Raw genomic sequence first — 54,670 nt, 5'->3', positions numbered from 1 at the left:
CTCTCTCGCCACGTTTGCGCCGTCAATCCGCCATGCCCAAACAAAATTAATGGAAAATGATCAATTGGTGTTACCATCCGTAACAATACGAAAAAAGGTTTGGGCGGGATAGTGATTCGGAGCGGCAGACTGCGGCGCTCAATGTCGGAACAAAAAGGTGACGCCGCCCAGCCGGCGCCTTCCCGGAAGGCGGCCTCCACCCCGGTCTCTTCCATGCGCAATTTCTGGGGCCTGATGCGGGCCTACTGGTTCTCCAGCAGTTGGAAGGAAGCCTGGACGCTGACGGTGGTGATCGCCCTGCTCACCGCCCTGTCGTCGAAGGCGGGTGTCTGGTTCGCGGAAGCTTCGGGCGAACTGATCAACTCGATCGCCTTCTTCCACGATGCCGCCAACACCACGCCGCTGACCTCGCTGCTCGAGAACGCGGCCTTCCTCGTCGGACTTGTGGTCATCAAGGACGCCGGCATCACCGGCAGCCGCACCTATATTTCGGCCACCCTGCACCGCCGCTGGCGGGCCTGGCTGGACAACCGTTTCAACGAAGCGCTGCTGGACGCCAACCACAGCCATTTCCATGCCCAGCACGGCGCCGGCACGCCGGCGCCCGACAACATCGACCAGCGCGTCCAGGAATCGATCAAGGACATGACGGGCGGCGCCATCGGCCTTGCCATGGGCGTCATGGCGGTGGCGACCTCGCTGTACTTCGTCGGCCAGAAGCTGATCTCCTCCTCCACCGAAGTCGCCGGGCTCGAATTCCTCGGCAGCTACGGCAGCGCCGTACTCGCCTTCGTCGCCGTGGCCGTCTACGTGCCGCTCAACACCTGGATCGCCGTCAAGCTCGGCGGCATGCTGGAACAGCTTTCGATCCGCATGCAGCGGGCCGAGGGAAGCTATCGCGGCGAATTGACGACGCTGCTGCGCCGTTCCTTCCATGTCGCGGCCTCACGCGGCGAGGACGTGCAGAAGGCCATGCACGAGCGCCTTTACGTCGACATCGACCAGACCTGGGGCCGCCACAACATCGTGAGCGCCAGCTATGCTTCCTTCGAGCGGGTCTACAATTTCGTCGGCGCCCGCATCGTCGCCTACGGCCCGGGGCTGATCCCCTTCGTCCACAACCGCATCGATCTCAAGGGCTACATAACCGGCGCTGAGCTGGTCAACGCCCTGATCAGCCAGTGCTCGTGGTTCATCCACGTCATGCCCGCCATCGCCACGTTGCGCGCCAATTCCAAGCGCGTCATCGAAGTGGCCGTCGCCATCGAGAACGTGCAGAAGCCGGACGAATTCTATCGCCGGACGGGCCGCTCGGAGTTCCGCCGCACCAGCCAGAACCCGGTCTTCGGGCTGACCATCCAGAACCTGGAACTGGCGCACGAGGGTCACGACACCACGCCGTTCCTGGCCATCGACCAGTTGCGATTCCGGCGCGGCGAATGGATTTTCCTGCGTGGCGAGTCCGGTTGCGGCAAGACATCGCTGCTGAAAGCCATCAACGGCCTGTGGCCCTACGGGCGCGGCACCATCGTCCTGCCGGAGGGCGTCAAGAGCTTCTACGCCGCGCAGGACGTGCGCCTGCCGCAGGTGTCGCTGAAGGAACAGGTCTGCCTGCCCGACGCACCTAAGGACCATTCGGACGCGCGCGTCGCGGCCGCCCTTCACAAGGCCGGGCTCGGCGAGTTCATCGAGCACCTCGGCGACGTCACCCGCCAGGGCAAGGGCTGGGACCAGCAGCTTTCGGGCGGCCAGAAGCAGAAGCTGGTGGTGGCGCGCATCCTGTTGCAGCAGCCGGGCCTGCTGTTCCTCGACGAGGCGTCGGCCGCGCTCGATCCGGAGGGCAAGATCGCCTTCCACCAGGCGATCAAGGACAACTGCCCCAACGCCACCGTCGTCAGCATCATGCACGAGGCGACCCCGCCGCGCTCGGCCTCCGGCACGGAATTCTACGATTCGGTCGTGACGATCGCCGACGGCACCGTCATAAAGAAGCCGCTCCAGCCGCCGCTGCCGGCCGAGATCACCGAGATCCTCAACCGCCCCGCGATGCGCCAGCCGACCCGCTCGCCGGCGATGGAGGAAGGCTGGCGCCGCATCGCCCGCCTGCGGCTGAAGCAGAAGTAGGCGCGACACGCCGCAGGCGGTTTCCCGGAGCCTGTTTCGAAATTCGCTCTGGCGAGCCATATGGTGGTGGTTTGGAGAACCGTAGCGCAGCGGACATTTGGTCCATGAGCAACGGAAGCGCAGAAACCGCCATCAAATGGCCGTCAGAGTAGAATTTCTAAACAGGCTCTCAGCCGTCCCGCCGCGACAGCACCTTGGTCAGCATCGGCTCGACGCGTGACAACTCGTCGAGATGGGCAGCCGAAAGCTCGGCAAGCAGCGCTTCCGCCCGCTCGGTCAGGATCAGCATGACCTTGCGCTGGTCGTCCTCGGCGTGGCGGCGCTCGACGAGCCCCGCTTCGCTCAGCCGGTCCACCAGTTCCACGGCGCTGTGGTGGCGGATGCGAAGCCGCTCGGCCAGATCTCCCACCGACACCGGCCCGCCGCCGGGAAAGCCCTTGATGGCCAATAGAGCCTGATGGTGGCGTGGCTGCAGGCCGACCGCCTTGGCCGCGTTCTGGCTGAATTCGAGGAAGCAGCGGATCAGGTAACGGAACTGCGACAGAGCGTGATAGTCGGCCTGCGTGATCTCGGCACCCCGCCGTCGCTGCGATTTTTCCGTACTCATGCCCGTTTCCACCCCGATCGGTCCGCACGCGGACCACATACGACTTGAATTTATATCGTGTTGCGATAGAGAGCGATCACCGTCGACCCCGCGCGCAGACGGCCGGCAGCATAGCCGCCGATCCTGGATTCTCGAAAGACATACTGCAATGAAGACCGGCCAGCCAGACCAGCACGCCATGAGCGACTTCACCACGGATGCGCGCATGCTACTGATCGCGGCCATAGCGGCGGTGGTGGCGACCGTGGCCGTCGGTGCCGGCGTGCTTCTGATGGACCTGATAAAGCTCGCCACCAACCTGTCCTATTTCGGCCGGGCGACGCTGGCCGACCTCAAATTGCAGGACACGCCGCTCGGCCTGTTCGCCGTGCTGGTGCCGGTCGTCGGCGCGCTGATCGTCGGGCTGATGGCGCGCTACGGCTCGGACAAGATTCGCGGCCACGGCATTCCGGAAGCGCTGGAAGCCATCCTGCTCGGCCGCTCGCGGCTCTCCTTCAAGGTTGCGATCCTCAAGCCGCTCTCCTCGGCGATCTCCATCGGCACCGGCGGCCCGTTCGGCGCCGAGGGGCCGATCATCATGACCGGCGGCGCCATCGGCTCGCTGATCGCACAGGCGCTGCCCGTCTCCGACGCCGAGCGCAAGACGCTGCTGGTGGCGGGTGCCGCCGCCGGCATGACCACCGTCTTCGGCACGCCGATCGCCGCCATCATGCTGGCGGTCGAACTGCTGCTGTTCGAATGGACGCCGCGCAGCTTCGTGCCGGTGGCCGCCGCCGCCATCCTGGCCGATGTCGAGCGCACGATGCTCCACCTGCCCTCGCCGCTGTTCGCCACCCACGCCGAAATGGCGATCACGCTGACCGGCCTTGCCGGCTGGATGTTCATCGGCCTGTGCGGCGGGCTGCTGTCGGGCCTCCTCACCCAGATCGTCTACCGCTGCGAAGACGCCTTCCTGAAGCTGCCCATCCATTGGATGTGGTGGCCGGCCATCGGCGGCCTGATCGTCGGCCTCGGCGGCCTGATCGAGCCGAACGCGCTCGGCGTCGGCTATTCCAACATCGCCGAGATGCTGGCCGGCGAGACCGTGCTGAAAGCGGCGCTGCTGCTCCTGGTGGTCAAGGCGATCATCTGGTCGGTGGCGCTGGGTTCGGGCACGTCCGGCGGCGTGCTCGCCCCGCTGCTCATCATCGGCGGCGCCATGGGCACCGTTCTGGCCGGCGTGCTTCCGCCAGCCGATCCCGGCTTCTGGGCGCTGCTCGCCATGGCCGCGACCATGGGCGGCACCATGCGCGCGCCGCTGACGGCCACCTTCTTCGCCGTCGAACTGACCGGCGACACGCAGGCGCTGGTGCCGCTGATCGCCGCCTGCGCCACCGCGCATGCCGCCACCGTGCTGATGATGAAGCGCTCCATCCTCACCGAGAAGATCGCGCGGCGCGGCCTGCACCTGGTGCGTGAATACCGGGTCGACCCCTTTGCGCTGACCAGGGTCAGCGAGGTGATGACGACCGGCGTGGAGACGGTGCCTTCGGCAATGACGCTGCATGGCGCGGCTGCGCACCTGACCTCGCCCGACACGAAGCATCCCAGCTTCCCGGTCGTCGATGCGGAAGGTCATGTGCTCGGCGTCATCGACCCGCCTCAGATCATGCGCTGGCGCCGCCGCGGCGTGCATCGCCACGCAACGCTTGGCGAATTGCTCACAGGGGCCAAGATCACGCTGGCTTATCCAGACGAATATCTCGAAAGCCTGGCCGAAAAGCTGCAGACCGCGAACGTCTCGCACCTGCCCGTCGTGTTGCGCGAGGACAACACCCTTGTCGGCTACATCGGCTGGAAGGACCTGATGCGGGTGCGCACCAAGGCGCAGGCGGAAGACCGCGACCGCGCCCGCTTCATCGCCCTGCCCCGCCGAAAGGCCACCGGTGGCTGAGCCCTCGTTCCGGCGCTTCGCGGCCGCTCTCATCACAGTGTCGCGACCCCCGTCCGAAGGCCGTCTTGCGGGCGCAATTCCGATTGACTTGCAGGCGCTTGCTCCTATGGTGCGGCCGTTCGCCGGACCATTGTCCAGAACCGCGAACAGAAAGGTCACCGCGCCATGCCTGGCGACAGTTACAGTCGAACACAATCGCCGTCTGTCTGACGTGACCTGAAGGGCTCACGCCAGCCGGGCGGCAAGGAGTGAGCCATGAACGAATTCGCACGCGTCGCGGGCAGCGATGCCCTCGCCTTCGCCCGTATCCTCGCAAACGACCACATCGCCGACATCGTCGAGGCCCTGAACGGGGAACCGCACGACGTCGCCGCCGAACTGCTCGCCGAAGTGCCGTTCGAGCGGCTGGTCGAGATCTTCGACAAGCCGGAACTCGAGGCGGCGCCCGAACTGGTGGCCATGCTGCCGCGCGCGCGCGCCGGCAAGCTGCTGGCGGCGATGTCGGTGGACCGCGCGGCCGATGTGCTGCGCGAACTGGCCGAACCGGCGCGCTCCGAGGTACTTGGCGAGCTTTCCCCCGCCGTCAGGGCCACGTTGCTGTCCATCCTCGGCTATCCCGAGCACAGCGCCGCCTCCATCATGACGACCGAATATGTCAGCGTGCCGCCGGACTGGACCGTCGGCCGCACGCTCGACTACATCCGCAAGGTCGAGCGCACCCGCGAGACGATCTACGCCATCTATATCGTTGATCCAAGAACGCAGGAGCTGCTGCGTGCGCTGAGCCTGCGCCGGCTGATCACCGGCAACTCCGACTATCGCATCCTCGACGTCGCGCCCGACCGCACGCCGGTCAGCGCCACCCCGCTCACCGACCGCGAGGACGTCGCGCGCCAGATGTCGAAATACGACCTCCTGGCCCTCCCCGTCGTCGAGAACGGCCGCATGCTGGGCATCGTCACCGTCGACGACATCATGGACGCCATGATCGAGGAGACGACCGAGGACGTGCATCGCTTCGGCGGCATGGAGGCGCTGGACGAGCCCTACATGAAGATGGGCTTCCTGCCGATGATCGGCAAGCGTGGTGGCTGGCTGTGCGCCCTGTTCCTCAGCGAAATGCTGACGGCGAGCGTCATGCAGCACTATGAGGTCGAGCTGGAAAAAGCCATCGTGCTGACGCTGTTCATTCCGCTCATCATGAGCTCCGGCGGCAACTCCGGCTCGCAGGCGACGTCGCTTGTCATCCGCGCCCTGGCGCTACGCGAAATTTCACTGGCCGACTGGTGGCGGGTGGCCCTGCGCGAACTGCCGAGCGGCCTGATGCTCGGCACCATGCTCGGCCTGGTCGGCGTCGCCCGCATCACCCTTTGGCAGCATCTGGACCTCTACGACTACGGCCCGCACTGGCATCTCATCGCCGCCACGATCGGAGTGGCGCTGATCGGTATCGTCACCTTCGGATCGCTTACCGGCTCCATGCTGCCCTTCGCCCTGAAGCGGCTCGGCTTCGATCCGGCAAGCGCGTCGGCACCGTTCGTCGCCACGCTGGTCGACGTCACCGGCCTCGCCATATATTTCTCGGTGGCGCTGGTTATCCTGCGCGGCACGCTTCTGTAACGCCGACGGCGCGCGTCAGTCGATGCGCGCGCCGTCCTTCACCCGGTAGCTCGGCTTGTACATGGTGACCAGTTCTTCCGCCGCCGTCGGATGCACCGCCATGGTGCGGTCGAAATCGTCCTTGGTGAGGCCTGCCTTGATCGGAATGCCGAGCAATTGCGCCATCTCGCCGGCATCCGGACCGAGGATGTGCGCGCCGATCACCTTTCGGCTCTTGCCGTCGACCACAAGCTTCATCAGCATCTTTTCCTGGCGGCCGGAAAGCGTGTGCCGCATCGGCCGGAACGAAGCGCGATAGATTTCCAGCTCGGCGAACCGCTTGGCCGCCTCGTCCTCCGACAGGCCGACGGTGCCGATCTCCGGCTGCGAGAAGACGGCGGTGGCGATGGTCTCGTGGTCGGGCTTCGTCGGATTGTCCTTGAAGGCGGTTTCGATGAAGCACATCGCCTCGTGGATCGCCACCGGCGTCAATTGCACCCGGTCGGTGACATCGCCGACCGCCCAGATGTTGTCGACGCTGGTGCGCGAATACGCGTCCACGACGATGGCGCCCTTCTTGTCGAGCTCGACGCCGGCCTTGTCCAGGCCGAGCGATTCGGTGTTCGGGACGCGGCCGATGGCGAGCATCATCTGGTCCACCGTCAGCACCTCGCCGCCGGTCACCGTCACGTCGAGCCGCCCGTCGGCACGCTTGACCACTTTTTCCGACAGCGAACGGCACAGGATGCGGATGCCCTTCTTCTCCATCGTCTCGTGCAGCATTGTCCTCAGGTCCATGTCGAAACGGCTGAGGATTTCGGTGCCGCGATAGATCAGCGTGGTCTCGACGCCGAGACCATGGAAGATGTTGGCGAACTCGACGGCGATATAGCCGCCGCCCTCGATGGCGATCGCCTTCGGCAGTTCCGCGAGATGGAACGCCTCGTTGGAGACAATGCAGAATTCATTGCCCGGCAGCGCCGGATGCGCCGCCGGACGCCCGCCGGTGGCGATCAGGATCTGGTCGGCGGTGACGGTGCGGTTCAGGCTTTCCAGCCGCACCGTATGGCGATCGATCAGCGTGGCGCGCGTCTGGAAGGTTTCGCCGCCGGCGCCTTCGACGTTCCTTTTGTAGATCGCCTCCAGGCGGCCGATTTCCTTGTCCTTGTTGGCGATCAGCGTCGCCCAGTCGAAGCGCGCCTGAGGCACCGTCCAGCCGTAGCCGGCCGCATCCTCGAAATGTTCGGGGAACTGCGAAGCGTAGACGAACAGCTTCTTCGGCACGCAACCGCGAATGACGCAGGTGCCGCCGAAACGATACTCCTCGGCGATGCCCACGCGCTTGCCGAGCGCGGCCGCCACCCGCGCCGCCCGCACGCCGCCGGAGCCGCCCCCGATGACGAAAAGGTCGTAGTCGTAGGTCGTCATGGCGAACTCCCGAAGAGAATGAACAGATCCACAGGTATGCGGCGGGCGGCCAAAAGAAAAGGCCCGGACGACGCCGGGCCTTTGAAACAGATGCTTTGGAGGCTCAGCCGCCGTTGCCGCTGTCGGCGGGCTTGGCCGCGTCATCGGCAGGCGCGGCCGTACCGTCGGCGGGCGCGGCAGGCGCCTTGGTCTTGGAGGCGGCGGCCAGCGCCTCGCCCACTTGCTGCGCCAGGTCGCGTGCGATGCCGTTCTGCCAGATTTCGGCGGCCTTGACCAATTCGCGCGTGGCGATGGGGCCGGTTTCCAGCAGCTTCTTGCCCGACGGCGACGAATAAAAAGCGGCGATGTCCTTCAGTTCCTGCTCGGAAAACGACTTGGCGTAGGCCGTGGCCGCTTCGTTCTCCAGGTCGGCGCGGCGCGAGGCGAGCGCCAGCGCCTTTTCCGATATGGTGGTGCTGATGAGCTGTTCCATATCCGGGTTCTTCTGGATGAGCTGCTGTTGCAAGCCTGCCGCCGCAGCAGGCAGGATGTTGTCGAAGGGGTCGGTCGCGTGCAGCGCCGAAATCGCCTCATGCGCCGCCTTGAGATGCGATTCGGACACGTCCTGCGCCAGCGCCGGCAGGGAAAAGGCGATGACGGCGGATGCCGCCAGCGCGGCTGCAAGGCACCGGACCCGCTTGTTCAACATCATGATCGACAGGACTCCCTGGTTTTATCGGGCGTGGACGGTCTTGATACCATCGCTGCCGGCGACGATCGCCGCCGAGGCCAGACCGATGAAAAGGCCGTGCTCGACCACGCCCGGAATGGCGTGGAGAGCGTTCGAAAGTGCTCTTGTATCCGGAATGCGGCCAAAAGATGCGTCGAGAATAAAATGGCCGCCGTCGGTCACGAAAGGCGCCGCGCCCGTCATGCGCAAGGCGACCGGCCCCGAAAGACCCAGATTCTCGGCAGCTGCGGCGATCGCGAGTTCGGTGGCCCTGAGGCCGAACTTGTTGACTTCGATCGGCAACGGGAAACGGCCGAGCGTATCGACGATCTTGGAAGCGTCGGCGATGACGATCATGCGGTGCGAGGCCGCCGCGACGATCTTCTCGCGCAATAGCGCCCCGCCGCCGCCCTTGATGAGAGACAAGTCCGGATCGATCTCGTCGGCGCCGTCGATGGTGAGATCGAGTTCGGGCGTATCGTCCAGCGTCGAAAGCGGCACGCCCACTTCCAGGCAGAGCGCAGCCGTGCGCTCGGAGGTCGGCACGCCGATGACGGTGAGCCCGCCGGCCACCTTCTCGGCGAGAAGCCGCACGAACGCCTCGGCCGTCGAACCCGTGCCGATGCCCAGCCGCATGCCGTCGCCGACATGTGCAAGCGCCGCGCGGGCGGCTTCGACCTTCAGTTCGCTGGCATTCATGCAGGCGGTTCCGCTTTTCCTGCCGGGCTCCTAGCATTTTTGCGGAATGCGTCAAAGGGCAGTCTGTCCTTGCCTGTAACGCCCGCAGGGACTATCCGGCAGCGGTAACAGGCGAAGGACCCGACATGCAGCGCCCCATCATCGTATTCGACCTAGACGGCACCCTGATCGACACCGCGCCCGACCTGCTCGAGAGCCTGAACCACAGCCTTGCCGCCGGCGACCTGCCCGCGGTGGACGAGATCGGCTTCAAGGGCTTCGTCGGCCATGGCGGCCGCGTCATGATCGAGCGCGCCTTCGCCGCCCGGCAAAAGGCGCTCGCCGCCGCCGAACACGACCGTCTGCATTCGCTGTTCGTCGATCACTACACGATCAACATTCCAGGCAAGTCGCGCCCTTATCCCGGCGTCCTGCCGGCCATCGCCCGCTTCGAGGAAGCGGGCTATCTGCTCGCCATCTGCACCAACAAATATGAGGCGAACTCACTGGCGCTGATCGAGGCGCTGGGGATGACGAAACATTTCGCCGCCATCGCCGGCCAGGACACGTTCGCCTTCCGCAAGCCGGACCCGCGCCACCTTCTGGAGACGATCAGGCGCGCCGGCGGCGATCCCGACCGCGCCGTCATGGTGGGTGATTCGCAGACCGACATCGACACCGCCAAGGCCGCCGGCATTCCGGTCGTGGCCGTCGACTTCGGCTACACCGACCGTCATGTCAGCGAGTTCGAGCCGTCGCGGGTGATCTCGCATTTCGACGAACTGACGCCCGATCTCGCCGCGCGGCTGATCGCCGCCGCCCACCCTGCCCGGCAAATGCCATGATCGCCGCTATCAACGCAGTATGAGCACCCTTTCGCCCCACAATCCGTCGACGCCGTCCCGAACCGCCGCGAAAACGGTTTTCGCAAGCGTCTGCCTCGCCGCGCTGCTGGCCTTGCAGGCCTGTGGCAGCATGCAGCCGACAGGAGATGGCGGCGGCGCATCGGGCGCGGCGGCCCCTGCCCTCAACGCCTTTCGCGCCGAACAGGGCCTTTCCGCCCTGGCGCCGGACCCGCAACTGGAACAGGCCGCCTTGCAGCAGGCCCGCTACATGGCCGCCGCCGGCCGCATGGAGCACAAGACGGGTTGGGGCAAGGATTTCGCCACGCGCGTGAGGGCCAACGGCATCGCGGGCGCCGCGGCCGAAAACATCGCCGCCGGCCGCATGGACACCGCACGCGTATTGAACACCTGGGAAAACTCGCCGCCGCACCGGCGCAACATGCTGGACCGGCGCTTCACCCGCTTCGGCCTCGCCTATGTCCGCGATGGCAAGAACAGCGACTGGCGCTACTGGGCGATGGTGCTGGGGAAGTAAGGATTAGGGCAGTAAGGCAATAGGGCAATAGGGCAATAGGGCAATAGGGGAGTACGGCAGTAGGGGAACAAGGAAAGAGTGCTTTCGTCCCGCCTATTCCCCTATTCCCTTATTCACCTATTCCCCTCACCCTAATCCATATGCGCCGCCGGCGCACCGCCGCCGCCCGACGGCGCATGCTTGGGCTTGCGCAGCAGGAAGATGAGCGGCAGGGCGAGCAGGGTCACGCCCATCATCAGCTTGAAATCGTTGACGTAGGAGATCATCAGCGCCTGGATGTTGACCATTCCGTTCAACTGCGACAGCGCGTTGGGGTCGCCCAGCACCGCCGCCGGCGAGGCCTCCCAGAGATTGGGATTGAACGGGTTGATGTAGGCGCCGAGTTCGGCGTGGTTGATCTGCATGTTGCGCGTCAACAGCACCGACACGATCGAGATGCCGATGGAGGAGCCGATGTTGCGCACCAGCGAGAACAGCGCCGTGGCGTCGGTGCGGTAGCGCGCCTCCAGCGTCGCGAACGCCACCGTCGACAACGGCACGAAGACAAGGCCGAGGCCGAGGCCCTGGACGACGCCGCTGCTGATGATGAGCCAGCTGTCCATCTGCGGCGAGAAGCCCGACATGGTGTAGAGCGACTGCGCCGTCAGAAGCAGGCCGACGACCACCAGGATGCGTGCATCGACGATGCGCACGATGCGGCCGACGATCAGCATCGAGATCATCGTGCCGACGCCGCGCGGCGCCATGACGAGGCCGGTGGTTATGGTCGGGTAGCCGAAGATGGTCGACAGCATCGGCGGCAGCAGCGCGAGGCTGGCCAGAAGGATGACACCGATGACGAAAATGAACACCAGCCCCGTCGCGAAATTGCGGTCGAGGAAGATCTTCGGGTCGATGAACGGATGCTCGGCCGTCAGCATATGGACGATGAAGACCCAGAAGCCGGTGATGGCGAGCCCCAGCTCGATCCAGATCTCGACCGAGGAGAACCAGTCGGCGTCGGCGCCGCGGTCCAGCATCAGCTGCAGCGCACCGACGCCGAGCGACAGCATGGCGAAGCCGAAGAAATCGAAAGACCTGACGCGCTTGGCGATGTTGGGCAGGTAGGCGGCCGAGCCGAGGAAGGCGATGATGCCGACCGGCAGGTTGATGAAGAAGACCCAGCGCCAGTTGAAGCTCTCGGTCAGCCAGCCGCCGAGCGTCGGGCCGATGATCGGGCCGACCATGATGCCGGCGCCCCAGATGGCCATCGCCTGGCCGTGGCGCTCGCGCGGGTTGATGTCGAGCAGGAAGGTCTGCGACAACGGCACGATCGCCGCGCCGAACACGCCCTGCATCAGCCGGAAGGCCACCATGGACTCCAGGCTCCAGGCGATGCCGCACAGCATCGACATGACGACGAAGCCGACGACGGACGTCAGGAAGAGCTGCTTGCGGCCGAGCCGGTCGGCCAGCCAGCCGGTGACCGGCGTCATGATGGCGGCGGCCACGATATAGGAGGTCAGGACCCAGTTGATGGTGTCCTGCGAGGCGCCGAGGTCGCCCGTCATCGACGGCAGCGCCACGTTGGCGATCGTCGTATCGAGCACCTGCATGATCGTCCCCAGCATGATGGAGACGGTAATCAGGCCGCGATGGGGAACTTCGCTATGGGTTTCGGGCGTGCTCATTGTCTGGACCTTGCCGGCCGCAGCCGGTCTTTCAATCTTGCCGCCGGTGAACCGGGTTCCGGGTGGCCGGCTACGCCGACGATCTCGCGACCGGCAACGGGGGGATAGCCGGTCCCGGGATCATCGGCTGATCGCCCAGCCACCCGGAGTACGGAACCGCACCTGTGGGGATGCTGTTCCGATGGGGTCGGCCGCGGATGCCGCGGCCGGAAAACGCTTACTCGCCTTCCGCCGCCACGGCGTGGCCGCCGAACAGGCCGGCGAAACCGCGCGTGTGGCCGGTATCGACGGTGACGTCGGCGCTCATGCCGGTGCGCAGCGCCAGCTTCCCGGCGTTGTCGTCCAGCTTCAGCCGCACCGGAATGCGCTGCGTGACCTTGACCCAGTTGCCGGTGGCGTTCTGTGCCGGCAGCAGCGAGAACTCCGCGCCGGTGCCTGCGCCGATCGCCTCGACGGTCGCCTTGAAGGTCCGGCCCGGATAGGTGTCCAGCACCACATCGGCCGTCTGGCCGGGCTTCAGGTGGGTAAGCTGGGTCTCCTTGAAATTGGCGTCGATCCAGGTGTCCTCGGTTTCGACCAGCGCAAACAGCGGCGTTCCGGTGGAAACGTACTGGCCGACCTTGAACGACGCGGCCTGGTAGACGACGCCGTCGGCTGGCGCCGCCACGGTGGTCTGCGACAGGTCGAAGGCCGCCTTGTCGCGCTGGGCGAGCGCGGCCAGCACGGCCGGATGCTTGTCCGTCTCGATGGCCGGATTGCCGCCGAGCGCCGCCTTGGCGCTCTCGATGCCCTGTTCCGCCACGGCCAGTTGCTGCTTGGCCTTGTCCAGGTCGTTGCGGGCCTCGTCAAGGGCCGAGGTCGTGTTGATGCCCTTCTTGGCGAGGTCGGAAGCGCGATCGAACTGCGACTGCGCGTAGTTCACCTCGCTGGCCGCCGACTTCTCCTGCGCCATCGCCTGACTGTAGGCGGCGCGAAGCTGCTCGACATTGAGGCGCGCGTTGGCGACCGCGGCGTCCGCCTGCGCCAGCGCGATCTGATAAGGCTGCGGATCGATCTTGAACAGCACGTCGCCCTTCTTGACCGACTGGTTGTCGGCGACGTCGACCTCGACGATGCGGCCGGCGGTGTCGGCCGAAATCGAAACCCGGGCCTGCCGCAGGTTGGCGTTGTCGGTTTCCTCGTAGCGGCCGCCCGTCACCCACACATAGGCGCCGCCGGCCGCCAGAAGCAGCGGCAGCGCGAACATGAGGATGAAACGGCTGCGGCCGCGCTTCTTCTTTTTCGGCTGTGCGGCGGGCTCCGGCAGCGGCGGTACGACCGCGGCGGGAGCCGCCGGCTGCGCCGGAGCTTCCATTTCCAGCTTCGTCACGTTCTCGTCCACTTTGGTGACCGCGTTCATGCTGTTACGCTTTCCGTCTTTTTTGCCATGTCGCAGGACGACGTCTCGCCGTCCCCGAGATTCTCAACGATCTTGTCGAGGCAGACGATCAGCGTGCGCCGCTGATCCCGGGAAAGCCCGGCCAATGCCTCTTCGTAAACATCGCCCGCCATGCTTTTGACCGACGCATAGGCCTCGCGGGCCCTGGGCGTGGGATAAACCGTCCGCACCCGCCGGTCGGAAGGATCGGCTCGCCGCTCCACCCAGCCGCCCTCTTCCATGCGGTCGACGAGGCGTGAGACGCTGATCGGCTCGATTTCGAGAAGTTCCGCCAGGCGAGCCTGGGTGATTCCTTCTTCTTTCGCGGCGCGCACCATCAGCCGCCACTGCGCGGCGGACAGGCCGAAAGCACTGGCGCGCGCGTCGAAACGCTTGCGCATGTGGCGCTGCACATCGTGGATCAGAAATCCCAGTCTTTCTATGCCGTCGGAAACCATGAGCGCCATATATTATAAGCCTGCTTAGCTTTCAATATGCCGCAGCGCACAATCCTGTCATATCCGGACATCGCGGCTATGCGGATTTGCCGGACAGCCGCAAATCCCTGTTTCATCAAGGCTGGTGGCCCATCGCTTTGGCATTGCTGTCCGCCCCGTCTCGGGTAAAGGCTGAGCCCCCCGTCGACCATCGCGAACCGTCCGGTCGGAGCGTCTCGTGCCCCTTTCTCCCAATTTTCGCGGCGCGCTCTTCATGGTCGTCGCCATGGCAGCCTTCACGCTCAACGACGCGATCACGAAATTTTCTTCCGAATCGATGAGCATGGCGCAGGTGATGCTGGTGCGCGGCGTCTTCGCCACCGCCCTGGTCGCCCTGCTCGCCTGGCAGCAGGGCGCGCTGGCCCGGCCGCGTCTAGCGCTGCAGCCGCTGATCGCCCTGCGCGTCGCCGGCGAGGCAGGGGGCACCGTTTGCTATCTTCTGGCGCTCGCCCACCTACCGCTCGCCAACGTCTCGGCCGTGCAGCAGGCCCTGCCGCTGGCGGTGACGATGGGGGCTGCGCTGTTCTTCGGCGAGGGCGTCGGCTGGCGGCGATGGCTGGCGATCACCGTCGGCTTCGCCGGCGTGCTGGTCATCGTTCGGCCGGGCTTCGCGGGCTTCAGCGCCTATTCGCTGCTGGTCCTGGGCAGCGTATGCTTCTGCGCGGTGCGCGATTTGGTCACCCGGCGCATCCCCGACGACGTCCCCACCCTGCTGATCTCGGGCGTGACCTCGGTGGCCATGACGGTGCTGGGCGCAGCGCTGCTCCCCGTCATGGGCGGCTGGTCGCCGATGACCCATGCAAGCACCGGTTTCCTGGCATTGGCCGCCGTCCTGGTGCTGATCGGCTACCAGTTCATCATTATGGCCATGCGGGTCGGCGACATCTCCTTCATCGCGCCCTTCCGCTACACCGCCCTTCTGTGGTCGATCGTGCTGAGCGTGATGGTGTTCGGCGACTTCCCCGATTCCGCCATGATCCTCGGGGCGTTCATCATCGTCGGCTCCGGGGTCTATACGCTCTACCGCGAGCGCGTCACGGGCCGCGGCAAGGCAGCCTCCGAAAGCACTGGACCGAACCTCGCCCCGGACGGCATATAGGCCCGACCGGCACGAACGCGGTTTGAAACGGATATGAACGAGGGCGTTGCAGGCATCATCCTGGCGGGCGGCCTGTCGCGGCGCATGGGCGGCGGCGACAAGGCGCTGGCGCCGCTTGGCCGAAGCACTCTGCTCGCTCACGTCATTCAGCGCCTGCGGCCGCAGGTCGGGACGCTGGCCCTGAACGCCAACGGCGACCCCGCGCGCTTCGGCGCGCTGACCCTGCCGGTGGTGGCCGACACCGTCCCCGGATTCGCCGGGCCGCTGGCCGGGCTGCTCGCCGGTCTGGAATGGGCCGCCGCCGCGACGCCGTGCCGATGGCTGGCGACGGCGGCGTCCGACACGCCGTTCTTCCCTGAAGACCTCGTCCGGCGCCTGCTCGCCGCCGCCGAGGACCGAACCGACACCGTCGCGGTCGCGCGTTGCGGCGAACGCCGGCACCCGACCTTCGCGCTGTGGCCGCTGGCGCTTGCCCGTCCGTTGCGGCGCATGCTGGTCGACGACGGCAACCGGCGCGTCACCGCCTTCATCGACGCCAACGCCCATGTCGACGTCGATTTCCCGCCGGCGGAGCTTGCCGGCGGCGGCACCTTCGATCCTTTCTTCAACATCAACACGCCGCAGGACCTCGCCGAGGCCGAGCGGTTGTCGCGGAGCCTCGCATGACCGCCAGCCGCATCTTCGGCGTCACCGGCTGGAAGAACTCCGGCAAGACCACGTTGACCGAGAAACTGGTAGCCGAACTGGTGCGGCGCGGCTGGCGGGTGTCGACCGTCAAACACGCCCACCACGATTTCGACATCGACAAGCCGGGCGCCGATTCGTTCCGCCACCGCCAGGCCGGCGCGACGGAAGTGGCCATCGTTTCCGGCCGCCGCTGGGCGCTGATGCATGAACTGCGTGACGAGGAGGAGCCGCCGCTGGCAGCCATCCTCCAGCGCATGGCGCCGGCCGACATCGTCATCGTCGAGGGCTACAAGAGGGAAGCGCATCGCAAGATCGAGGCCCGCAGGCGCGAGGCGAAAAACCGCGAGCCGCTTTCGCCCTCCGATCCCAACATCGTCGCCGTCGCCGCCGATTCCGCGCAAGCCGGCGAGACGCTGCCGGTCTTCGACCTCGACGACATCGCCGCCATCGCCGATTTCGTCGAGCGGGACGCCGGACTCGCCCGCTGATTTTATTCTTGTGCGGCGACAGGTTGCCGCAGTCTGTCAACGCATCGCCTGACCTCTGGCCCAGCAATAGCCGCCAAAGCGCCGGGCCGTGGTTTTGCAGTTGCTTTTTTGCTGGAAACAGTGGGAGTATCCGCCAGCGGACGGCCACAGGCGCCGTCCCAAGAAGCCGTTTGCAACAACGGTCGGGACCATTCAGAGAGGAACATCATGCGTATTGCATTGCGTATCGCCCTGGCGGCATCCGCCGCCATGCTGGCGCTGGGCGTCGCCCACGCCGAGGACAAGGTTCTCAAGCTCGGCACCGAAGGCGCCTATCCGCCCTTCAACAACCTCACCGCCGACGGCAAGCTCGAAGGCTTCGACATCGACATCGGCAATGCGCTGTGCGAGCAGATGAAGGTGAAGTGCGAATGGGTCACGCAGGACTGGGACGGCATCATCCCCGCCCTCCAGGCCGGCAAGTTCGACGCCATCATCGCTTCCATGTCGATCACGCCGGAACGCGCCGAGAAGGTCGACTTCTCCGGCAAGTACTACAACACGCCCTCGGCCATCGTCGTGCCCAAGGACAGCGACCTGAAGGGCACCACCAAGGCCGACCTCGCCGGCAAGACGATCGGCGTCGCCACCTCCACCACGCACTTCAACTACGCCTCGCAGACCTACACGGACTCGACCGTGAAGGGCTATCCGTCGAGCCCCGAGGAGCAGCTTGACCTAGTCAATGGCCGTCTCGACGCCATCGAGGACGACATCGTCGTGCTGTCGCAGTGGCTGGAGACGCCGGACGGCGCCTGCTGCAAGATCCTCGGCACGCCCGAGCCGCAGCCGGTCGATATCTTCGGCCCTGGCGCCGGCATCGCCGTGCGCAAGGGCGACAAGGAACTGGTGGACAAGCTGAACGAAGCCATCAAGGCCATCCGCGCCAACGGCAAGTACAAGGAAATCAACGACAAGTACTTCAAGTTCGACGTCTACGGCGCCGAATCCTGATTACAGCTCTGGTCGCGGTCGGCGGAGACATCTCCGCCGGCCGTGTCGTCACCGGACCGCGCGGCGGGGAAAAAGACCGCGCGGCCTGATAGAAAAGCCACAGGGGAACGATCGAGCGTATGCCGGGCGCATGGACGCTATTGAGCTGGGGGCCGGAGGGGTGGCTCGATGATATCGCCTACGGCGTTTTCGTTACCGTCTCGCTGGCGCTCGCCACGTTGCCTGTCGGCCTGGCCGTCGGCTTCCTGGTCGCCCTCGCCAAGCAGTCGAGCGAGCCATCGCTGCGGCTGGCCGGCAATGTCTACACCACCATCTTCCGCGGCCTGCCCGAACTCCTGACGCTGTTCCTGGTCTATTTCGGCGGCCAGATCGGTTTGCAGAAACTGTTCCAGCTTTTCGATCCCGGCGCGACGGTGGACGTCAGCGCCTTCGTCGCCGGCATGATCGCGCTCGGCGTGGTCTTTTCCTCCTACGCCAGCGAGGTCTTCCTTTCGGCCTTCAAGGCCATTCCCAGCGGCCAGTACGAGGGTGGCCATGCCATCGGCCTGACCAACTGGCAGACCATGCGGCTCGTCGTCCTGCCGCAACTGATCCGCATCGCCCTGCCCGGCCTCGCGAACCTGTGGCTGATCCTGCTCAAGGATACCGCGCTGGTTTCGGCGATCGGCCTGAGCGACATCCTGCGCCAGACCAGCATCGCCGCGCGCGTCACCAAGCACGCCTTCCTGTTCTTCGGCTTCGCCACGCTGGTCTATCTGGTGCTGTCGGTCATCTCCTCCTTCGGCATCCGCGCCATCGAGCGGTCCGTCGACAACCGGGACATGCGCCGATGAGCGCCGCCGGCACCGCCCTCGACGAAGCGCCTCCGCCGCTGCCGCCGCGCGGCTGGTCGGGGCAGCGCATCGCCGGCCACGTATTGGTGGCGCTGTGGATCCTGCTGGCCATCGGCCTCGTCTGGTTCCTCGTCACCTCCTGGAACCTGCCGCTGGTCGAGAAATACGGCCCCGGCTACCTGTACGGCCTCGGCGTCACCGTCGGGCTGGTGGCGGTCTCCATCGTCATCGGCGCCATCCTGTCGATCCCGGTCGCGCTTGGCCGCATGTCGAAGAATCCGGTCTTTTCCGGTCTCGCCTACGCCTATGTCTACTTCTTCCGCGGCACGCCGCTCTTGGCGCAGACCTTCCTCGTCTATTACGGCCTCGGCGCCTTCCGACCCGAACTGCAATCGGTCGGTCTGTGGTGGTTCTTCCGCGAGGCCTGGTATTGCGCGATCTTCGCCTTCTCGCTGAACACCGCCGCCTATCAGGCCGAGATGCTGCGCGGCGCCATCGAAAGCGTGCCGCGCGGCCAGTGGGAGGGCGCCGCCTCGCTCGGCCTGCACAAGCTGCAGACCATGTGGAAGGTCATCCTGCCGCAGGCGGCGGTGGTCGCCCTGCGCCCCTACGGCAACGAGGTGATCCTGATGGTCAAGGGCTCGGCCATCGTCTCCATCATCACCGTCTACGACCTGATGGGCATCACCCGCTTCACCTATTCGCGCACCTTCGACTTCCAGTCCTACCTGTGGGCGGCGGTCATCTACCTGATGATCGTCGAGACGCTGCGCCACGGCATCGAGTGGATCGAGCGCCGCCTCACCCGCCACTTGAAGCGGTGAACGGCTGGTCCAGCCGCCCTTTCGCCTTCCCCTCGGCTTGTGCAATGCGGTAGAACGCCAGCGCAATCAGCAAGGGGATTATCGACATGGCGAAAGTGGCGTTTCTCGGTCTTGGCGTGATGGGCTACCCGATGGCCGCGCACCTGAAGCACAAGGGCGGCCACGACGTCACCGTCTATAACCGCACCACCGCCAAGGCGGAGAAATGGGCGGCCGAGCACGGCGGCGCTTTCGCCCGCACGCCGGCCGAGGCAGCTGAAGGCAAGGACTTCGTCTTCTCCTGCGTCGGCAACGACGACGACCTGCGCGAGGTGACGATCGGCGCGCAGGGCGCGTTCGCCGCCATGAAGAAGGGCGCGGTGTTCATCGACAACACCACCGCTTCCGCCGAAGTCGCGCGCGAACTGGCGGCGGCAGCGGCCAAGCGCGGCTTTTCCTTCCTCGATGCGCCGGTGTCGGGTGGCCAGGCGGGCGCCGAGAACGGCGTGCTCACCGTCATGGTCGGCGGCGAGCAGGCCGTGTTCGACCGCGCGAAGCCAGTGATCAACGCCTTTGCGCGTATGGTCGGCCTGATGGGGCCGGCGGGCGCGGGCCAGCTCACCAAGATGATCAACCAGATCTGCATCGCCGGCCTCGTGCAGGGCCTTTCCGAGGGCATTCATTTCGGCAAGAAGGCAGGCCTCGACATCGAGAAGGTGGTCGAAGTCATCTCCAAGGGCGCGGCCGGTTCCTGGCAGATGGAGAACCGTCACAAGACCATGAACGCCGGCAAATACGATTTCGGCTTCGCCGTCGACTGGATGCGCAAGGACCTTGGCATCTGCCTCGATGAAGCCGACCGCAACGGCGCCAGGCTGCCGGTCACCGCGCTGGTCGATCAGTTCTACAAGCAGGTGCAGCAGATGGGCGGCAACCGTTGGGATACGTCCTCGCTGCTGGCCTTGCTGGAAAGATAAGCGCCATGCCTGAGCCGCTCACGCCTGCGTCCACCGCGGTCGAGGCGATCGCGCGGCTAAACGAGATGGGCAACGATGAGAACCGCGCCGGCATGGCGCGCTTCGGTATCGAGACCGGCGCGGCGCTCGGCATCGGCAACACCGACCTCAGGCGCCTTGCCCGCGACCTGAAGCGCGACCACGAGCGGGCGCTGGAGCTGTGGCGAAGCGGCGTCCGCGAGGCGCGGCTGCTCGCCGCCTTCACCGACGAACCGGACAAGGTGGGCATCGCGCAATGCCGGGAATGGGCCGTCGACTTCAACTCCTGGGAGATCGTCGACGGCGTATCGGACCTGTTCGTCGATACGCCGTTCTGGCGGAACCTGATCGAGGAATTCGCCGCCGACGAGCGCGAATTCGTCCGCCGCGCTGCCTTCGCCATGCTGGCCTGGGCTGCCGTCCACCGCAAGAAGGAGCCGGACGCCACTTTCGCGGCGTACCTGCCGCTGGTCGAAGCCCATGCGGCCGACGCCCGCAACTTCATCAGGAAGGCCGTCAACTGGGCCTTGCGGCAGATCGGCAAGCGCTCGACCGGACTGCACGCCCCTGCCCTCGCGCTGGCGCGCAAGCTGGCCGCATCTCCCGACAAGACCGCGCGCTGGATCGGCAAGGACGCCGTGCGCGAACTCACCGACGCGAAAACGCTGGAACGGCTCGCGAAGAAGGCGACCGGCGACGCACCTGTGAATTGACCAGCCGGCGACGGCGCGATTAACTGCCTGCGATGACCGCAAACATGCCTTGGAGAAGCGCGGCTTTCCTGGCCGCCCTGCTAACCGGCCTTGGGGTGGCGAATGCGGCCCCTGAGGCGGCGAAGACCGTCTTGTGGAAAGACCTGCGACCAGCTGCGCAGCCGGCGGCGCAGACTTTCAGCCGGCCGATGATCGCGGCCCTCCTTCCCGACCATGGCGAAACGCTGGCCTGGAACGCCGCCGACGAGACGGTCGAGCTCAAGGGCTACGCGCTGCCGGTCGATCGCGACGGCGACCTCGTCTACCAGTTCCTGCTGGTGCCGTGGACGGGCGCATGCAGCCACATGCCGACGCCACCGCCGAACCAGATCGTGCTGGTGACGCTGCCGAAGCCGTACCGGATGGAAAAGGCCTATCAGACGGTTGCGGTCACCGGGCGGTTGAAACCGGATATGGAAAAGAGCCAGCTTTTCATCACCGACGGCGTGACCGTCATCCAATCCGGCTACGCCTTCAGCGGCGCGGAAGTGGCCGACATCGACAGCGTGCCCGAAACCGTCGAGTTGCAACAGGCCAACCCCTGGAAGTTCCTGAAGAAGTAGATTTGGCCGGGCAGCGAAGGGCGCGAACCGTTAAACACTGCGCCTGTGCGAAAAATCTTCCCGAAATCTATCCCCGTCCTTTTCAGCCGCCTCATACTCCTCGTCATCTCCTGTGCGGGAACGCGGGTCGCGAACCGGGCGCTTGTGGCGGGAGAGGGTGCCGGGCTGGTCGTCTGCGGTAGGTGGCTGGGTGATGAGCCCCCAAGTCCGGGCCTCGACCGAGCCAGCGGGCCGCCCCAGAAAGGCGGCAGCGACCCTCGGGGAGGCAAGACACCGGCGGGCGCGGGATGCCGCGCCATATACTTACTTAGCAGGCACGGCTCCCGCGCCCGCTTCCCGACCTCAAGCATAAGAGGTCAGCTCTTTGACAATGGCCAGACGGACGAAAATCCGGGCGTGGCGATGAAGACGTTTGCCCGAAAAGCTCAGGCCGCGCTTTGGCCGGACTCCTTGTCCAGCACCATATAGTCGAGCGGCATTTCGGTGGTGAACTTGATCTGCTCCATGGCGAAGGCCGACGACACTTCGCGGATCTCGATCTTGGTGATCAGCCGCTTGTAGAACGCGTCGTAGGCGGCGATGTCCGGCACAACGACCCTGAGCAGATAGTCGACGTCGCCGCTCATGCGGTAGAATTCGACCACCTCGGGGAATTCCTGGATGACCTCGGAAAAGCGCCGCAGCCATTCATGGCTGTGCGAGTTGGTGCGGATCGACACGAACACCGTCACCTTGACGTTGATCTTCTCCGGATCGAGCAGCGCCACCCGGCGGCGGATGACGCCCTCCTCCTCCAGCTTCTGGATGCGCCGCCAGCACGGCGTCGTCGACAGGCCTACTTTCTTGGCGACATCGGCCACGGCGAGCGTCGCGTCCTCCTGCAACAGGCGCAGGATTTTCCGGTCGAGGCGATCCATGAACAGCTCCCAGGAGAAAAGGTTCGCGATAATCCGCCTTGATAGCCGGTCAGGCAAGAAAGAATTTCTGCGAAATATCGGTATGGAGGGTGAAAATTTTCCACTGCTCAGCCGAGCCGGTGGCGAATTTCCCCCTTCAGGAAAGGCAGCAAATCCGTTTCGAACCATGGATTGCGCTTCAGCCAGGCGGTGTTGCGCCACGACGGATGCGGCAGCGGCAGCACCCGGGGCGAGACTTCCGAGGCCCATGCGGCCCGCCAATTGGCGACCGTCTCGCTCAGCGACCCATGCCGTTTTTCGCCCATGTGCCATTCCTGCGCGTACATGCCGATGGTCAGCACGAGGTTGATCTGGGGCATCGCCGCCATCAGCTGCGAACGCCAGGCCGGCGCGCATTCGCGCCGCGGCGGCAGGTCGCTGCCCTTGGCGTCCTGTCCCGGAAAGCAGAAGCCCATCGGCACGATGGCGAATTTCTTCGCGTCGTAGAATTCCTCGCTGGTCACGCCCAGCCAGCTTCGCAGGCGGTCACCCGAAGCGTCGGTGAACGGCCGGCCGCTGAGATGGACCTTGGTGCCCGGCGCCTGGCTGGCGATCAGGACGCGCGCCTGCGTCGACACCTGCAGCACCGGGCGCGGCTCGTGCGGCAGCGGCTTGCCGCGCGGCATCTCCACGCAGATGTGGCAGGCGCGCACGCGCGCCGCAAGCTGTTGCAGGTCTTCGGACATGGATCAGGCAGAGGCGCTCGGTCGGCTGGAAACGGCCTGGTACCAGCGCCGGACGTTGGCGCATTCCTCCGGCATCTGGATGCGCGCCGGCTTCATGAAATCGACGGCGATCAGGCCGGTGATGTCGGCGATGGAATAGGCGTCGCCCGCCACGAATTCGCGCCCGGCCAACTCGCTGTCGAGAATGTGAAGGAACTCCACCGCCTTCGGCTTGTTGGCCTCGCCCCATTCGGGGATTTGCGGCACTTCCCACTCCTTCATCGCCGGATGGATGTGCCGGAACGCCTGCGACACGGGGAACATCAGGTTGAGCTCCATCCGCCGCTGCCACATCTCCACCAGCGCCTTGCCGAGCGCGCCGCGCCCGAACAGCGCCGGCTCCGGATGAAGCTCCTCGAAATAGCGGCAGATGGCGACGGATTCGGTCAGCACCGTGCCGTCGTCCAGTTCCAGCACCGGCAGGCGCCGGAGCGGGTTGCGCGAACTGACCGCTTCCTGCCTATGCTCCAGCGCCCCCATGTCCACCGGCACCAGCGGCACCTCGATGCCCTTTTCGGCGAGGAATACCCGCACCCGGCGCGGGTTGGGTGCGCGGCCGCCGTCGAAAAGCTTCATCCTCTTGTCCTCATGCCTTGATCCTCCGGTAACATTAGACCGTGCGTTCAGCGGAATCGAAACAATTCTCTCAAGCCGTTGACGATCCCTCCCAGCGGGTCGTGCCTCGGCTCGGGCTCGGCCCGATGCGTCCGCCGCCATTCCTGCGGCTGGACGAAACTGCCGGCCCAGATGCCGCGCCGGGCCGAACGCGCGGTCGCCTCCTCACGCTCGAAACCGCCATAGGCGACCGCCCATCCGGCCTCCACCTGCCCCCGGTTGAGGTCGACGTCGCCGGCCTTGCAGTCGCCGAGCAGCCGGCCGTAGCGATCCTTCTGCCAGCCGCTGCAGTCGACCTTGCGCCTTCCGATCAGCGTAGCCAGCGCCTGTCGCGCCATCCTGCCGCAGGCATAGTCCGCGCCGTCGCGCGTGCAGGTCTGCGTGTATTCCGGTGCGTCGATGCCGCGCAGCCGCACCCGTACCGAACCGAGCGTCAGCGAATCGCCGTCGTTGATCACGGCGATCCCTTGCTCGCTGCGCGTGTTCAGCCGGTCGAGCCGCGCGGCCACCAGGGCCAGCAGGGCAAAGATGGCTACCGTCAGCGCATAGTCGAACAACCGCCGCCAAAGGCTGCGCGGACGACGCCCGCGCTCGCCATAGCGCCGGCGTGGAGACCAGCCGCTCATATGGCAAACCGTTGGTTAATCATTCAGCTTTAGCGTTAGCAATTGCACCCGCGGCCCGCACAAATTGAAGTTCATGTCTTTGCAACGCTCGAGTACGGCGGACAAGAATATTGTGGATCGCTCCAAGCCACATCGCAACAGCGACGTGGCGCGAGCGGTGAGGAAGACGCGCGACCGCCTTTCGCAGCAGTCCGGCAATCCCGATTTCGACCGCGAACTTCTGAAACTCCATGCGCGCGCCATGGTGAGCGGCGTCACCGCCATTCCCCTGCTCGTCGTTGCGATCGCCGCCGCAGGCCTGTTCGCCGGCATGGGCGTGGAAATACTGATCTGGGCGCTGCTCGCCGTCACCTGCTACACCGCGCTTGCGCTGATCGCCCGGCGCATCGACCACACCGAAGCCGCCGATGTGAAGCCGGCGCAGGCACGGCGCGATTTTCTCCTCGCCCATTTCGCCAGCGGCCTCGGCTGGGCCTATTTCGCCTCGCTCGGCTGCAATGCCTGCGCGCTCGACCAGTTCCCGATCGTCAAGGCGGTCATCCTTCTGCTCGCCATGGCCGCGACCGCCATCATGACCTCGTCGCTGAGCGGCGCACTGCTCGCCACATTCGTCGTGCCGGTCGCCGCCTATGCCGGGATCGGCACCAGCCTGTGGGTGCCAGCCGAGGCCATCATGCTGGTCCTTCTGGTGGTCGCGCTTTTGTTCTTCGCCTACGTGGCACGCCACCTCAACCGCTCCACGGTGATGCTTCTGTCCTTCCGCACCGAGAAGGACGGGCTGATCGCCGAACTCGAAACGGCGAAATCGATGTCGGACGAGGCGCGGCGCCGGGCCGAGGAAGCGAACCTCGCCAAGTCGCGTTTTCTCGCTTCCATGAGCCACGAACTGCGCACGCCCCTGAACGCCATCCTCGGCTTCTCCGAAGTGATGGCCAAGGAAGTGCTGGGATCGATGGGCAATCCGACCTATCGCGACTATGCCGACGACATCCACGATTCCGGCCAGCATCTGCTCGACCTCATCAACGAGATCCTCGACCTGTCGCGCATCGAGGCCGGCCGCTACCAGCTCAACGAAGAGCCGGTGATGCTGTTGCACATCGCCGAGGATTGCTGCCACATGATGGAGCTGAGGGCGCGCAACAAGGACATCCGCATCATCCAGGATTTCGAGGCGACCCTGCCGCGCCTGTTCGCCGACGAGCGTGCCGTGCGTCAGATCGTGCTCAATCTCCTGTCGAACGCCATCAAGTTCACGCCGACCGGCGGCGAGGTGCGCGTGCGCGTCGGCTGGACCGCCGGCGGCGGGCAATATGTCTCCGTCCGGGACAACGGCCCCGGTATTCCCGCCGACGAGATTCCCGTCGTGCTATCGGCCTTCGGCCAGGGCTCCATCGCCATCAAGAGCGCCGAGCAGGGCACCGGCCTCGGCCTGCCGATCGTGCAGGGGCTGATCGCCATGCACGACGGCGAATTCCAGCTGCACTCCAAGCTGCGCGAAGGCACCGAGGCGATTGCCATCTTCCCGCCGACACGGGTGATGGAGGAGCTGCCCGCGCTGCCCATGCGGGCCGTCGCCGCCGGCCGGCGACGCTGAGAAATTCAGCGCTTCACGGCCGCGGCCATGCCGGAGCCGACAAGCGCTGCGGCCTTCACCAATCCGGCCGCAAGGGCGGCATCGACCCCGCCATGATGATCGATGCTGAGGTCGAGCAGCGGAACCAAGCCCAGCCGCGCCGCGGCCCGCGCCGGACCTGTCCGGTCCGGCAGGCCGGCCAGCCGGCAGTGGTCGAGCGCGGACGGATTGGCCGCGTGGAGCACGACCGCCGCCGCCAGCGCCGCATGCCCGCCAAGCAGCACCGGGATCTTTTCCATGCGAGCAGCGAGAATGGCGCCGGCCAGCGCCGCGAACTCGCGCCCGCCGACCCGCCGCAGTGCCTCCAGCGGGTCCTTCAGATGCACGCCATGCAAGGCCAGCGCGGCATCCACCGCCCGCACCCTGCGCGCGGTCAGGCCGGCGTCGCTGTCAGGCTCCACCCAATCCGCGCCCGAGCCCCCAAAGATCGCTGCGAACAGGGCGGCCGCGACGGTCTCATTGCCGACGCCGAGATCGCCCAGGCAGACGAGATCTGTGCCGCCCGCCAGCGCCTCCATGCCGAAGGCCATGGTGGCCGCGCAGCCGCGCTCGTCCAGCGCCGCCTCCTGGCTGATGTCGCCGGTCGGCAGGTGAAGGGCGAGATCGAACACCTTCAGGCCCAGATCGGACGCGATGCAGGCCTGGTTGACGGCCGCGCCGCCGGCCGCGCAAAGCTCCACCGCTTCGGCTGTCGCCTGCATCGGCTGTGCGGAAATCCCATGCCGGACCACGCCATGGTTGCCGGCGAAGACCGCGACCAGCGGCCGGTTGATCGCCGGCGGCGCCCGTCTGCTCCAGGCGGCAAGCCAGACGGCGATGTCCTCGACCCGCCCCAGCGAGCGGTTCGGCGCACCCGCCTCGGCGAACAGGGTGCGCATTCGCGCCGCTGCCGCCTCGTCCGGGTCCGGCAGCGTCGCCAGAAGCGCGCGGAAATCGTCGAAGGGCAAGGCACTGGTCATGAGCGGGTTCCTGATTGGCGTCGGCATATCCCTCCGGCAGCCGCGACACAATGCTTGCCGGCGACGATCCTGCGCCGGCAAGGGCTTGCATCGCGCTCCGCCTTGCACCATGTGGAGGAAGAGCCTCCCGCTCCGCGCCGGTGCCTTGCATGACCGCCATCGAATCGCCCTGTATCCTGGTCTGCTCGATAGACATGAAGACCGGCTATTGCTTCGGCTGCGGCCGCACGCGCGACGAGATTTCCGGTTGGATCGACATGACACCCGAAGCACGCCGCGAGGTGATGGCTGCGCTTCCCGCGCGGCTTGAGACCGTCGAGCGCAAGCCGCGCCGCGAGACACGCCGCGCGCGCATGGCGCGCGAGCGGGGCGAAACGGCATGAGCGGCATGTCCCGCTCCCTGTGGCTCATCCTCGGCGTGATCGGCTTCGCGCTGATCCTGCTGATCCTCAACAACTCCGCCGGCAGCACGTTCGGCATCGAGAACAACGACTTCAGCCAGCTTGTCTGGCTCGGCCTGTTCGCCCTCGTCATCGGCGCCGGGCTGCTGCGCTCGGGACAGCGGCTCAGCGAACTAGCGCGCAATCTCGGCGCATGGGCGGTGGTGGTGCTCGCCCTGGTCGCCGGCTACCAGTACCGCTACGAATTGCAGGATTTCGCCAGCCGCGTCACCGCCGGCCTCGTGCCCGGCAGCCCGCTGGCGCTGGGCGAGGAGGACGGACGGGCGACCGTGACCCTGGAAAAGGGACCGAACGGACACTTCCAGGCGCGCGTCTCGATCAACGGACAATCGATCATGGCCGTCGTCGATACCGGCGCCACCAGCACTGTCCTGACGGCCGACGACGCGGTCACCGCCGGGTTCAATCCCGCAGCGCTGAGCTACGTCATCCCCGTCGCGACCGCCAACGGCATGGCCAACGCCGCGACCGTGCATGTCGGCGAACTGGCGATCGGCAACATCGTGCGGCGCAACATGACGGTTCTGGTGGCCGCGCCCGGCTCGCTGTCGCAAAGCCTGCTCGGCATGAACTTCATCGGCTCGCTGGCGGGCTTCGATGTGCGCGGCGACCGCATGATCCTGCGCGATTGAAGCTCGTCAAGCAGCGGCGACGGTGGTCCCGCTAAGATCGACCGCTGCAAACGCCGCCTTGACGACATCCGGCCCCGCGCCCGGCTTCGGCCCTTCCTCCGACAGGATCTGCCGCCAGCGCCGTGCTCCCGGCAGACCGTGGAAAAGCCCGACCATATGCCGGGTGACGTGCGACAGCCGCCCTCCCCGCGCAATGTGCGCGGCCGCATAGTCGGCCATCGTGTCGATCAAGGCGGCAAAATCGAAGTCCGCCGCAGGCCGCCTATCGAGCAGCGCATCGGCACCGCACAGGATGCCCGGCGTATGATAGGCGGCCCTGCCGAGCATCGCGCCATCGATATGCCGCAGGTGATCGATCGCCGCCTCGATCGTCGGGATGCCGCCGTTGATGCCGATGAAACGGTCCGGATAACGGCTCTTCAACCGATAGACGCGCTCATAGTCCAGCGGCGGGATATCGCGGTTCTCCTTCGGCGACAGGCCCTGCAGCCACGCCTTGCGCGCATGCACCCACAACGCGTCCGCGCCCACCGCGAACACCATGTCGGCCAACGTGTCGAGCGCCGCTTCGGGATCCTGGTCGTCGACGCCGATGCGGCACTTGACGGTGACGGGAACCGAAACAGCCGCCTTCATCGCTCCGACGCAGTCCGCGACCAGCACCGGCGTACGCATCAGGCATGCGCCGAAGGTGCCGGACTGCACGCGGTCCGACGGGCAACCGACATTGAGGTTGATCTCGCCATAGCCGAATCCCTCGCCGATACGAGCCGCTTCCGCCAACTTCGCCGGTTCCGATCCGCCAAGCTGCAGCGCCACCGGCTGCTCGGCCGCATCGAACCCCAGCAGCCGCTCACGCACGCCATGGATGGCGGCGTCGGCCACCACCATCTCGGTGTAAAGCAGCGCGCGCGCCGTCAACTGGCGATGGAAAAAGCGGCAATGCCTGTCCGTCCAGTCCATCATCGGCGCGATGGAAAAAGGATGATCGTAGGCAGTCACAGTGGTCGCGATCCGTTTCGTTTCGCGGTGATCTAGTCATTGCGGCCGGTCGTGTCAAAACGATGGGAACGAACGACACCCGCAACAATGCCGCTTCCGCCATGCGTCACCCGGTGCTAAGCCCTCGACGATTGAAAACCGTGAGGACCTGCCTTGTCCGAAACCAACGATCACCAGCCGCTCATCGAGATCTGCGTCGAGGGGATAGACGGCCTGCTGGCCGCGCAGGCGGCCGGCGCCGACCGGGTGGAATTGTGCGCCAGCCTGATCGAGGGCGGCATCACGCCCAGCCCCGGCACGGTGCGCATGGCGCTGGAACTGGCGACGATCCCGTTTCATGTGATCGTGCGGCCCCGCGGCGGCGATTTCCTCTACAGCGAGGCGGAATACCGCTCCATGTTGGCCGATGTCGAAGCGTTGCGCGATGCCGGCGTGGCCGGCGTCGTGGTCGGCTGCCTGAAAGAGGACGGTACCATCGACGAGGATCGCATGACGGCGCTCGCAAAGGCGGCCGGGCCGCTCAACGTCACCTGCCACCGCGCTTTCGACATGACCCGCGACCCGTTCGAGGCGCTGGAGGCGCTGATCCGCTGCGGCGTCGGCCGCGTGCTGACCAGCGGCCAGCGCGACACCGCCGTGGAAGGCGTCGACCTTCTGGCCGCGCTGGTCAAGAAGGCGGCGGGCCGCATCATCATCCTCGGTTGCGGTGCGCTTGCCCCGGACACCATCGGCACGGTCCGCAGCAAAACAGGACTGACCGAGATGCACTTCGCCTCGCTGAAGGACGTGCCGAGCGCCATGCGCTATCGCAACCCCAAGGTCGGCATGGGCGGCAGCGATCTCGACCGCGAATACCGCAACACCGTCACCGACAGAGACCTGGTGGCCGCCACCATCGCCGCCGCACGCGCATGAATTCCGCTCCGTTACCCATCGAGCCGATCGGCGCGGCCGATCTGGCCGCGGTTCTGGCACTCAACAACGAGCATGCCGCCGAATTGTCGTGGCTGGAGCCGGAGCGCCTGTCCGGCCTGCTCGGCGAGGCCTTTCACGCCCGGCGCATCGGCTCGGTCGAGGCCTTCCTGATCACCTTCGATCAGGACGCTGCCTACGACAGCCCGAACTTCCTGTGGTTTCGCCAGCGCTACCCGCGTTTCGTCTATGTCGACCGCGTGGCGGTGGCGGTATCCGCGCGCGGGCGCGGCCATGCCAGGCGCCTCTACCAGGACCTGTTCGCCCGCGCCATGCAGGCGGGCCACACGCTGGTCACCTGCGAGGTGAATGCCGAGCCGCCGAACCCGGCTTCGGACGCCTTCCATGCCGCACTGGGGTTTCGCGAGGTTGGAACCGCCGCCATTCATGGCGGCAGCAAGACGGTGCGCTACTACGAAAAGCCCTTGACCGGCTGATACTGAAAAACCGAACGGCAGGAAGGCGACGAGCGAGCACCGCCTTCCTGCTGAGCTGCACCCTACTGGAACAGCTTCAATGCGTTCAGCAGGGTCTGGAAGACGCCCCACACCAGCGGAATGCCGACAAAACCCCAGGCCAGCACGAGCTGAAGGGTGGTGGTGCCGTTGCTATTGCTGTTTTCCATGGTTTCCTCCCTACGCCCTGGCCGCTTCGCCGGCGGCATCCAATGCCGTTCTATCCGCCTTCATGTGGAAGCGGGCGTCGACCGCCTTGACCAGGAAGTTGCAGATGAAGCCGATCACGAACAGGCCCGCCATGATGTACATTGTCGTGTTGTAGGCCTGCGCCTTCGGCACGTCGTGGGCGACGTTGTACTGGCGGATGTAGTTCACCAGCACCGGCCCGAAAATGCCGGCCGCCGACCATGCGGTGAGCAACAGGCCGTGGATAGCGCCGACATAGCGCGTGCCGAACATGTCGCGCAGATAGGCCGGCACGGTCGAGAAGCCGCCGCCATACATCGAGATGATGACGAGGAAGCAGAGCACGAAACCGGCCACGCTGCCCGCCGCACCGGTCAACGGAACCAGGCAGTAGAGGACGAAGCCCAGCACCATGAACACGAAGTAGGTGTTCCTGCGGCCGATATAGTCGGACGTGGAGGCCCAGGCGAAGCGCCCGCCCATGTTGAATAGGCTCATCAGGCCGACGAGGCCGGCGGCGGCGATCGGCGTGATGTGGCCGGGGAACATCTCCTGGCTCATCGCCGACGCCTGGCCGAGGACGCCGATGCCGGCCGTGGTGTTGACGCACAGCACCACCCAGATCAGCCAGAACTGCGGCGTCTTCAGTGCGTCGTAGACATAGACGTCGTTCTTGCTGATGAGCTTGTTTTCCCTCGGCGCGACATAGCCCTCGGGCTTCCAGTCGGCCGGCGGCACGCGCACGATGATCGAGCCGACGACCATGAAGATGAAATAGACGATCGCCAGAACGACGAACGTCTCCATCACCCCGACATGCGTATCGGAGCCGAACTTGCCCATCAGCCACACCGACAGCGGCGAAGCGATGAAGGCGCCGCCGCCGAAGCCCATGATCGCCATGCCGGTCGCCATGCCGGGCCGGTCCGGGAACCACTTGATCAGCGTCGAAACAGGCGAGATGTAGCCGATGCCGAGCGCGATGCCGCCGAGCACGCCGTAGCCGAGATAGATGACCCACAGATTGTGGATGGAAACGCCGAAGGCCGAGATGAGAAAGCCGCCGGCCCAGCAGCAGGCGGCGGTGAACATCGCCTTGCGCGGGCCGCCCTCCTCCACCCAGCGCCCGAACACCGCCGAGGAAACGCCGAGGAAGAAGATGGCGATGGAGAAGATCCACCCCAATTCCGTCAGCTTCCAGTCGTCGGGCGCCGATTCGGAAATGCCGATGAGCTTGGTCATCGGCAGGTTGAAAACGCTGAACGCATAGGCCTGGCCGATGCAAAGATGTACGCACAACGCCGCCGGTGGCACCATCCACCGGCTGAAGCCGGGTTTGGCGACCGTGCGCGAGCGGCTGAACCAGCCGCCGCCTCCCGATCCTGTATCCATGATTCCCTCTCCCTTGTTTGTTATAGGCAAGGGACAGAGTAATATCGGAGCACGATATGACAATTGCCAATGAATGGCATACGACGATAGTCGAAGATTCAAGCAATCGCTAAAAAACGACGGCCGGCTTCGCAGCCGGCCGCAAAACAGGCGTAGAGCCTGGGAGAAAGGGCCGAAGCATGTCTCCCGAAAGTGGGAACCGGTTTCGGGAGATATGCGTGAAATCAAGAAGCCAAAGCGTCTGGCGCGAATTTGAAAGATCGCGACACGCTTTGGAACGCTACCGGTTGGCTGCCGCGACCGCGCGCTTGGCCATGACCGTCACCAGATGCGCGCGATAGTCCGCCGAGGCATGGATGTCGCTCATCATGCTGCCGACCGGCACCTTGACGCCGTCCAGGGCCGAAGCGTCGAATTTCTTCGCAAGTGCTGCCTCGAGCGGCTTGGCGCGGAAGACGCCGTCATCGCCTGCACCGGTGACGGCAACGCGCACGCCGTCCTTGCCGCTGGCAACGAAGACGCCGACGACTGCATAGCGCGAGGCCGGGTTGCGGAACTTCTCGTAAGCCGCCTTGGCGGGTGCTGCGAAAGTGACGGCGGTGACGATCTCGCCATCCTTCAGCGCCGTTTCGAACAGGCCCTTGAAGAACTTGTCGGCGGCGATCTCGCGCTTGTTGGTGACGATGGTGGCGCCGAGCGCCAGCATCGCGGCCGGATAGTCGGCCGCCGGGTCGTTGTTGGCGATAGAGCCGCCGATGGTGCCGCGATGCCGCACCGCCGGGTCGCCGATCAGCGAGGCCAGATGCGCCAGCGCCGGGCAGGCCTTTTTCAGCTTCTCGTCGCTGGCGACCTCGAAATGCGTCGTCGCGGCGCCGATGGTCACCGTCTTGCCGGACACCTTGACGCCTTTCAGCGCTTCGATGCGCGAGACGTCGACGAGATCCGAAGGCGCGGCCAGCCGCGTCTTCATCGCCGGGATCAGTGTCATGCCGCCTGAGACGAGCTTGGCGTCACCGCTCTTCAACAGCTTGGCGGCGTCGGCGACGGAGGACGCACGATGATAGTTGACCGAATACATGGCTGCCTCCCTCAGTGCTTCGCCGCGCGGATCGCCGCCCAGACCTTGTTGGGCGTCGCCGGCATGGTGATGTCTTCCGTCCCGATCGCGTCGGTGATCGCATTGATGACCGCCGGCGGCGAGCCGATGGCGCCCGCCTCGCCGCATCCCTTGATGCCGAGCGGATTGGAGGGCGACGGCGTGCTCGAGGTCGACAATTTGTAGGACGGGACGTCGCCGGCGCGCGGCATGGTGTAGTCCATGTAGCTCGCCGTCAGCAGCTGGCCGCTGGCGTCGTAGCTGGTGCCTTCGAGCAGCGCCTGGCCGATGCCCTGCGTGACGCCGCCGTGCACCTGCCCCTCGACGATCATCGGATTGATGATGTTGCCGAAGTCGTCGGCGGCGACGAACTGGACGATCTCGGTCATGCCGGTTTCGGGATCGACCTCGACCTCACAGACGTAGCAGCCGGCGGGGAAGGTGAAGTTGGCGGGATCGTAGAAGGCCGTCTCCTTCAGGCCGGGCTCCATGCCGGCCGGCAGGTTGTGCGCGGTATAGGCGGCCAATGCCATCTGGAACCACGGCACGTTCTTGTCGGTGCCGGCGACCTTCAGGGCGCCGTTCTCGATGACGATATCGCCCTCGTCGGCTTCCATCAGGTGCGCGGCGATCTTCTTGGCCTTGGCCTCGACCTTGTCGAGCGCCTTGACGATGGCGCTCATGCCGACCGCGCCGGAGCGCGAACCGTAGGTGCCCATGCCCATCTGCACCTTGTCGGTGTCGCCATGGACGATGGAAATGGAGTCCATCGGCACCTTCAGGCGATCGGCCACCAGTTGCGCGAAGGTGGTCTCATGGCCCTGGCCGTGGCTGTGCGAGCCGGTCAGCACCTCGATGGTGCCGACGGCGTTGACGCGCACTTCCGCCGATTCCCACAGGCCGACGCCGGCTCCCAGCGAGCCGACGGCGGCCGAGGGCGCGATGCCGCAGGCCTCGATGTAGCAGGAGAAACCGATGCCCCGCAGCTTGCCAGCCTTCCTGGCCTTTTCGCGGCGCTTCTCGAAGCCGGCGTAGTCGGCCGCCTTCATGGCCATGTCGAGCGAGGTGGCGAAGTCGCCGGCGTCATAGTTCATGATGACCGGCGTCTGGTGCGGGAAGGATGTGATGAAGTTCTTGCGGCGCAACTCGGCCGGCGAGATGCCGAACTGGCGCGCCGAGACCTCCATCATGCGCTCGATCAGGAAGGCCGCCTCCGGCCGCCCTGCCCCGCGATAGGCATCGACGGGCGCGGTGTTGGTATAGACCGCCTTGACGTTGCCGAGGATGGCCGGGATGTCGTACTGGCCCGACAGCAGCGTCGCGTAGAGGTAGGTCGGCGTCGCCGACGAGAACAGCGACATGTAGGCGCCGAGATTGGCGATCGTCTCGACCTTGAAGCCGAGGATCTTGTGGTCCTTGTCGAAGGCCATTTCGGCATGGGTGTGATGGTCGCGGCCGTGCGCGTCGCACAGGAAGCTTTCCGTGCGGTCGGCGACCCATTTGACCGGCACGCCGGTCTTCTTCGAAGCCCACAGGCAGACGATCTCTTCCGGATAGATGTAGATCTTCGAGCCGAAGCCGCCGCCAACGTCGGGTGCTATGACGCGCAGCTTGTTTTCCGGCGCCACGTTGTAGAACGCGCTCATCACCAAGCGGGCGACATGCGGGTTCTGCGAGGTCGTCCAGCAGGTGTAGTGGTCCTCGGCCTTGTCGTAATGGCCGAGCGCGGCGCGCGGCTCCATGGCGTTCGGCACGAGCCGGTTGTTGACGATATCCATCTTGACGACGTGCGCGGCCTTCTTGAAGGCGGCGGCCGTCTCGTCGGCATTGCCGAGATCCCAGTCGAAGATCAGGTTGTTCTCGGCTTCGGGGTGGATCTGCGGCGCGCCCTTGTCCATCGCCTTGGAGGCGTCGACGACCGCCTTCAGTTCCTTGTAGGTGATCTCGACCGCCTCGGCGGCGTCGCGCGCCTGGCCCTTGGTGTCGGCGACCACGATGACGACGGCGTCGCCCACATAGCGCACCTTGTCGACGGCGAGCGGCGACCAGGCGCCCATCTTCATCGGCGAGCCGTCCTTGGAATGGATCATCCAACCGCAGATCAGGTTGCCGATGCCGTCGGCCTTCAATTCCTTGCCGGTCAAGACGCCGATCACGCCCGGCATCGCCTTGGCCTTGGAAACGTCGATCTTCTTGATCTGTGCATGCGCGTGCGGGCTGCGCACGAAAGCGGCATGCTTCATGCCGGGGACCACCATGTCGTCCACATAACGTCCCGCGCCGGTGATGAAGCGCTTGTCTTCCTTGCGCGCCACGCGGGCGCCAACGCCTTCGATACCCATAGCTCCGATCCTCCTCCAGGTTTCCGGAGGCAGTAGGGCAGTAAGGCGATAGGGCAGTAGGGAGAATAGCCAGCGGCCGATCCCGTTTCCTACTGCCTTATTGCCTTACTCCCCTATTGCCCTCACGCCGCCTTTTTCGCCTTGCCCTTGGCTGCCTTGCCCATCGCTGCGGATGCGGCCAGGATCGCCTTGACGATGTTGTGGTAACCGGTGCAGCGGCAGATGTTGCCTTCCAGTTCCGCGCGCACGGTGGTCTCGTCGAGACCTTCCGGATGGCGCCGGATCATGTCGGTCGCCGTCATGATCATGCCCGGCGTGCAGAAGCCGCATTGCAGGCCGTGATGTTCCTTGAACGCGGCCTGCACCGGGTGCAGGTCGGCGCCGTCCGCCAGCCCCTCGATGGTCACCACCGTCGAACCCGACGCTTGTGCGGCGAGCATGGAACAGCTCTTGACCGCCTTGCCGTCGACGTGGACGACGCAGGCGCCGCACTGCGATGTGTCGCAGCCGACATGGGTGCCCGTCAGGCCCAGATGCTCACGCAGGAAATGCACCAGCAGCGTACGATCCTCGACCGCGCCGCTGACCTGCCTCCCGTTTACCGTCAACGAAACTTGCGACATGAAGCCTCCCCTGGGTATTCAACCTTGGTGTGCGGCAACGGCACGACGTAAGCCGCGTGCGCTATTCTAAGCACCAATAACGGAACAGCAACAGCCCACGGCTTTCCGAGCCATATTGTACTTTAGGTCACGTAGTTTTTGCCGGCCGCTTGCCAAAGCAGGGCGCGACGATGACAATACCGGAGCTATCCGCTGGAGGCGCGGAAGCGGGAGGAATTTTCGGGAGAACGACGCTGGCCTGTTCGCGGACGCGCTATGCATGCGGCCTGACGGCGCTCACCACCGACGAGCCCGATATGGATGCCTTTGCCGAGGCCATCGCCGCCGAGGCGGCGGCGATCGACGCCGCCTTCGCGCTGGTCTTCTTCTCCCAGAGCCTCGTCGACGCCGCGAACCTTGCCGCCGCGCTGAAGGCGCATGCGCCCGGCCTGCGCCACGCCGGCTGCTCCACCGCCGGCGAGATCACGCCGCAGGGGCTGGAGGAAGGCCACGTCCTGGCCATGCTCCTGCCCGCTCCGGCCTTCTCGGCGGCCTGTACCATGATCGACGACCTTTCCACGATGGGAATGGACCGCATCACCAGTGAGGTCGAGAACCTGCGCAGGACGTTGCCGAAGGCCGGCGGTCCCGAGCGCCGCACCTTCGCGCTGTGCTTCATCGACGGACTTTCATACGCCGAGGAGGCCGTCACCTCCGCCATTCATTGGGGCCTGGACGACATCCCCCTGATCGGCGGCTCGGCCGGCGACGACCTGAAATTCGAGACCACGCGCCTGGTCTGCGACGGCCGCGTCGCCACCGACAGCGCCGTCATCGTCCTCGTCGACACGCCGATCCCGTTCCACGTCTTCAAGACCGACAATTTCGTTCCGACCGATGAAAAGCTGGTGGTGACGGCGTCCGATCCCGACCACCGCATCGTGCGCGAATTCAACGCCGCCAACGCGGCCGGCGAATATGCCGCTTCCGTCGGCATCGTGCCGGAGACATTGACGCCGCTGTCCTTCGCCTCGCATCCGGTCGTCGTCAGGGTGGGCGGCGAATATTACTGCCGGTCCATCCAGAAGATGAACACCGACGGCTCGCTCTCTTTCTTTTGCGCCATAGACGACGGGGTGGTGCTGTCCATCGCGCAGCCGAAGGGGATGGTGGAAACGACCCGAGCAGCCCTCGACGACGTCGAGCAACGGCTGGGCGGCATCGACATGATCCTCGGCTTCGACTGTGTGTTGCGCCGGCTCGACGCGGAGAACCGCCAGGTGCGGCGCGAAATCTCCGAACTCTACCAGGCCCGGCGCGTCGTGGGCTTCGGTACCTACGGCGAGCAATACCGCTCCATGCACCTCAACCAGACCTTCACCGGCATCGCCTTCGGCCCGACGAGGCAGAAGCAGCGGCTGGCGGCGGAGTAGGCCCGTGCCGCTGCGCGACATCGACGACGTCGAGCGCCTGAAGAAGATCAACGCGGCGCTGGTCAGCCGCGTCGAGCGCTCGATGGACCAGCAGGGCAACGCCTTTTCCCTGTTCCAGACGGCGATTTCGCTGGAGAACCGCGTGCGCATGCGCACGGAAGAACTGCACGCCACGCTGCGACACCTCGAACAATCCAACATCGACCTGTCGGCCGCCAAGGAGAACGCCGAGCAGGCGAACCTGTCCAAGACCCGCTTCCTGGCCGCCGCCAGCCACGATGTGCTCCAGCCGCTCAATGCCGCGCACCTGTCCGTTTCGGCGCTGGCCGAAGTGCAGACCAGCGAGGAAGGCAGGAAACTCGTTCTCCAGGTCGAGCGCTCGCTGCAAACGATGGAAGACCTTTTGCGCACGCTGCTCGACATTTCCCGCCTCGATGCCGGCGTCGTCCAGCCCGAAATCGTCGACGTCAGCCTGGAGACGCTGTTTTCGTCGCTGCGTTCGGATTTCCAGCCGGTGGCCGAGATCAAGGGGCTGGGATTGCGCTTCCGGCCGGTCAATATCGCCGTGCGATCCGACCGCACGCTGCTCCGGCGCATCCTGCAGAACATCCTCTCCAATGCCCTGCGCTACACCCGTTCGGGCGGCGTGCTTGTCGGCACCCGCCAGCGCGGCGAGATCATTCGCATTGATGTCGCCGATACCGGCTGCGGCATTCCCGAGGAGCAGCGAGAGGCGGTTTTCGAGGAGTTTTCGCGCGGCAAGGTGCCGCCCGGAGCGGAGTTGGCCGGCGGCGGGCTCGGGCTCGGGCTGGCCATCGTACGGCGGATGGCCGGCGCCCTCGGCCATCCCGTCACCTTTTCCTCGCGCGTCGGCCGCGGCACTATTTTCCATGTCGACGTGCCATTGGCGATCAACGCGAACGTCGAGCCGCCTCCCGCGCCCGCCGAAGCCGAACGCGCGCCCGGCTACGGCCTGTTCGGCACCAGGGTCCTGCTGATCGAAAACGACGCCGACGTGCTCAACGCGATGACCCTGCTGCTGGAGCGATGGCGCTGCGAGGTGCGCGCCGCCACCTCGACCGGCGAGGCGCTGGAAACGCTGGGCGACACGGATTGGGTGCCCGATATCGTCATTGCCGACCAGCATCTCGACAACGGCGACCTCGGCATCCTCACCGTCGCCGAGGCGCGCAACTACCTCGGCCGCGATGTGCCGGCCCTCATCGTCACCGCCGATCCGTCCCAGGCGGTCATCGCTGCCGCCCGCGCTGCCGGCATCGAACTCATGCGCAAGCCGCTGAAGCCGGCGCAACTGCGGGCCCTGCTGGCGCATCTGCTGGCGTAGCGTCCTCGCCATACGCCAACCCGCCGCACCCCTGCCTTGCTTGAAGTGGCGCCGGATCGTCCCACATGCGCAGGGTTGAAAACCGCAAAAGGGAAACGGCACATGAAATGCCCAATCGACGACACCGACCTCGCAATGGCCGATCGCCAGGGCATCGAGGTGGATTATTGCCCCAAATGCCGCGGCGTCTGGCTGGATCGCGGCGAACTGGACAAGATCATCGAGCGGAGCGCGGCGGAACAGGCGCCTCGTTCGTCCGGCAGGGACCGCGACCGGGATAACGACCGGTACGACGACGACCGCCGCTACGGCTCAAAACCCTACAAGAAGAAATCGCTGCTCGGCGAACTGTTCGATTTCTGATCCCGCAAGACCATCGGGAAACATCGGGCCGGGTCGGATTCGATCCGGCCTTTGCCGTCCTAAAACCCCGCCTGCTCCCTGAACAGATCGGCATTGTCGAGCTTGGCCACCTCGATCACCGCCTGCGTGCGGCTATAGACGTTGAGCTTGCGCAGGATTTCCGAGACGTGCGCCTTCACCGTCGTCTCGCCGACCTGCAATTCGTAGGCGATCTGCTTGTTCAGCATGCCCTGCCGCAGCATTTGCAGCACGCGCAGCTGCTGCGGCGTCAGCTTCGACAGGCGCTGCACCATGTCGGCGCGGTCGGTCCGGTCGGCGTCGGCCGGCTGCGGTTGATAATTCTGCGGCACGTAGATGGCGCCGTCCATGACCGAGCGGATGGCGGCGGCGAGGTCGTCCTTGCGCGCCGACTTGGGAATGAAGCCGGCGGCGCCGTAGGACAGCGCCTCGGAAATGATCTTGGCGTCCTCGTGGCCGGAGACGATCACCACCGGCAGGCGCGGATGGCGGGTACGCAGTTGCAGCAAGCCGTCGAAACCGTGCACGTCCGGCATCGAAAGATCGAGCAGCGCCAGGTCGAACGACGTGGCGCCGGCAAGCAGGTCCAGCGCCTCGGCGATGGAGCGCGCCTCGACGGTATCGACATCCGGATAGGCCATCTGCACGGCGCTGTGCAGCGCCTCGCGAAACAGCGGATGATCGTCGATGATCAGGAAGCGTCCGGTTTCGCTGGCTGCGGTCATGACACCCGTGGCTCTGCTTTGTCGCGCGACTTTAGAATAGCGCCGGTGACGCCATCCGTTATTACCAAATAGTACAGCGGCGGCCGGGATCCGCAAAGCCGGACGCGCTTTGCCCGAAAATCTCGGCCGGAGCCTTGCCGCTCCGTGAAATCCGGTCGAATGTGCGGTGGACAACAGCAAGGTAAGTCATGACCGCTTTCGCAATTCCCGCCCCCGCCCAGCCTTCCGTCGCCATCGCCGGCGGCGACCGCCGCTTTCCGGTGCGCCGCATCTTCTGCGTCGGCCGCAACTACGCCGCCCACGCCCGCGAAATGGGCAATGACGAACGCGATCCACCCTTCTTCTTCACCAAGCCGGCCGACGCCGTGGTCGATTCGGGCAGCACCATTCCCTACCCGCCGCTGACGAAGGACCTGCACCACGAGATCGAACTGGTCGTCGCCATCGGCAAGGCGGGTTTCCGGCTGGCACCCGAGGCGGCGCTTTCGCATGTCTGGGGCTATGGAGTGGGCATCGACCTCACCCGCCGCGACCTCCAGGACGTTGCCAAGAAGGCGGCGCGACCGTGGGACTGGGCCAAGGGTTTCGACCGTTCGGCCCCCTGCGGCCCGCTGGTTCCGGCCGAAAAGGTCGGGCATCCGACGAGCGGCCGCATCTGGCTTGCCGTCAACGGCGCGGTGAAACAGGACGGCGACCTCAACGAACTCATCTGGCCGGTCGCCGATATCGTCGCGATCTGCTCGCAGGCGATGGAATTGCAGCCGGGTGACCTGATCTACACCGGCACGCCGGCAGGCGTCGGACCTCTCGCCGCGGGCGACAAGGTGACAGGTGGCGTCGACGGCATCGGCACGGTTGAGCTCACCGTCGGGTCGCCGCAATGACCGGACTTGTGCTGCACAACTACTGGCGTTCCTCCACCTCTTACCGCGTGCGCATCGCGCTCGCCATGAAGGGGCTGGACTACGAATACGTCCCTCATCACCTCCGCTATGGCGAGCATCTGGAACCCGCCTACAAGGCGGTCAATCCGCAAGGTCTCGTGCCGGCGCTGGTGCTGGAGGACGGTAGGCTGCTGTCGCAGTCGCTGGCAATCATCGAATATCTGGACGAGACGGTGCCGGAGCCGCCGCTGCTGCCGGACACGGCCATCGGCCGGGCGCGCGTGCGCATGCTGGCGCAGATCATCGCCTGCGACATCCATCCGGTGAACAATTTGAGAGTCCTGACCAGCCTGCGCACCGTGTTCCGCGCCGGCGACCAGGATGTCGTCAACTGGTTCCGGCATTGGGTGAACGAAAGCTTCCAGCCACTTGAGACAATGCTTTCCTCTTCATCCGAAACCGGAACCTTCTGCCATGGCGACACGCCCGGCCTTGCCGATATCTGCCTCGCCGCGCAGGTGCTCAACAACACCCGCTTCGGCGTCGACATGAGCCCCTATCCGGTAATTTCGCGCATCCACGAAGCCTGCATGGCACTGCCGGTTTTCCAGCGGGCGGCGCCGAAGAACCAGATCGACGCCGAAAGCTGAGTTGAGGAGAAGGCCATGAAAGCCGTCGTCATGGAGAAATTCGGCGAATTGCCGACCGTCCAGACCGTGCCCGACCCTTCCCCGGCGCCGGACGGCGTCGTCATCAAGGTCGAGGCGACCGGCCTTTGCCGCAGCGATTGGCACGGGTTGATGGGGCACGACCCCGATATCCGCCTGCCGCATGTGCCGGGCCACGAGCTTGCCGGCACGGTCGCGGCGGTCGGCCGCGACGTCACCCGCTGGCGCGCCGGCCAGCGCGTCACCGTCCCCTTCGTCGCCGCCTGCGGCCGCTGCGCCGAATGCGCCTCGGGCAACCAGCAGGTCTGCGAGCACCAGTTCCAGCCGGGCTTTTCCGCCTGGGGCTCGTTCGCCGAATATGTCGCCATCGACCATGCCGACACGAACCTCGTCGCCCTGCCCGAAGCGATGGATTTCGCCACAGCCGCCAGCCTGGGCTGCCGCTTCGTCACCTCCTTCCGCGCCATCGTCGATCAAGGTCGCGTCAGGCCGGGCGAATGGGTCGCGGTGCATGGCTGCGGCGGCGTTGGCCTGTCTGCCGTCATGATCGCCTCGGCCATGGGCGCCAACGTCATCGCCGTCGACCTTTCCGACGAGAAGCTGGACTTCGCCAAAAAGGTCGGCGCGGTGGCGACGGTCAACGCCTCGACCACGCAAAACGTCGTCAAGGCGATCAAGCAGATCACCAATGGCGGCGCGCATATGTCGATGGACGCGCTCGGCCACCCCGTCACCTGCGCCAACTCCATCAATTGCCTGCGTCGCCGCGGCCGCCATGTGCAGGTCGGCCTGATGCTGGGCGACCACACGCATCCGCAGGTGCCGATGGCCAAGGTGATCGCCTTCGAGCTGGAAATTCTCGGCAGCCACGGCATGCAGGCCTGGCGCTACCCGGCGATGATGGAGATGATCCGTTCGGCCAAGCTCAAGCCGGAGTTGCTGGTCGGCCGTCACTATGCGCTGGACGAGGCGCCGGCCGCGCTGATGGCGATGGGCAGTTTCGAAGGGCTGGGCATCGGCGTCGTCACGCGGTTCTGAAACGCAGCGCTGCCCCTCATCGCCCTGCCGGGCACTTCTCCCCGTAAACGGGCGAAGAGCGCTTTCATCAGCGCTTTCGCAAATCGTCTGCAGCATGAAAAAGGGGCAAGACGGGCGGAGTACCCCTTCGCCCCGTTTACGGGGAGAAGGTGCCGGCAGGCGGATGAGGGGCGGCGCCAACGCTCGCGAATATTATGCAGCCGGCTTCTTGCGGCGCTCGTAGCACATCACCAGCGTCTCGGCGACCAGCGCCGGTTTCTCGCCGCCCTCGATCTCGACCGTGTTCGAGGCCTTGAGCAGATACTGGCCTGGCCCCTTCTGCTCCATCGACATCAGCACCGTACGCAGCCTCACCCGCGACCCGGACTTGACCGGCGCCAGGAAGCGCACGCTGTCGATGCCGTAGTTGAAGGCGGCCTGCGTGTTCTCCGGCATGATGCCCATTTCGAGGATCAGCGCCCCGATGACGGAAAGCGTGAGATAGCCGTGCGCAATGGTCGTGCGCAGCGGGCTCTGGCGTCGCGCCCGCTCCGGATCGGTGTGGATCCACTGGCGGTCGCCCGTGCACTCGGCGAACTGGTCGATGCGCGCCTGGTCGATCAGCGTCCATTCGGAGACGCCGAGTTCCTGGCCAACCATCGTCTTCAACTGTTCGTAGGTCGGCGGGGTCCTGGTCATGTTTCGCTACCTGCTTCGCATGCGTCGCGCCTCGCGGCTCCGACGATTTCCGGCCGGACATCCCGTCCAGCCATCGGCAGCAGGTCCTACCAGCCTTGTGCCGGGAAGTCAGCCTTTCTTGTCGTAGCCCTGCCGGATCTCGGACATCGCCTCCTTGATGCGCTCGCGCAGGATATCGAGCGATGCACCGCCGGACTTCTTCATCATTTCAGCGACTTCACCGGTGTTCTTCACCGCAGCTTCGAACGACTTGCGGGCAAAATCCGCCTGCTTGGCCATCATCTCCTTCGGCATGCCCGGCGTGCGGTAGCTCTGCGCCATCTCGGCGATCTCGTGCAGTGATTCCTCCACCATCTCGCGCTGCCGCGCCATGATGGAGGAGGCGCCCGCGGCCGTGGCCTTGGCCGATTTCTCCAGCGCCTCGAGGTTCTTGCGATGGTGATCGAGAATGGCGTCGACATCAACCTTCGGCATCTTCAGTTCCTTGCCGAATTTTTCGAACATATCCATGAAGGAATGGGATTCCGGTTGCTTGGCCATCGTCTGCTCTCCCTTGGCGCCGCGCATGTGAGCAACGGTACAACCGAGAATAGACCAGCGCGGCAAACCGTCAATGCGTGAAGAACAGCCGTTCGGCCGCGTAAAGGACAAGCCCGGCAAGACCGCCGACGATCATGCCGTTGAAGCGGATATATTGCAGGTCCCGGCCGATATTGATCTCCACCAGCCGGGTGAGTTGCACCAGATCCCAGCGCTTGACCTGATCGGCGATGAAGCTCGACACCCCACTCTTCTGGCTTTCCACAAAGGAGGCCAGCGCCACGACGAACCCCTCGTTCATATCCGCCCTGATCGCCGGATCGCGCGCCAGTTGCCGGCCGGCCTCCGTCAGTAGCCCCGCCAGATGGGCGGCGACTGCGGAATTCTCCGATTCGAGATCCTGTTCGATGAACAGCCGAAGGCTCTCCCACATATCGCCAGCGAGGCCGCGCACCTCGGCGCGCTCCAGAAGCGTGCGCTTCAGTTGCTCGGCGCGCCGTGCATAGGCCTTGGAATGTTCCAGCCTTTCTATGAATTGCTGCACGAAACCGTCGAATTCCGCACGGACCGGATGGTCGGGATCGGCGCGTATCTCTTCCAGCAGCGAACCCGCCGAGGCGACGATCTTCTTCAAGAGATAGGCGTCGGCCCGGAAGAGATTGAACATCGTCGGCAATTCCTCGCGGATCTTCTCTCGCATGGCGGCCAGTGCCTGCTCGTCGTTCAGGAAGCGGCCGACGACCCTGGTGAGTTCGTCCAGCAGCTTCTGGTGGCGGCGATCCTCGGTGAATGCCCTGAGCAGCCCAGCCGCGAACGGCGCCACCTCGATCTTCTCCAGTTGCGCCATCATGCGGGACCCCATGAAATCGCGCAGGCCGGATTGCTCGATGGCCCCGAGCATCTGTGGCGCCAGCCGGCCGATGAAGCGCGACAGCCCGGCGGCGCGGCGCGGGTCGGAAAGCCAGTCGGCAACCAGGGCGGCGAAATCGACCTCGTTCAGCTTCTCGCGCACCGGGCCGGGCGACAGGAAGTTGACCTCGATGAAGCGGCCGAGATTGTCGGCGATCCTGTTCTGGTTCGCCGGAATGATGGCGGTATGCGGAATGGGCAGGCCGAGCGGCCGCCGAAACAGCGCCACCACCGCATACCAGTCGGCCAGCCCACCGATGGTCGCTGCCTCGGCGAAGGCCGCGACGAAGCCGAGCCAGGGATACTGCCCCTGGAACGACCGCGCGGCGGCAAAGATCGCCACGCACGCCGCCAGCGCCGCAGCCGCCGCCAGCTTGGTGCGGCGCAGGGAAACGAGCTTGGCATCCGCCTCCCCACCCGGGTTGATGGCCGCCGCCTCCTGATTCGATCCCATATCCGGCATTCATTGTCCTTCCGAGGCGATAGCGGCCACACGGTGAAATCGGTCGGCCGTCCCGCGTTCACATCGGGGTTTTGAAGGCCGCAGGCAATGGCCGGTAGCCCCACATTGCCCGCAATGCGGCCCTTCCCGACGTCGATCCTGCCGGCCACCATAGCCGATCAAGGCATTTCCGTGCCGTTCCCGGACACTTTCCAGCACGCTCGTACTGGCGCGTACGGGATCGGTTCTGTAGTTGTTGCGTCCCGATAACAAAGATGAGGACAAGCGATGGCAAGCCAGAACATCGACAACGCCTTCACCGCCCGCTCCAGGACGGGGGCTTCCTCCGAACCGACCTATGCCGGCGCGCTCTCCTTCATGCGCCGCCGCTACAGCAAGGACGTGAAAGGCGCCGATGCCGTCGTTTGGGGCATTCCCTTCGATGCCGCCGTCACCAACCGTCCCGGCGCGCGCTTCGGGCCGCAGGCCATTCGCCGCGCCTCGGCGATCATGGACAACGACCCGCAATATCCCTTTCATCGCGAACTGTTCGAGGCGCTGGCGGTGGTCGACTACGGCGATTGTCTGCTCGACACCGGCAACCACCAGAAGACGCCGGCCGCCATCGAGCGCGAAGCGGCCAAGATCCTCAAGTCCGGCGCCTTCCTGCTGACGCTGGGCGGCGACCATTTCGTCACCTATCCGCTGCTCAAGGCGCATGCCGCGATCCACGGCCCGCTGGCGCTGGTGCAGTTCGACGCGCATCAGGACACATGGCCCGACGACGGCAAGCGCATCGATCACGGCTCCTTCGTCGGCCGCGCCGTCAAGGAAGGGCTGATCGACCCCGACCGCTCGATCCAGATCGGCATCCGCACCCATGCGCCCGAAACCTTCGGCATCAAGATCATCCACGGCTACGAAGTGGAGGAGATGCGGGCGTCCGATCTCGCCTACGCCATCGTCGAGCGTACCGGCGGCATCAAGACCTACGTGACCTTCGACATCGACTGCCTCGACCCGGCCTTTGCACCGGGAACCGGCACGCCGGTCGCGGGCGGCCCGTCCTCGGCGAAGATCCTGTCGGCGCTGCGCCAGATCGGCCAGGTCGACATCGTCGGCGCCGACGTGGTGGAGGTTGCACCGGCCTACGATCACGCCGATATAACAGCCATCGCCGGCTCGGCCGTCGCCATGCACTATCTCGGCTTGCTGGCCGAGCGGCGGGCGCGCTACGAGGACGGCGGCAACGGCGTCCATCAGGGCCAGGATATCTGAGCCGACCTACAGGCTTTCGCGAGAACGACAGGCATGAAACCGAAAATCTTCATCGACGGCGAACACGGCACCACGGGCTTGCAGATCCGCGCGCTGCTCGCCGACCGCAGCGATATCGACGTGATCTCGGTGCCTGTCGAACGCCGCAAGGACACGGCCGCCCGCGCCGATGCGCTCAACGAGGCCGACGTCGCCATCCTGTGCCTGCCCGACGATGCGGCGAAGGAAAGCGTGTCGCTGATCGCCAACGACACCACCCGCGTCATCGATGCCTCCACGGCCCATCGCACCGCCGCAGGCTGGGAGTACGGTTTTGCCGAAATGGATGCCGGACAATCCCGGCGCATTGCGGAAGCCAAGCGTGTCGCCAATCCCGGCTGCTGGCCGCAAGGCCCGATCGCCACGCTGCGCCCGCTGATCGCTGGCGGCCTCCTGCCTGCCGACTATCCGGTCACGGTCAACGGCATCACCGGCTATTCCGGCGGCGGCCGGCCGATGATCGAGGACTATGCCGCCAAGGGCGAGGATGCCCCGGAATTCCTGCCCTATGGCCTGACGCTGAAGCACAAGCATGTGCCGGAACTGCGCCGCTACGCCGGCCTTTCGCGCGATCCGATCATGCAGCCGGCCGTCGGCAATTTCGCGCAAGGGATGATCACCGTCGTTCCGCTGCAGTTGGAAGGGTTGCCGAAAGTGCCGAAAGGCGCCGATCTGCACGCGGCACTCGCCGACCATTATGCCGGCATCGACGGCGGCGTGGTCGAGGTCGCGCCCTATGCCGACAGCGAGCGCCTGCCCGACCTCCAGCCGGAGGAATACAACGGCACCAACCGCATGAAGCTCTATGTCTTCGCCAACGACGCCCGCGCGCAGGCGCTGCTGGTCGCCGTCTACGACAATCTCGGCAAGGGTGCGTCGGGGGCCGCGGTGCAGAACCTCGACCTCATGCTGGGCCTGAAGGCTTGACCCTGCCACGGCGCTTCCCGCGCCGCTGGAAGATCGCCGCTGCCGAACAGATCGCCGAGACGTTTTCCAGCCGCATCTGGAAAGTGACGCGCGAGGACGGCTCGCTTGCGGCCGTGAAGGCGCTCAAGCCGTTCGACGACGTCGATGACGAATTGCGCGGCGCCTGGTATCTCGACTGGCGCGACGGCCACGGCGCCGTGCGCCTGCTCGGCCGCGACCGCATGGACATGCTGCTGGAATATGCCGGCACCCGCCACCTGACCGCGGTCCTAGCCGGCGACGGCGATGAGGCAGCCACCGAAATCGCCGCCGAGGTCATGGCGCGGCTGCACGCCCCGTCGCGGCGACGGCTGCCTGCGGAACTGCAGCCGCTGCGCGAACGGTTTTCCGCGCTTTTCGACAAGGCCCGGGCCGATGCCGCATCGGGCACGACCAGTCTCTACAGCGAAGCCGCCGCAATCGCCGAACGGCTCCTGTCCGACCCGCAGGACGTGCGGCCGCTGCACGGCGACCTGCATCACGACAACATCATGGAAAGCCCGCGCGGCTGGCTTGCCATCGACCCGAAGGGGGTTCTGGGTGACGCGGGCTTCGACGCCGCCAACCTGTTCTACAACCCGCTCGACTGCGACGATCTCTGCCTCGATCCCGACCGCATTGCGTATATGGCGACGGTGTTCTCTCTGAGCATGGGTCACGATCCACGCCGCCTGCTGGACCACGCCGTCGCCTACGGCGCGCTTTCGGCGGCCTGGCATGCCGGAGACAGCAATGACTTGGACGAGCAGCGCGAACTGGCGGTAGCAAGCGCGATCCGCGCCGTACGCCTCAGCTTCTGATTTCGACCGCGTGCGGCAGCGGGTAAGCACCCTTGGTGCCGCGCCAATGGGCGGTGGCGAAGATCAGCACCAGCATGGCGACGAACTGATGCGTCAGCGCCACGTCGATCGGCGCCTGCATCAACAACGTCCCGACGCCGATGGCGGCCTGCACTGTGACCAGCCCGAACAGCACCCAGGCACGCCGCGCATGGGTCGATCCCGGCAAGGCCCGTGTCATGGCCAGAGCATGCCAGAGCGCGACCAGAAAGACCGTATAGGCGAACATGCGGTGGATGAACTGCACGGTCTTCGGGTTCTCGAACAGGTTGCGCCACGCAGGCTCGATGACGAACAGATCGCCAGGAATGATCGCCCCGTCCATCAGCGGCCAGGTGTTGTAGGTCAGCCCCGCATGCAGGCCGGCGACCAGCCCGCCGAGATAGATCTGCACCAGCACCATCGCAACGAGGACGCCGGAAAACCGCTGGATACCGCGGGACGCCGCCTCTTGCGAATATGTGGCAACGGCGCGCGCCATATAGGTCACGGCAACGATGATGACGCAGGCCATGGTGAGGTGCGTCGCCAGCCGGTACTGGCTGACCGAAACGCGTTCGGTCAGCCCCGAGGCGACCATCCACCAGCCGATGGCGCCCTGCAGGCCGCCCAGTGCCAGGAGACCGACCAGACGCGGCTTCATCCTGCGCTCCAGACGTCCCGTCAGCCAGAAGAACACGAGCGGGATGGCGACAAGAAAGCCGATGCCGCGTGCCAGCAGCCGATGCGACCACTCCCACCAGAAGATGCCCTTGAATTCGCCCAGCGTCATATCCTTGTTGAGCTGCTGGAACTGCGGGATCTGCTGGTACTTGGTGAATTCCTCCTGCCATTCGGCCGCATTGAGCGGTGGGATGACGCCGTGGATCGGCTGCCATTCGGTGATCGACAGTCCCGATCCCGTCATGCGCGTAGCGCCGCCCACCATCACCAGCGCCACCAGCGCCACCAGCACCAGATAGAGCCAGCCACGCACCAGTGCCCGGTTGCGGACATCCCGGTCGCGGGCGGCGAGCGGCGCTGAGTTTTCGGCAATGGCGGCCATGACGGCTCCGGTCATTGAGGCGCGGATTGATGGAGCCAGCTTGGTGGACCAAGGTGCGCCGGCTGGCAAGCCCGTGCGGCGCGGCACGCCGTCGCGCCGGCCGGAACGGGTTGCGCACGCCCGGCTTTGGCCCTATCGAGCATGGGTCGAAGCGAGGCCGATGCCATGCCCGTGCGCCTGAAGAAGCTGATCGGAACCGTCCTGCTGGTCGCGCTGGTGATCGTCTATGCGATCGTGGCGACGATCGTGGCGGTCGCCCAGCTTTCAGAATCTGGCCCAGTCGTGCACCTGCTTTTCTTCCTTTTCAGCGGCCTGTTGTGGGTGTTGCCGGCAATGGGCATCATCAAATGGATGATCGCCGAGCCGCGCGCACGGCACTGACCGGCCGGGCGGCGGCCTCTGCCCCATTTTGTCTTTCCTTCACTATTTGCGCCTAGCCTTCGCGCAATTAGGCGCTGACAAGCCTGAATACGGCAGGCCCGTCCGGGACAAGAGGCATGGCTGACGCGACCGCGTCGCTCAAGGAATCCGGCCATCGAGCCGTCATGACCTCGCCGCGCGCGGCCGGGGACGACCTTGCCACGGCCAGCGTTTCGCCAATCTCGGATGAGGCACAAGCAGCCTATTCAGTCTTCTGCCGCACGGCGCTCTTCGCCCCTGCACAGAGCCCCCAGTGGGTGCGCCACTGGACCGAGCAGATACGCCCCGACGCCATCCTCGCCACGCTTGCGGCCGGCGGCCGGCCCGTTTTGAGCCTGGCGCTCGAAATCGAACGCCACGGGCCGTTCCGCATCGCGCGCTTCATGGGCGGGCGTCACGCCAACGGCAATTTCGCCGCCGTGGACCCGGCCCGGCTGGACGAGATCACCTGCTCGCAGATACGGACGCTGTTCGATGCCGTCGCGGCCGCCCGCCCCGACATCGACGTGGTTGCCTTGCAGCGCCTGCTGCCCGATTTCGACGGCACGGCGAATCCGCTGGCGAAACTGCCTTCCTTCCCGAGCCCGAACCTTTCGCTCGCGGTCGATCTCGACGGCGGCTTCGAGGCCGTGCTTTCGCGCATGAGCGGCAAGCGCAAGAAGAAGAAGCACCGCTCGCAGACGCGCAAGTTCGAGGCGGCCGGCGGTTTCCGGCGCATCCAGGCACATACGCCGGAGGAAGTGCACAGCCTGCTCTACGCCTTCTTCGCCATGAAAGAGTTCCGCTTCCGCCGCATGGGCATCGCCAACGTCTTCGGCGACCCGCAGGTCAGGATATTCTTCCACAAGCTGTTTGCCGAGGCGCTGAAGGAGAGCGAACCGCCCTTCCTCCTGCATGGGCTGGAGGTGGCAGGCAAGCTGCGCGCCGTGACAGGCTCCAGCGTCGGTGGCCGGCGCCTGATCTGCGAGTTCGGCGCCATTTCGGAAGACGACCTTGCCCACGCCAGTCCCGGCGATTTCCTCTTTTTCGAGAACATAGCCGAAGCCTGCCGGGACGGCTTTTCCGTCTACGACTTCTCCGTCGGCGACGAGCCTTACAAGCGCCAGTGGTGCGATATCGAGATGAAGCATCTCGACGTCCTCGTTCCATTGACGCTCAAGGGGCGCATGCTGGCCTCCGGCCTGCGCGGCAATGCGGGCATCAAGGCCTTCATCAAGAACAGCCCGAAGATCTGGAGCCTGACGAAGGCGCTGCGCCGCAAGACGGCCGGTAAAAGACCCCCTTCCGACGAAGACTGATCCGGCAAACCTCCCGGTGCTTCCGTCCTACGCCGCCGACCGCCCGGGGACGGGCGTGCCCGGTGTTGGCCGACCGTCCGGCGTCACCAGTGTCAGGTCCGGATAGCCGTTCTCGATCAGCTTGACGGCGGCTTCGGCCACAGTGTCGTCGGGCTCCAGGACGCTGACGAACACCTCCGTCCCTTCGCCTACCAGCCGGCGAATCCCCTGCGCATCCGTCGGGCCGCACTCGACAACCACGAGATCGTAGGCCGTCGTCAACGACTGCATGATGATCGGCAGGCGATCGGCGGCCCGCATGGCACGCGCCGGATCGGCGGTACCAACGGGAATGACGTGGCAATCCGAATAGTGATCGGGGTGGATCACGTCGCTGAACTGCGATTCCGACGCCAGAAGATTGGTGATGCCGGGCAGAAGCGCACTATCCAGCATCGGGCGCGACGCCGCACCCGAAGCCGTCAGGTCGAGCAGCAGGACCCGCAAGCCGGCATCCGCCACCTCGCGCGCCACCAGTACCGCCGTCGCCGCCGCCTCGTCACCCTCGGGCGACACGACGATGGCGCGCGCTGCACCGCCGGCGATCAGTTTTTCGGCGGCCATGGCGATGTCGATCTCGCCCAGCACGGATCGTAACGGCGCTGCGGCGGCAACGACCTCCGGCTCTTCATAAGAGCCATCGTGCGGATCGTGGCTGTCTAGATCGGGCAGCGGCTCCTCCACGTCGTCTTCCAAGATGAGAGGCTGCGCGGGCGTCGCCGCCACAGCGGTTTCGACGACCTTCGGCTCAGGCGCGACAGTCGCAACCGGCTCCTGCACCGCGGGCATCGCCACTTCGGCAACGGGCTCCGGCCGCATCGGCCGCGCCGCCGGCCTCATGGCCCGGCCGGAGAACAGTTCGGCCAGCAGCGTTCCGATCGCCATCAGCAGCAGCGAAGCGACGAAGGCCGCGCTGACGATGGGAAGGATTTTCGGGAAGTAGGGCTCGGCCGGTGTCACCGCACGCGAGAAGATGCGCGCGTCGACCGGCAGGTAGTTGCGATCCTCGCGCGACGAAGCCTCGCGGTAGCGCGTCATATAGGATTCGAGCAGCTGGCGCTGGGCGTTGGCCTCGCGCTCCAGCGCATTCAGTTCCACCTGCTCCTCGCCGGCGCGCGCGGATTCGGCCTTCAGCGTGTTGAGGTCCGCGACCAACTGGTTCTCGCGCGCCTGCGCGGTCTGCGCTTCCGTTTTCAAGCCTGCCAGCACCTTTTCAGCCTCGCGACGGATCTGGTTGTCGAGGTCGGCAAGCTGGGAACGAAGCGAACGGATGCGCGGATGGCTGTCGAGCAGCGTCGTCGACAGGTCGGCGATCTGGTTCTGAAGCTGCACCTGCCGCTCGCGCAGCCGCTGGATCAGGTTCGATGACAGCACCTCGGGCAGCGAATCGAGCGAACCGCCGGCGGCCAGCGCCTTGCGCACGCTTTCCGCCGTCGCTTCGGCCGATGCCCGGCTTGCCCGAACGCGAGACAGCTCGCTGGACAGCTCCGAAAGCTGCTGCGTCACCAACACCGAATTGTTCTGGCCCATCAGCAGGTCCGACTGCGCGCGGAAAGCCGCGACCTTGGCCTCAGCGTCCTTCACACGCTTGGAGAGGTCCGCGATCTCGGGCGCCAGCCACTCGGTTGCGGCCGAGTTCGATTCCAGCTTCGCGTTGCCCTGCACGTCGATGTAGGTGTCGGCGATGGCGTTAGGGATCTCGGCCGCCAGCTTCGGATCCTGCGAAGAAAACTCGATGACGATGACGCGCGATTTGTCGACGCGGTAGACGTTGAGCTTCTCCTGCATCTTCTTCAGCACCCGCTCGTCGGCGGGCACTTCGTTCGGATCGCTTTTCAGGCCGGCGATCACCATGAGTCGTTCGGCTACCGACATGTCGGCGGCCTCGTCGAACTCGGGCAGGCGTGCCAGGTCCAGCTTCTGCGCCACCTGCTTGAGAATGTCTGTGGACGAGATGACCTCGACCTGGCTGGTCACCCCCTCCTCGTCGAGGATGGGACGATTGGTGTCGGCTCCCGCGTCCGGACGGGTGAAGACCGATTCGCGCGTCTCGATCAGCAGCCGGGTCGCACCCTTATAATACGGCGTGGCGAGCCAGGCGACGACCAGCGCCAATCCGGTGACGATCAGCGCCACCACGACGATGCGCAGCCAGTTTCTCGCGAGACTCGCGAAAAGCTGCCTGAGATCGACATCGAGATCGGCGGCGGTGGATTGTGCGCCAGACATGCAACCTGCTCCCCACGATGGGTCGGGCCGCACCGTAAACAACTATGGTAACTCAGCGGTTAAGATGGCGGATAGCCGCCATGGCGCCTTCGGACACGGCTGAATCGACACGCTCCGGCGCGCCGCCTTTACCGGCCATTAACCCTAACAGGGAGATAACGAGGCCGGTCTTCAAGCCCGCCGCCCGCTTGCGGCAAGTCGAAGGTACGTCTCCGGTGATGAAACGCCCCACATCGCTTATCAGCGCCCTGCTTGCCGCCGCGCTGCTTGCCGGCTGCTCGAGCTACCGGCCGACGCCGGCAGCCTTCCACAAGGCGCTCGACCAGCCCTACAGGCTGGGTGCCGGCGACCGCATCCGCGTCACCGTCTTCGAGCAGGAGGGGCTGACCAACACCTACAGCGTCGATCAGTCCGGCTACATCTCCTTCCCGCTCGTCGGCGCTGTTCCGGCGCGAGGCCATACCGCCCAGCAGCTCGAAGGCGAGATCGCGGCCAAGCTGCGCCAAGGCTACCTGCGCGATCCCGATGTATCGGTCGAGATCGACCGATACCGGCCGATCTTCGTCATGGGTGAAGTGGGCGCCGGCGGCCAGTATTCCTACGTGCCGGGCCTGACGGTGCAGAAGGCGATCGCCATCGCCGGCGGCTTCTCACCGCGCGCCAACCAGGAAAGCGTCGACATCACCCGCGACATCAACGGCAAGGTCATCACCGGACGTGTCCGCACCTCCGACCCGTTGCTGCCCGGCGATACCGTCTACGTTCGCGAACGCCTGTTCTGATCGCCGTGCAGCGGCTGAGGATCGTCCACTGTTTTCGCTCGCCGGTTGGAGGCATCTTCCGCCACGTGCGCGACCTGACGGACGCGCAGATAGCGGCGGGACACCAGGTCGGCATCGTCTGCGATTCGACCACCGGCGGGGAGTACGAGGAGCGCCTGTTCGAGGATATCAGGCCGAAGCTGGCGCTCGGCATCCAGCGTACGCCCATGCAGCGTCACATCGGCCCCGGCGACATCGCCTCGGCATGGAGAACCTATCGGATCATCAAGGAATTGCAGCCGGACGTCATCCATGGCCACGGCGCCAAGGGCGGCACTTATGCGCGTCTGTTCGGCTCACTGTTGCGGGTTTCAAGGTCTCGCGTGGCCCGCCTTTATTCACCGCATGGCGGCAGCCTGCACTATGACGAAAGCACGCTGACGGGAAAGCTGTTCTTCGCGCTGGAACGCACGATGGCGCGCTTCACCGACTGCCTGCTGTTCGTTTCGGGATATGAGCGGCAGGCCTATCGCCGCAAGGTCGGCGAACCGCCCATTCCCAACGCCCTCGTCTACAATGGTCTGAACGAGGACGAATTCCAGCCGGTATCCGTCCGTCCGGATGCCGCCGACATGCTCTATATCGGCATGATGCGCGACCTGAAGGGACCGGACATCTTCATCGACGCGCTGGTCCAGGCTGAGGCGCTGGCGGCGCGCCGCATCAGTGCCGTCATGGTCGGCGACGGCGAGGATCTGCCGCGCTACAGGCAGCAGGTCGCCCGTCTCGGTCTCGGCG

57 protein-coding genes (2 of these 57 only partly in view) are annotated in these 54,670 nt (G+C 65.7%); 32 read left to right on the top strand and 25 right to left on the bottom strand.

Annotated elements, in window-relative coordinates:
* Window positions 1-215, bottom strand: the 5' portion of a protein-coding gene (locus E6C48_RS02435) for a hypothetical protein (protein ID WP_136353605.1). 19 nt of this gene lie to the left of the window's left edge; 215 of the gene's 234 nt are visible here — the first part of the coding sequence; its start codon is at window positions 213-215; the stop codon falls past the left edge of the window.
* Between E6C48_RS02435 and E6C48_RS02430 the strand changes: the two genes are divergently transcribed.
* Window positions 214-2,124 carry an ABC transporter ATP-binding protein/permease gene (locus E6C48_RS02430; protein ID WP_136353603.1) on the top strand — a complete coding sequence of 637 codons (1,911 nt, stop codon included), beginning with the start codon at window positions 214-216 and terminating at the stop codon, window positions 2,122-2,124. The genes E6C48_RS02435 and E6C48_RS02430 overlap by 2 nt on opposite strands.
* A 169-nt stretch (window positions 2,125-2,293) precedes the next feature.
* On the opposite strand, the gene E6C48_RS02425 is transcribed toward E6C48_RS02430, so the two are convergent.
* On the bottom strand, window positions 2,294-2,731 hold the full coding sequence (locus tag E6C48_RS02425; protein ID WP_136353601.1) for a MarR family winged helix-turn-helix transcriptional regulator: 438 nt from the start codon (window positions 2,729-2,731) through the stop codon (window positions 2,294-2,296).
* A 148-nt stretch (window positions 2,732-2,879) separates the two neighbouring features.
* Between E6C48_RS02425 and E6C48_RS02420 the strand changes: the two genes are divergently transcribed.
* Complete coding sequence (locus E6C48_RS02420) at window positions 2,880-4,664, top strand: chloride channel protein (protein WP_136353599.1); 1,785 nt, start codon at window positions 2,880-2,882, stop codon at window positions 4,662-4,664.
* 255 nt (window positions 4,665-4,919) lie between these two features.
* On the top strand, window positions 4,920-6,284 hold the full coding sequence (gene mgtE / locus E6C48_RS02415; protein WP_136353597.1) for a magnesium transporter: 1,365 nt from the start codon (window positions 4,920-4,922) through the stop codon (window positions 6,282-6,284).
* 15 nt (window positions 6,285-6,299) lie between these two features.
* On the opposite strand, the gene gor is transcribed toward mgtE, so the two are convergent.
* The 3 genes from gor to rpiA form a co-directional block, all read right to left on the bottom strand.
* Window positions 6,300-7,691 (bottom strand): glutathione-disulfide reductase, encoded by a 1,392-nt coding sequence (gene gor / locus E6C48_RS02410; RefSeq protein WP_136353595.1) that lies wholly within the window; start codon window positions 7,689-7,691, stop codon window positions 6,300-6,302.
* A gap of 103 nt (window positions 7,692-7,794) precedes the next feature.
* The gene (locus tag E6C48_RS02405; protein ID WP_136353593.1) at window positions 7,795-8,382 is read right to left on the bottom strand and encodes a DUF2059 domain-containing protein; all 588 of its coding nucleotides are present in this window, start codon (window positions 8,380-8,382) and stop codon (window positions 7,795-7,797) included.
* Between the two features lie 21 nt (window positions 8,383-8,403).
* Window positions 8,404-9,099 (bottom strand): ribose-5-phosphate isomerase RpiA, encoded by a 696-nt coding sequence (rpiA, locus tag E6C48_RS02400; protein WP_136353591.1) that lies wholly within the window; start codon window positions 9,097-9,099, stop codon window positions 8,404-8,406.
* A gap of 125 nt (window positions 9,100-9,224) precedes the next feature.
* Here rpiA and E6C48_RS02395 point away from each other — a divergent pair, with 125 nt between their 5' ends.
* Both E6C48_RS02395 and E6C48_RS02390 read left to right on the top strand, forming a co-directional pair.
* Complete coding sequence (locus tag E6C48_RS02395) at window positions 9,225-9,923, top strand: phosphoglycolate phosphatase (RefSeq protein WP_136353589.1); 699 nt, start codon at window positions 9,225-9,227, stop codon at window positions 9,921-9,923.
* Window positions 9,924-9,942: 19 nt separating this feature from the next.
* Window positions 9,943-10,458, top strand: a complete 516-nt coding sequence (locus tag E6C48_RS02390) for a CAP domain-containing protein (protein WP_136353587.1) — start codon at window positions 9,943-9,945, stop codon at window positions 10,456-10,458.
* 131 nt (window positions 10,459-10,589) lie between these two features.
* On the opposite strand, the gene E6C48_RS02385 is transcribed toward E6C48_RS02390, so the two are convergent.
* From E6C48_RS02385 to E6C48_RS02375, 3 genes are all read right to left on the bottom strand, one after another.
* The gene (locus tag E6C48_RS02385; protein ID WP_136353585.1) at window positions 10,590-12,128 is read right to left on the bottom strand and encodes a DHA2 family efflux MFS transporter permease subunit; all 1,539 of its coding nucleotides are present in this window, start codon (window positions 12,126-12,128) and stop codon (window positions 10,590-10,592) included.
* Window positions 12,129-12,345: 217 nt separating this feature from the next.
* Window positions 12,346-13,527, bottom strand: coding sequence for an HlyD family secretion protein (locus E6C48_RS02380; protein ID WP_136353583.1), 1,182 nt, complete (start codon window positions 13,525-13,527; stop codon window positions 12,346-12,348).
* Window positions 13,524-14,003: a MarR family winged helix-turn-helix transcriptional regulator gene (locus E6C48_RS02375; RefSeq protein WP_136353999.1), complete on the bottom strand. Its 480-nt coding sequence runs from the start codon at window positions 14,001-14,003 to the stop codon at window positions 13,524-13,526. The genes E6C48_RS02380 and E6C48_RS02375 overlap by 4 nt, the downstream gene beginning before the upstream one ends.
* Window positions 14,004-14,220: 217 nt before the next feature.
* On the opposite strand from E6C48_RS02375, the gene E6C48_RS02370 reads away from it, so the two are divergent.
* The 9 genes from E6C48_RS02370 (at window position 14,221) to E6C48_RS02330 (ending at window position 21,255) form a co-directional block, all read left to right on the top strand.
* Window positions 14,221-15,141, top strand: a complete 921-nt coding sequence (locus E6C48_RS02370) for a DMT family transporter (RefSeq protein WP_136353581.1) — start codon at window positions 14,221-14,223, stop codon at window positions 15,139-15,141.
* A 33-nt stretch (window positions 15,142-15,174) separates the two neighbouring features.
* Window positions 15,175-15,807 carry a molybdenum cofactor guanylyltransferase MobA gene (mobA, locus tag E6C48_RS02365; RefSeq protein WP_136353579.1) on the top strand — a complete coding sequence of 211 codons (633 nt, stop codon included), beginning with the start codon at window positions 15,175-15,177 and terminating at the stop codon, window positions 15,805-15,807.
* Window positions 15,804-16,316: a molybdopterin-guanine dinucleotide biosynthesis protein B gene (gene mobB, locus E6C48_RS02360; protein WP_136353577.1), complete on the top strand. Its 513-nt coding sequence runs from the start codon at window positions 15,804-15,806 to the stop codon at window positions 16,314-16,316. Before mobA ends, mobB begins: the two co-directional genes overlap by 4 nt.
* A gap of 207 nt (window positions 16,317-16,523) precedes the next feature.
* The gene (locus E6C48_RS02355) at window positions 16,524-17,309 is read left to right on the top strand and encodes an ABC transporter substrate-binding protein (protein ID WP_136353575.1); all 786 of its coding nucleotides are present in this window, start codon (window positions 16,524-16,526) and stop codon (window positions 17,307-17,309) included.
* A gap of 119 nt (window positions 17,310-17,428) precedes the next feature.
* Window positions 17,429-18,142, top strand: a complete 714-nt coding sequence (locus tag E6C48_RS02350) for an ABC transporter permease (protein ID WP_136353573.1) — start codon at window positions 17,429-17,431, stop codon at window positions 18,140-18,142.
* Window positions 18,139-18,966 (top strand): ABC transporter permease, encoded by an 828-nt coding sequence (locus tag E6C48_RS02345; protein WP_136353571.1) that lies wholly within the window; start codon window positions 18,139-18,141, stop codon window positions 18,964-18,966. Before E6C48_RS02350 ends, E6C48_RS02345 begins: the two co-directional genes overlap by 4 nt.
* Before the next feature lie 86 nt (window positions 18,967-19,052).
* Window positions 19,053-19,922: an NAD(P)-dependent oxidoreductase gene (locus E6C48_RS02340; RefSeq protein WP_136353569.1), complete on the top strand. Its 870-nt coding sequence runs from the start codon at window positions 19,053-19,055 to the stop codon at window positions 19,920-19,922.
* A 5-nt stretch (window positions 19,923-19,927) separates the two neighbouring features.
* Window positions 19,928-20,653, top strand: coding sequence for a DNA alkylation repair protein (locus E6C48_RS02335; RefSeq protein ID WP_136353567.1), 726 nt, complete (start codon window positions 19,928-19,930; stop codon window positions 20,651-20,653).
* A gap of 44 nt (window positions 20,654-20,697) precedes the next feature.
* On the top strand, window positions 20,698-21,255 hold the full coding sequence (locus tag E6C48_RS02330; protein WP_136353565.1) for a DUF3299 domain-containing protein: 558 nt from the start codon (window positions 20,698-20,700) through the stop codon (window positions 21,253-21,255).
* 425 nt (window positions 21,256-21,680) lie between these two features.
* On the opposite strand, the gene E6C48_RS02325 is transcribed toward E6C48_RS02330, so the two are convergent.
* The 4 genes from E6C48_RS02325 to E6C48_RS02310 form a co-directional block, all read right to left on the bottom strand.
* The gene (locus tag E6C48_RS02325; protein ID WP_136353563.1) at window positions 21,681-22,172 is read right to left on the bottom strand and encodes an Lrp/AsnC family transcriptional regulator; all 492 of its coding nucleotides are present in this window, start codon (window positions 22,170-22,172) and stop codon (window positions 21,681-21,683) included.
* 107 nt (window positions 22,173-22,279) lie between these two features.
* Complete coding sequence (locus E6C48_RS02320) at window positions 22,280-22,897, bottom strand: uracil-DNA glycosylase family protein (protein WP_136353561.1); 618 nt, start codon at window positions 22,895-22,897, stop codon at window positions 22,280-22,282.
* A 3-nt stretch (window positions 22,898-22,900) separates the two neighbouring features.
* The gene (locus E6C48_RS02315; RefSeq protein WP_136353559.1) at window positions 22,901-23,512 is read right to left on the bottom strand and encodes a glutathione S-transferase; all 612 of its coding nucleotides are present in this window, start codon (window positions 23,510-23,512) and stop codon (window positions 22,901-22,903) included.
* Between the two features lie 47 nt (window positions 23,513-23,559).
* Window positions 23,560-24,177, bottom strand: a complete 618-nt coding sequence (locus E6C48_RS02310; RefSeq protein WP_136353557.1) for a thermonuclease family protein — start codon at window positions 24,175-24,177, stop codon at window positions 23,560-23,562.
* A 73-nt stretch (window positions 24,178-24,250) separates the two neighbouring features.
* On the opposite strand from E6C48_RS02310, the gene E6C48_RS02305 reads away from it, so the two are divergent.
* The gene (locus E6C48_RS02305) at window positions 24,251-25,774 is read left to right on the top strand and encodes a sensor histidine kinase (RefSeq protein WP_136353555.1); all 1,524 of its coding nucleotides are present in this window, start codon (window positions 24,251-24,253) and stop codon (window positions 25,772-25,774) included.
* 5 nt (window positions 25,775-25,779) lie between these two features.
* On the opposite strand, the gene E6C48_RS02300 is transcribed toward E6C48_RS02305, so the two are convergent.
* Entirely contained in the window at window positions 25,780-26,772 is a 993-nt protein-coding gene (locus tag E6C48_RS02300; protein ID WP_136353553.1) for a nicotinate-nucleotide--dimethylbenzimidazole phosphoribosyltransferase, read from the bottom strand.
* Window positions 26,773-26,921: 149 nt separating this feature from the next.
* On the opposite strand from E6C48_RS02300, the gene E6C48_RS02295 reads away from it, so the two are divergent.
* On the top strand, window positions 26,922-27,155 hold the full coding sequence (locus E6C48_RS02295; protein WP_136353551.1) for a DUF1289 domain-containing protein: 234 nt from the start codon (window positions 26,922-26,924) through the stop codon (window positions 27,153-27,155).
* A 5-nt stretch (window positions 27,156-27,160) separates the two neighbouring features.
* Entirely contained in the window at window positions 27,161-27,865 is a 705-nt protein-coding gene (locus E6C48_RS02290) for a TIGR02281 family clan AA aspartic protease (RefSeq protein WP_136353997.1), read from the top strand.
* A gap of 6 nt (window positions 27,866-27,871) precedes the next feature.
* Here E6C48_RS02290 and dusA read toward each other — a convergent pair whose 3' ends face one another.
* Window positions 27,872-28,867, bottom strand: coding sequence for a tRNA dihydrouridine(20/20a) synthase DusA (gene dusA / locus E6C48_RS02285; RefSeq protein WP_136353549.1), 996 nt, complete (start codon window positions 28,865-28,867; stop codon window positions 27,872-27,874).
* A gap of 153 nt (window positions 28,868-29,020) precedes the next feature.
* Between dusA and E6C48_RS02280 the strand changes: the two genes are divergently transcribed.
* Entirely contained in the window at window positions 29,021-29,782 is a 762-nt protein-coding gene (locus E6C48_RS02280) for a copper homeostasis protein CutC (protein WP_136353547.1), read from the top strand.
* Window positions 29,779-30,276 carry a GNAT family N-acetyltransferase gene (locus E6C48_RS02275; RefSeq protein WP_136353545.1) on the top strand — a complete coding sequence of 166 codons (498 nt, stop codon included), beginning with the start codon at window positions 29,779-29,781 and terminating at the stop codon, window positions 30,274-30,276. The genes E6C48_RS02280 and E6C48_RS02275 overlap by 4 nt, the downstream gene beginning before the upstream one ends.
* A gap of 62 nt (window positions 30,277-30,338) precedes the next feature.
* Here E6C48_RS02275 and E6C48_RS23000 read toward each other — a convergent pair whose 3' ends face one another.
* From E6C48_RS23000 to E6C48_RS02255, 5 genes are all read right to left on the bottom strand, one after another.
* Window positions 30,339-30,464 (bottom strand): MFS transporter small subunit, encoded by a 126-nt coding sequence (locus E6C48_RS23000; protein WP_269142494.1) that lies wholly within the window; start codon window positions 30,462-30,464, stop codon window positions 30,339-30,341.
* A 10-nt stretch (window positions 30,465-30,474) separates the two neighbouring features.
* Window positions 30,475-31,875, bottom strand: a complete 1,401-nt coding sequence (locus E6C48_RS02270) for an L-lactate MFS transporter (protein ID WP_136353543.1) — start codon at window positions 31,873-31,875, stop codon at window positions 30,475-30,477.
* Between the two features lie 280 nt (window positions 31,876-32,155).
* Entirely contained in the window at window positions 32,156-32,953 is a 798-nt protein-coding gene (locus tag E6C48_RS02265) for an FAD binding domain-containing protein (RefSeq protein ID WP_136353541.1), read from the bottom strand.
* Window positions 32,954-32,964: 11 nt separating this feature from the next.
* Window positions 32,965-35,313, bottom strand: coding sequence for a xanthine dehydrogenase family protein molybdopterin-binding subunit (locus E6C48_RS02260; protein ID WP_136353539.1), 2,349 nt, complete (start codon window positions 35,311-35,313; stop codon window positions 32,965-32,967).
* A gap of 122 nt (window positions 35,314-35,435) precedes the next feature.
* Complete coding sequence (locus E6C48_RS02255; RefSeq protein ID WP_136353537.1) at window positions 35,436-35,936, bottom strand: (2Fe-2S)-binding protein; 501 nt, start codon at window positions 35,934-35,936, stop codon at window positions 35,436-35,438.
* A gap of 170 nt (window positions 35,937-36,106) precedes the next feature.
* Here E6C48_RS02255 and E6C48_RS02250 point away from each other — a divergent pair, with 170 nt between their 5' ends.
* The 3 genes from E6C48_RS02250 to E6C48_RS02240 all read left to right on the top strand — a co-directional run bounded on the left by E6C48_RS02250 (window position 36,107) and on the right by E6C48_RS02240 (window position 39,056).
* Window positions 36,107-37,348, top strand: a complete 1,242-nt coding sequence (locus E6C48_RS02250) for an FIST N-terminal domain-containing protein (protein ID WP_136353534.1) — start codon at window positions 36,107-36,109, stop codon at window positions 37,346-37,348.
* 4 nt (window positions 37,349-37,352) lie between these two features.
* Window positions 37,353-38,693: an ATP-binding response regulator gene (locus E6C48_RS02245; protein WP_136353533.1), complete on the top strand. Its 1,341-nt coding sequence runs from the start codon at window positions 37,353-37,355 to the stop codon at window positions 38,691-38,693.
* Window positions 38,694-38,795: 102 nt separating this feature from the next.
* On the top strand, window positions 38,796-39,056 hold the full coding sequence (locus tag E6C48_RS02240; protein ID WP_136353531.1) for a TFIIB-type zinc ribbon-containing protein: 261 nt from the start codon (window positions 38,796-38,798) through the stop codon (window positions 39,054-39,056).
* Window positions 39,057-39,115: 59 nt separating this feature from the next.
* On the opposite strand, the gene E6C48_RS02235 is transcribed toward E6C48_RS02240, so the two are convergent.
* Window positions 39,116-39,799, bottom strand: a complete 684-nt coding sequence (locus tag E6C48_RS02235) for a response regulator (protein ID WP_136353529.1) — start codon at window positions 39,797-39,799, stop codon at window positions 39,116-39,118.
* Window positions 39,800-39,987: 188 nt separating this feature from the next.
* Here E6C48_RS02235 and E6C48_RS02230 point away from each other — a divergent pair, with 188 nt between their 5' ends.
* From E6C48_RS02230 to E6C48_RS02220, 3 genes are read left to right on the top strand one after another with little or no spacing between them, the layout of a single operon-like run.
* Window positions 39,988-40,683, top strand: a complete 696-nt coding sequence (locus E6C48_RS02230) for a fumarylacetoacetate hydrolase family protein (RefSeq protein WP_136353527.1) — start codon at window positions 39,988-39,990, stop codon at window positions 40,681-40,683.
* Window positions 40,680-41,333 (top strand): maleylacetoacetate isomerase, encoded by a 654-nt coding sequence (gene maiA, locus E6C48_RS02225; RefSeq protein ID WP_136353525.1) that lies wholly within the window; start codon window positions 40,680-40,682, stop codon window positions 41,331-41,333. Before E6C48_RS02230 ends, maiA begins: the two co-directional genes overlap by 4 nt.
* Window positions 41,334-41,348: 15 nt before the next feature.
* Complete coding sequence (locus E6C48_RS02220; RefSeq protein WP_136353523.1) at window positions 41,349-42,389, top strand: zinc-dependent alcohol dehydrogenase family protein; 1,041 nt, start codon at window positions 41,349-41,351, stop codon at window positions 42,387-42,389.
* Between the two features lie 192 nt (window positions 42,390-42,581).
* Here E6C48_RS02220 and E6C48_RS02215 read toward each other — a convergent pair whose 3' ends face one another.
* The 3 genes from E6C48_RS02215 to E6C48_RS02205 all read right to left on the bottom strand — a co-directional run bounded on the left by E6C48_RS02215 (window position 42,582) and on the right by E6C48_RS02205 (window position 44,970).
* Window positions 42,582-43,067 (bottom strand): MaoC family dehydratase, encoded by a 486-nt coding sequence (locus E6C48_RS02215; protein WP_136353521.1) that lies wholly within the window; start codon window positions 43,065-43,067, stop codon window positions 42,582-42,584.
* Between the two features lie 108 nt (window positions 43,068-43,175).
* The gene (locus tag E6C48_RS02210) at window positions 43,176-43,607 is read right to left on the bottom strand and encodes a phasin family protein (protein WP_136353519.1); all 432 of its coding nucleotides are present in this window, start codon (window positions 43,605-43,607) and stop codon (window positions 43,176-43,178) included.
* A gap of 70 nt (window positions 43,608-43,677) precedes the next feature.
* Window positions 43,678-44,970 (bottom strand): DUF445 domain-containing protein, encoded by a 1,293-nt coding sequence (locus tag E6C48_RS02205; protein WP_136353517.1) that lies wholly within the window; start codon window positions 44,968-44,970, stop codon window positions 43,678-43,680.
* A gap of 276 nt (window positions 44,971-45,246) precedes the next feature.
* Here E6C48_RS02205 and speB point away from each other — a divergent pair, with 276 nt between their 5' ends.
* Genes speB through E6C48_RS02190 form a run of 3 tightly spaced genes read left to right on the top strand, consistent with a single transcriptional unit; the run spans window position 45,247 to window position 48,041 of the window.
* Window positions 45,247-46,236, top strand: a complete 990-nt coding sequence (speB, locus tag E6C48_RS02200; RefSeq protein WP_136353515.1) for an agmatinase — start codon at window positions 45,247-45,249, stop codon at window positions 46,234-46,236.
* A gap of 33 nt (window positions 46,237-46,269) precedes the next feature.
* Window positions 46,270-47,202, top strand: coding sequence for an N-acetyl-gamma-glutamyl-phosphate reductase (gene argC, locus E6C48_RS02195; RefSeq protein WP_136353513.1), 933 nt, complete (start codon window positions 46,270-46,272; stop codon window positions 47,200-47,202).
* Entirely contained in the window at window positions 47,199-48,041 is an 843-nt protein-coding gene (locus tag E6C48_RS02190; protein ID WP_206086424.1) for an aminoglycoside phosphotransferase family protein, read from the top strand. The genes argC and E6C48_RS02190 overlap by 4 nt, the downstream gene beginning before the upstream one ends.
* On the opposite strand, the gene E6C48_RS02185 is transcribed toward E6C48_RS02190, so the two are convergent.
* Complete coding sequence (locus E6C48_RS02185) at window positions 48,031-49,125, bottom strand: COX15/CtaA family protein (protein WP_136353510.1); 1,095 nt, start codon at window positions 49,123-49,125, stop codon at window positions 48,031-48,033. The genes E6C48_RS02190 and E6C48_RS02185 overlap by 11 nt on opposite strands.
* A 165-nt stretch (window positions 49,126-49,290) precedes the next feature.
* Between E6C48_RS02185 and E6C48_RS02180 the strand changes: the two genes are divergently transcribed.
* Entirely contained in the window at window positions 49,291-49,506 is a 216-nt protein-coding gene (locus tag E6C48_RS02180) for a DUF2842 domain-containing protein (RefSeq protein WP_136353508.1), read from the top strand.
* A 116-nt stretch (window positions 49,507-49,622) separates the two neighbouring features.
* Window positions 49,623-50,843, top strand: a complete 1,221-nt coding sequence (locus E6C48_RS02175) for a GNAT family N-acetyltransferase (protein WP_136353506.1) — start codon at window positions 49,623-49,625, stop codon at window positions 50,841-50,843.
* Between the two features lie 27 nt (window positions 50,844-50,870).
* On the opposite strand, the gene E6C48_RS02170 is transcribed toward E6C48_RS02175, so the two are convergent.
* Window positions 50,871-53,111, bottom strand: coding sequence for a GumC family protein (locus E6C48_RS02170; RefSeq protein ID WP_136353504.1), 2,241 nt, complete (start codon window positions 53,109-53,111; stop codon window positions 50,871-50,873).
* A 218-nt stretch (window positions 53,112-53,329) separates the two neighbouring features.
* Here E6C48_RS02170 and E6C48_RS02165 point away from each other — a divergent pair, with 218 nt between their 5' ends.
* Complete coding sequence (locus E6C48_RS02165; RefSeq protein ID WP_136353502.1) at window positions 53,330-53,893, top strand: polysaccharide biosynthesis/export family protein; 564 nt, start codon at window positions 53,330-53,332, stop codon at window positions 53,891-53,893.
* Between the two features lie 5 nt (window positions 53,894-53,898).
* On the top strand, window positions 53,899-54,670 hold the 5' portion of the coding sequence (locus E6C48_RS02160; RefSeq protein WP_407940937.1) for a glycosyltransferase family 4 protein. It continues 356 nt past the right edge of the window; 772 of the gene's 1,128 nt are visible here — the first part of the coding sequence; the start codon lies at window positions 53,899-53,901; the stop codon falls past the right edge of the window.

Source organism: Ollibium composti (assembly GCF_004801285.1).
In the GTDB taxonomy this organism is placed as follows: Bacteria; Pseudomonadota; Alphaproteobacteria; order Rhizobiales; family Rhizobiaceae; genus Mesorhizobium; species Mesorhizobium composti.
This window is presented reverse-complemented; position numbering and strand designations above follow the sequence as displayed.

What these genes read in the sequence shown, in the direction of transcription:
- rpiA (WP_136353591.1), bottom strand. Translation starts at nt 9,099, where the DNA reads ATGAATGCCAGCGAACTGAAGGTCGAAGCCGCCCGCGCGGCGCTTGCA.
- E6C48_RS02255 (WP_136353537.1), bottom strand. Translation starts at nt 35,936, where the DNA reads ATGTCGCAAGTTTCGTTGACGGTAAACGGGAGGCAGGTCAGCGGCGCG.
- E6C48_RS02265 (WP_136353541.1), bottom strand. Translation starts at nt 32,953, where the DNA reads ATGTATTCGGTCAACTATCATCGTGCGTCCTCCGTCGCCGACGCCGCC.
- E6C48_RS02175 (WP_136353506.1), top strand. Translation starts at nt 49,623, where the DNA reads ATGGCTGACGCGACCGCGTCGCTCAAGGAATCCGGCCATCGAGCCGTC.
- E6C48_RS02325 (WP_136353563.1), bottom strand. Translation starts at nt 22,172, where the DNA reads ATGGATCGCCTCGACCGGAAAATCCTGCGCCTGTTGCAGGAGGACGCG.
- E6C48_RS02220 (WP_136353523.1), top strand. Translation starts at nt 41,349, where the DNA reads ATGAAAGCCGTCGTCATGGAGAAATTCGGCGAATTGCCGACCGTCCAG.
- E6C48_RS02430 (WP_136353603.1), top strand. Translation starts at nt 214, where the DNA reads ATGCGCAATTTCTGGGGCCTGATGCGGGCCTACTGGTTCTCCAGCAGT.
- E6C48_RS02165 (WP_136353502.1), top strand. Translation starts at nt 53,330, where the DNA reads ATGAAACGCCCCACATCGCTTATCAGCGCCCTGCTTGCCGCCGCGCTG.
- E6C48_RS02295 (WP_136353551.1), top strand. Translation starts at nt 26,922, where the DNA reads ATGACCGCCATCGAATCGCCCTGTATCCTGGTCTGCTCGATAGACATG.
- E6C48_RS02420 (WP_136353599.1), top strand. Translation starts at nt 2,880, where the DNA reads ATGAAGACCGGCCAGCCAGACCAGCACGCCATGAGCGACTTCACCACG.
- gor (WP_136353595.1), bottom strand. Translation starts at nt 7,691, where the DNA reads ATGACGACCTACGACTACGACCTTTTCGTCATCGGGGGCGGCTCCGGC.
- E6C48_RS02180 (WP_136353508.1), top strand. Translation starts at nt 49,291, where the DNA reads ATGCCCGTGCGCCTGAAGAAGCTGATCGGAACCGTCCTGCTGGTCGCG.
- E6C48_RS02310 (WP_136353557.1), bottom strand. Translation starts at nt 24,177, where the DNA reads ATGAGCGGCTGGTCTCCACGCCGGCGCTATGGCGAGCGCGGGCGTCGT.
- E6C48_RS02290 (WP_136353997.1), top strand. Translation starts at nt 27,161, where the DNA reads ATGTCCCGCTCCCTGTGGCTCATCCTCGGCGTGATCGGCTTCGCGCTG.
- E6C48_RS02235 (WP_136353529.1), bottom strand. Translation starts at nt 39,799, where the DNA reads ATGACCGCAGCCAGCGAAACCGGACGCTTCCTGATCATCGACGATCAT.
- E6C48_RS02425 (WP_136353601.1), bottom strand. Translation starts at nt 2,731, where the DNA reads ATGAGTACGGAAAAATCGCAGCGACGGCGGGGTGCCGAGATCACGCAG.
- argC (WP_136353513.1), top strand. Translation starts at nt 46,270, where the DNA reads ATGAAACCGAAAATCTTCATCGACGGCGAACACGGCACCACGGGCTTG.
- E6C48_RS02340 (WP_136353569.1), top strand. Translation starts at nt 19,053, where the DNA reads ATGGCGAAAGTGGCGTTTCTCGGTCTTGGCGTGATGGGCTACCCGATG.
- maiA (WP_136353525.1), top strand. Translation starts at nt 40,680, where the DNA reads ATGACCGGACTTGTGCTGCACAACTACTGGCGTTCCTCCACCTCTTAC.
- E6C48_RS02320 (WP_136353561.1), bottom strand. Translation starts at nt 22,897, where the DNA reads ATGTCCGAAGACCTGCAACAGCTTGCGGCGCGCGTGCGCGCCTGCCAC.
- E6C48_RS02390 (WP_136353587.1), top strand. Translation starts at nt 9,943, where the DNA reads ATGAGCACCCTTTCGCCCCACAATCCGTCGACGCCGTCCCGAACCGCC.
- E6C48_RS02170 (WP_136353504.1), bottom strand. Translation starts at nt 53,111, where the DNA reads ATGTCTGGCGCACAATCCACCGCCGCCGATCTCGATGTCGATCTCAGG.
- E6C48_RS23000 (WP_269142494.1), bottom strand. Translation starts at nt 30,464, where the DNA reads ATGGAAAACAGCAATAGCAACGGCACCACCACCCTTCAGCTCGTGCTG.
- E6C48_RS02215 (WP_136353521.1), bottom strand. Translation starts at nt 43,067, where the DNA reads ATGACCAGGACCCCGCCGACCTACGAACAGTTGAAGACGATGGTTGGC.
- E6C48_RS02275 (WP_136353545.1), top strand. Translation starts at nt 29,779, where the DNA reads ATGAATTCCGCTCCGTTACCCATCGAGCCGATCGGCGCGGCCGATCTG.
- mobA (WP_136353579.1), top strand. Translation starts at nt 15,175, where the DNA reads ATGAACGAGGGCGTTGCAGGCATCATCCTGGCGGGCGGCCTGTCGCGG.
- E6C48_RS02330 (WP_136353565.1), top strand. Translation starts at nt 20,698, where the DNA reads ATGCCTTGGAGAAGCGCGGCTTTCCTGGCCGCCCTGCTAACCGGCCTT.
- E6C48_RS02350 (WP_136353573.1), top strand. Translation starts at nt 17,429, where the DNA reads ATGCCGGGCGCATGGACGCTATTGAGCTGGGGGCCGGAGGGGTGGCTC.
- E6C48_RS02205 (WP_136353517.1), bottom strand. Translation starts at nt 44,970, where the DNA reads ATGGGATCGAATCAGGAGGCGGCGGCCATCAACCCGGGTGGGGAGGCG.
- E6C48_RS02270 (WP_136353543.1), bottom strand. Translation starts at nt 31,875, where the DNA reads ATGGATACAGGATCGGGAGGCGGCGGCTGGTTCAGCCGCTCGCGCACG.
- E6C48_RS02300 (WP_136353553.1), bottom strand. Translation starts at nt 26,772, where the DNA reads ATGACCAGTGCCTTGCCCTTCGACGATTTCCGCGCGCTTCTGGCGACG.
- E6C48_RS02405 (WP_136353593.1), bottom strand. Translation starts at nt 8,382, where the DNA reads ATGATGTTGAACAAGCGGGTCCGGTGCCTTGCAGCCGCGCTGGCGGCA.
- E6C48_RS02315 (WP_136353559.1), bottom strand. Translation starts at nt 23,512, where the DNA reads ATGAAGCTTTTCGACGGCGGCCGCGCACCCAACCCGCGCCGGGTGCGG.
- E6C48_RS02240 (WP_136353531.1), top strand. Translation starts at nt 38,796, where the DNA reads ATGAAATGCCCAATCGACGACACCGACCTCGCAATGGCCGATCGCCAG.
- mgtE (WP_136353597.1), top strand. Translation starts at nt 4,920, where the DNA reads ATGAACGAATTCGCACGCGTCGCGGGCAGCGATGCCCTCGCCTTCGCC.
- E6C48_RS02305 (WP_136353555.1), top strand. Translation starts at nt 24,251, where the DNA reads ATGTCTTTGCAACGCTCGAGTACGGCGGACAAGAATATTGTGGATCGC.
- E6C48_RS02385 (WP_136353585.1), bottom strand. Translation starts at nt 12,128, where the DNA reads ATGAGCACGCCCGAAACCCATAGCGAAGTTCCCCATCGCGGCCTGATT.
- E6C48_RS02375 (WP_136353999.1), bottom strand. Translation starts at nt 14,003, where the DNA reads ATGGTTTCCGACGGCATAGAAAGACTGGGATTTCTGATCCACGATGTG.
- E6C48_RS02250 (WP_136353534.1), top strand. Translation starts at nt 36,107, where the DNA reads ATGACAATACCGGAGCTATCCGCTGGAGGCGCGGAAGCGGGAGGAATT.
- E6C48_RS02345 (WP_136353571.1), top strand. Translation starts at nt 18,139, where the DNA reads ATGAGCGCCGCCGGCACCGCCCTCGACGAAGCGCCTCCGCCGCTGCCG.
- E6C48_RS02210 (WP_136353519.1), bottom strand. Translation starts at nt 43,607, where the DNA reads ATGGCCAAGCAACCGGAATCCCATTCCTTCATGGATATGTTCGAAAAA.
- E6C48_RS02355 (WP_136353575.1), top strand. Translation starts at nt 16,524, where the DNA reads ATGCGTATTGCATTGCGTATCGCCCTGGCGGCATCCGCCGCCATGCTG.
- E6C48_RS02185 (WP_136353510.1), bottom strand. Translation starts at nt 49,125, where the DNA reads ATGGCCGCCATTGCCGAAAACTCAGCGCCGCTCGCCGCCCGCGACCGG.
- E6C48_RS02260 (WP_136353539.1), bottom strand. Translation starts at nt 35,313, where the DNA reads ATGGGTATCGAAGGCGTTGGCGCCCGCGTGGCGCGCAAGGAAGACAAG.
- E6C48_RS02380 (WP_136353583.1), bottom strand. Translation starts at nt 13,527, where the DNA reads ATGAACGCGGTCACCAAAGTGGACGAGAACGTGACGAAGCTGGAAATG.
- mobB (WP_136353577.1), top strand. Translation starts at nt 15,804, where the DNA reads ATGACCGCCAGCCGCATCTTCGGCGTCACCGGCTGGAAGAACTCCGGC.
- speB (WP_136353515.1), top strand. Translation starts at nt 45,247, where the DNA reads ATGGCAAGCCAGAACATCGACAACGCCTTCACCGCCCGCTCCAGGACG.
- E6C48_RS02230 (WP_136353527.1), top strand. Translation starts at nt 39,988, where the DNA reads ATGACCGCTTTCGCAATTCCCGCCCCCGCCCAGCCTTCCGTCGCCATC.
- E6C48_RS02335 (WP_136353567.1), top strand. Translation starts at nt 19,928, where the DNA reads ATGCCTGAGCCGCTCACGCCTGCGTCCACCGCGGTCGAGGCGATCGCG.
- E6C48_RS02395 (WP_136353589.1), top strand. Translation starts at nt 9,225, where the DNA reads ATGCAGCGCCCCATCATCGTATTCGACCTAGACGGCACCCTGATCGAC.